The sequence below is a fragment of the Lentzea sp. NBC_00516 genome, from assembly GCF_036346835.1.
Lineage (GTDB): Bacteria > Actinomycetota > Actinomycetes > Mycobacteriales > Pseudonocardiaceae > Lentzea > Lentzea sokolovensis.
The window spans coordinates 6286933-6342946 of record NZ_CP107840.1 but is presented as its reverse complement, the minus strand read 5'-3'; the positions used below and the strand labels follow the sequence as shown (position 1 = coordinate 6342946).

Below are 56014 nucleotides of genomic sequence, written 5' to 3'. Positions count from 1 at the left end.
CTGGGCCGCAAGGTGATCGGCTGGTCCGTCGCGCGTGGCTACACGGCATCCGAGTCGTACCCGCAGGACGCGCCTCGTGGCCCTGTGGTGGCGGTGGCCGACGAGTACGCCGGATCGGACGGCGACATCGTCAACGTGGCCATCAAGGAACTCGGGATCGGGCCCGTTGTCGGGGTGCGCACCTGGGGCGGTGTCATCGGCATCGACATGCTGTACACGCTGGTCGACGGCACGATGGTCACCCAGCCGAGGTACGCGTCCTACTTCAAGGGCCACGGCTGGGCGGTGGAGAACTACGGTGTCGACCCGGACATCGAGGTGGTCATGACGCCGTCCGACCGCGTTTCCGGCCGCGACCCCCAGCTGGAGAAGGCCGTTTCGCTGGCCCTGGAAACCCTTTCATCTTCACCCGCCGCTCACGCTCCGGAGTTGCCGCCGCTGAGCTGAACACCCCATCGTGTGACTAAAGAACTGTGACGGACTGTTCCATGTGGACGATCAACCAGATGGAACAGTTCTCACCGTTCGGGGGTGTGCTGAAGATGAGTCATCGTGACGAGCCGCGCAGTGGCCGTGGGTGTTTCGGGGCCGTGGTCGTCGTGCCGTTCCTGGCACTGGGCGGCATGTTCGCGTTGATCGCCTTGACCGGGTCGCCGCGTGAGGCGCCGTTGGCCGCGCCTCCGCCTGCTCGGCCTTCTGCCTCTCAGTGGTGGACTGAGCCCTTTGAGACCGGGGTTTCGCTGGCCACCGTTACCGAGACCGTGGTGGTGGAGGGGGCGGCTCGGGAGGTTCGGGCTGCTCGTCTGGCTACGCAGACTCGGGATGTGGGGGCCACTGTTACCGAGACTGTTCGGGTTTCGTCTGGCAAGCCTGCTGCTACTGGGCGGAACGAGCCTGGGGGGTCTGAGGAGCCCGAGGAGGAAGAGCCGGCTTCGCCGTCGTCTTCTGAGTCGGCTTCGCCGCCTGTAGTCACTACCTCGGCGCCATCGACTGTGTCCAGTGTGGAGCCTCCGCCTGTGGTGGAGACGCCGGTGGTTTTGCCGCCTGTTTCCACGGCTCCGCCTGTGGATCCGCCTGGTGAGGTTCCGCCCTCTACGCCTCGGGCTGAGGAACCTGTTCCGCCTGTTGTTTCGCCTGTTGTGCCTCCTTGTGATCGGGCCGAGCCTCCTTCGGAGGGGTCTGGTGAGGTGCCTGTGGTTTCCCCTGTTGAGGAAGTGGCCGTGTCTGTGCCGTTGGCAGGGGTTTGAGAGAGGGGCTGGGGCCTTCTTCCGCCTGGCCCCAGTCTCCCTCCGTTTTTGCGCGTCGGTTTCGTGGGTCGTCCCCCTGGTTCGTTGGCGGGCGCCGGTTTCGTGTTCGTAGGTGGGTCGCCTTGCGGGCGTCTGTGGCGGCTGATTCCTGGGGCTCCGCCCCAGACCCCGCCAATCTGATCAAAAGCCGGGGTCTACGCCACCGGCAGGTTGATGGCACGCCTGTTGCTTTGGGCGGAGTTGCGTTGCTTTGGTGGTTGCGTTGGTGGGGTGGCTTCGTCACGAGTCGAGCCAAGAGCGGGCCACATCAGGGAAGGGGTGTCAAACGGACGAAGAGCGTGTCCGTTTGACACCCCTTCCCTGATGCAGCAAGAGCTGTGGCACGACTCGTGACGAAGCCACCCCACCCGGACCGCATGGTAAGGACGGCCGCCTTCGGCATCGCTGGAGTGTCAGACCCCGTCGCTAAGTTGGGTCGCGGGGGATCCTGAACTCAAGGGGACCCCTGCGCGAGCCTGTCCGCCGTTGCCCTGGCGTGTGCTCTGTCTGCTCGCCTTCGGCTTTGCGGGAGTGTCAGACCTGCTCGCTAGGTTGGGTCGCGGGGGATCCAGCTGCCAAGGGGACCCCTGCGCGAGCCTGCCAACGGCCCTACTGCGGCACGCTTGCGCGTGCGTAGGCGTCTGCTCCGCTGAACACGTTCTGGCCGTACTCCACGGAGTTGTTGTACGCCAGGACGGCTGCCCACCAGCCCTGGCCCGTGCCCAGGTCGCGGGCTCCGCCTCCGCACAGGTAGCGCGCGGCCGTCAGGGCCGCGTCGTCGATGTTCTGCGGGTCTGCTGGTTGGCCGTCACCTGCTGCTCGTTTTGCCCAGCGGTTCCAGGTTCCTGGGATGAACTGCATCGGGCCCACCGCTCGGTCCCACGTCGTGTCGCCGTCCAGGCGGCCGCCGTCGGTGTCCTTGATGGCCTTCACGCCTGGGCCGCCGTCCAAGGGGATGCCGATGATCGGGCGGGACGGTAGGCCGTTCTCCTGCAGGCGGGCGCCGTTGATGTTGCCGTGGTGCGACTCGATTCGGCCGATACCCGCGAGGGTCGCCCAGCTGATTCGGCAGGCCGGGGACTCTTGTTGCATCGTCAGGTCTGCTTGCGCGTAGGCGTGTACGGCGCGGACCGGGATGTCGGTCTTGGACGCTACGCGGGTTGCCCATTCGGCCAACGGGTTGGCGGTTGCCGTGGTTCCCGGGGAGGCGGCGTTGCCTGGGGCGGCCGCGCCTGGCTCTACCTCCTGGATGGGGACCAGGAACGGGGGTGGGCCCAGGGGAGCCGCGTCCCTGCGGTTCAGGGCGCCCAGGCCCCAGGCGCCCGTGGCGACCACGACTATCAGCAGCAGCACCAGGACGATGCGGCCGAAGATGTTGCCGTTGCGGTTGCGGCGGGCGGGTTCCTGGACGGGCGGCGGCGGGACCATTGCACCCAGGCTACGTGCTTCCCGGCGCAGGCGGCGGGGTGAAGCGTGATGAAACCGGCACTGATGGCGGCTGGACAATCAGGTGAGGCTTACCTTAAATAAGGCCGACCTAATTTGTGGAGGCGTCGGGATGTTGTTTGCCAACGGGCTGATCGGGCTGCGTGAAGGCCTTGAGGCCGCGCTCGTGGTGAGCATCTTGATCGCATTCCTCGTGAAGACGGGCAGAAGGTACGCGCTCAAGTGGGTTTGGGTCGGTGTTGCGACCGCTGTGGCACTGTCCGTAGCGGCCGGCGCGATCATCACGTTCAGCGCTGCCGGCATGACGTTTGAGCAGCAGGAAGCTTTCGGCGGGACGATGTCGATCATTGCGGTCGCGTTCGTCACGGGAATGATCTTCTGGATGCGCCGGGCGGCCAAGACGATTGCCGCCGAGTTGCGCGGCAAAATGGACGAAGCGCTCAAAATCGGACCCCTCGCCATCGTTCTTGTGTCCCTTTTGTCCGTTGGTCGGGAAGGGCTCGAGACTGCCGTCTTCTTCTATTCCAGCGTGCAGGCCGCTGGAGGGGGTACGACCGAGCCGCTCATCGGGTTCCTTTCGGGGATTCTGGTGGCGGTCGTGATCGCCGCGCTGCTGTACCAGGGGGCGATCCGGTTCGATCTCGGCAAGTTCTTCACCGTCACGGGCGTGCTGCTCGTGTTCGTGGCGGCGGGCGTGCTCAGTTACGGGATCCACGACCTGCAGGAAGCCGCGATCCTGCCCGGGCTGAACACGCTGGCGTTCGACATCAGCGACACCCTGCCGGAGGACTCCTGGTACGGGGCGCTGCTCAAGGGCTTCTTCAACTACTCGCAGCGGACGTCCGTGCTGCAGGCCATCGCGTGGGTCGGCTACGTGGTGGTGGTGCTGTCCCTGTTCCTCATCCGGCCGCGCCGTCGCGCCGCCGTGGCCAACTGATCATCTAGTGGAGCGAACCGTGCGCAAGACAGCAGTCATCCTGGGCTCACTCGCGATGCTGGCGGCGTGCAGCGGCAACGGCGGCACGACCGGCGCGAGCGGCACCATCGCGGTCGAGGCGAGTGACGACGCGTGCAAGGTCGCCAAGACCGAGGCGAGCACCGGCAACGTCACGTTCGAGGTGGCCAACAAGGGCACCAAGGTGACCGAGTTCTACCTCTACGCCGAGGGCGACCGGATCCTCGGCGAGGTCGAGAACATCGGGCCTGGTCTGACCCGCAAGCTGATCGTCGAGGTCACGGAGTCCGGCAAGTTCCAGACCGCGTGCAAGCCCGGCATGAAGGGCGACGGCATCCGCGGCGACTTCACGGTCACCGGTGACGCCAAGAAGTCGACCGACGGCAACGCGTTGCTGGCCGAGGCGACCAAGAGCTACGCGCGGTACGTGACCTCGCAGGCCGACCAGCTGCTGGTGAAGACCGAGGAGTTCGTCAACGCCGTCAAGGCCAAGAAGGTCGACGACGCCAAGGCGCTCTTCCCCGTCTCGCGCACCTACTGGGAACGCATCGAGCCCGTCGCGGAGAGCTTCGGCGACCTCGACCCCAAGATCGACGGCCGCGAGGACGTCATCGAGGAGGGCATGGCGTTCACCGGCTACCACCGCCTCGAGAAGGACCTGTGGGAGTCCGGTCTGCAGGCCGACTCGGACAAGATCGCGGACCAGCTGCTGGTCGACGTCAAGGAGATCGTGTCCAAGGCGAAGACCGTCGAACTGACGCCCGTGCAGCTCGCCAACGGCGCCAAGGAACTGCTCGACGAGGTCGCCACCGGCAAGATCACCGGTGAGGAGGACCGCTACTCGCACACCGACCTGTGGGACTTCCGCGCCAACGTCGACGGGTCGCAGGCCGCGATCGCCGCGCTGCGTCCCGTGGTGGAGCAGAAGGACAAGGCGCTCGTGTCCACTTTGGACGAGAAGTTCAAGGCGCTCGACGAGGCGCTCGAGAAGCAGCGCAAGGGTGACGGCTTCAAGCTCTACACCGAGCTGACGCAGGACGAGATCAAGGCGCTGGCCGAGGCCGTCGACGCGCTCGGCGAGCCGGTCAGCAAGGTGGCGGAAGTGGTGTCGGCCAAGTGACCGGAGTTCCCCGCCGCAGGCTGCTCGGGTTCGCGGGCGCCGGTGTGGCGCTCGCGGGCGCGGGCGCCGCCGCCGGCGTGCTGGCGTCCCACTCCCCTGAGATCGAGAACCTCTCCGCGGCGAAAGTCCCGTTCCGCGGCGACATCCAGGCCGGCATCACGACGCCCGCGCAGGACCACATGCACTTCGTCGCGCTGGACGTGAAGACGAAGAGCCGGGACGAGCTGATCAGCCTGCTCAAGGAGTGGACGCTCGCCGCGGAACGGATGACGGCCGGTCAGGAGGCCGCGGAGAACGGTGCGGTCGGCGGCAACGCCGAGGCGCCGCCCAAGGACACCGGCGAGGCGCTCGACCTGCCCGCGTCCGCGCTGACGATCACCATCGGCTTCGGGCCGTCGCTGTTCGACGACAGGTTCGGGCTCAAGGACAGGCGGCCGGAGCGGTTGATCGACCTGCCGCGGTTTCCCCAGGACGACCTGGATCCCGCGCGCAGCAACGGGGACGTCTGCATCCAGGCCTGCGCGAACGACCCGCAGGTCGCCGTGCACGCCATCCGCAACCTGGTGCGCATCGGGTTCGGGCGGGTCGCGGTCCGGTGGTCGCAGCTCGGGTTCGGGCGGACGTCGTCGACGACGCGGGACCAGGCGACGCCGCGCAACATGTTCGGGTTCAAGGACGGCACCCGCAACATCAAGGCAGAGGACACCGACCACCTGCGCGATCACGTGTGGGTGTCGAAGGAGGACGGGCCGGACTGGCTCGTCGGCGGCACGTACCTGGTGTCGCGGCGGATCCGCATGCACATCGAGATCTGGGACCGGACGTCGCTGGTCGAGCAGGAGCAGATCGTCGGCCGGAACAAGGGCGAGGGCGCGCCGCTCGGGCAGGCCAAGGAGTTCGACGAGCCCGACCTGCACGTCAAGGGCGCGGGCGGGATCCCGTTGATCGGCGAGATCGCGCACATCCGGCTCGCGTCGCCGGAGTCGTTGAACGGGGCCAGGATCCTGCGCCGCGGCTACAACTTCACCGACGGCTCCGACGGGCTCGGGCACCTCGACGCCGGGCTGTTCTTCGTGGCGTTCAACCGGGACTCGCGCACGCAGTTCGTGCCGATGCAGCAGGCGCTGTCCACAAAGGACGACATGATGGAGTACGTGGAGCACACCGGATCCGGGCACTTCGCCGTGCCGCCGGGGGTGAAGGAGGGCGGGTTCTGGGGAGAGGGCCTGTTCCGGTGATCAGTTCCCCAGGGCCAGCCGGGCCTTGACCTCGCCGAGCGCTTCCTGGTACTCGGGTGACGGGTGCATCGCGACCGCCATCCGCAACTGGGCGAGCGCCTCGGTGAGGCGGCTCTGCCGTTGCAGGGTCCTGCCGAGGGCGAACCGCGCGTAGTGGTCGCTCGGATCGAGGTCGAGCACCTTGCGGAACGCCTCTTCAGCCCTGTTGAGCTGCGCGGACCCGAGATAGGCCCGGCCGGCCAGCAGCTGCACCGACGGCGCCTCCCCGGCTTCGGCCAGCACCTGTTTCAGCTCGCGCAACGCGTCGAGCGGCCTGCGTTGTGCCATCAACGCCTCGGCCTTCCGAAACGCCTCGAAGGTGCCGTCCGTCATTCGATCAACGTTACCTATCGCCTGCCGGTTCTTCGACTGCCGTCCGGGCGACAGAACCTGAATGAGTGGCAGTGCCGAGCCAGCACGCTCCGAAACCGAGCACCAGCCCGGCCACGACTCCAGCCGTCGGCATCTGCCCGAGCAACGGCCACGCGATCAACGCTGTGACGGACGGGACCACAGAGGACAGCGTGGTCATCGCCGCCACCCCGCCCTTCCGGACGCCGACGAGGAACAGCGAAGCCCCGCCCATCGAGTTGACCAGCACCAGGAACGCGAGGGTCAGCCAGAGCTGCCGCCAGTCCGTGACCGGGGAGCTCTCGGTCAGCGCCAGCAACCCGACGACCGGCACGGACACGGCGTGCTGCACGGCGTTGCCGCTGCGGAAGTCCGTGTCCCGGCAGAACCTCTGCTGGTACACGCCGCCCGCGACGAACCCGAGCATGCCCAGCACCGTGAACATCGCGCCGGTCCCGAACGATCCCAGCCGGTCCCACAACGCCGCCAGCACCGCGGCGACGCCGAGCACCAGCCCGGCGACCTGCCTCAGTCCTATTCGGACGCGGAACACCCAGGCGGCGACCACGGCCGTGAGCACCGGCGTGCACGAGATGACCAACGCCGTGGTCGCCGCCGGCACGCCCATCCGCAGCCCGAGGTACACGCCGGAGAACTGGCACGCCTGCACCAGCAACCCGGCCACGCAGGTGTGCACGAGCTGCCGTCCGCGCGGCCAGTTCGCGCTCGTCACCAGGGCCACGACCGCCATCAGCGCGGCGGCGATGGCGAACCGGATCGTGGTCATCAGGAACGGCGGCGCCACGGCCACCGCCAGAGCCCCGACCGGATAGCCGGACGCCCAGACCAGCACCGTCACGGCCGCGAAGCCGGGTTTGATCCGCACGGACTCCAGCACTACCAGCCGCGCCGCTAGGGAGCGAGGGTTTCGTTCCACGCCTTGGACATTCGGTGAACTGCCTCGGTGATGATCTCCGGCGAGGTCGCGAGGTTCATCCGCACGAAGCCCGCGCCGCCGGTGCCGAACGGGATGCCGGAGTTCAGCGCCACCTTGCCGCGCTTGAGGAACGTCCTGGCGGGATCGTCGCCGAGCGCGCGGCAGTCCAGCCAGGCGAGGTAGGTGCCCTGACCGGGGGCGTAGCGCACCTCGGGAAGGTGCTCGGCCAGCAGGCCGGCGAGCAGTCGCCGGTTCTCGTCCAGCCCGTCCAGCAGGGCGTCGAGCCAGTCGACGCTGTGCCGGAACGCCGCGGTGTGGGCGAGGATCCCGACGTGACTCGGTCCGTGGCCGACCTCCTCCGGCAGCCGGTCGAGATCGTCGGCGGCGGCGGGACCGGCGATGGCGAGCGCGGCCTTGAGCCCGGCGAGGTTCCACGCCTTGGAGGCCGACATCAGCGTCAGCCCGTCGTCCGCGACGCTCAGGTACGGCACGAAGCCGTCGGCGGTGAGCGGAGCGTGGATCTCGTCCGCCACAACGCGTACGCCGTGTGCACGCGAGAGCCGTGCGACCTCTTCCAGTTCAGCGGCGGTGTGCACGGTGCCGGTCGGGTTCTGCGGGTTGCACAGCAGGTAGACCGAGCCCTTGCCTGCCTTGACGAACGCCGCTTCGAGCACGGCGAAGTCGATCCGCGCGTCGGAACCCAGCGGCGCCTCGACGACCTGGCGGCCGAGGGACTCGATGAACTGGAAGAACGGAGGGTAGACCGGGCTGTTGACCACGACGGGCGCGTCCCGGTGCGAGACCAGCCGGAACATCTCGACGACGCCCATCATCACGTCGGGCACGATCTTCGTGCGTTCGACCGCGGGCGCCCAGTCCCACCGGGTCTTCGCGAACTCGGCGAGCGCCTCGGCGTAGGCGGTGCCGTTGGGGTAGCCGGTGTCGCCGCGCTCCACCGCCTCGATGATCGCGCGTGCCACAGGTTCGGCGAGCGGCACGTCCATCTCGGCCACCCACACGGGCAGCACGTCTTCAGGATAGTGGCGCCACTTCATGCTGGTGCGGCGCCTGAGCTGGTCCAGGGTCAGCTGACGTAACGGGTTCGCACTGGTCATGCAGCAAAAGCTAGGGGAACTCGCGGGCAAGGTGTTTGCGTTCTTTGCTCATGGACGCCGTGGACCGCAAAATTCTTGCTGAACTGCAGCGCGACGGGCGAATCACCGTCACCGACCTCGCCCAGCGCGTGCAGCTGAGCATCTCGCGCTGCCAACGGCGCCTGCGAGAGCTGGAACGCGACGGCGTCATCCACGGCTACCGGGCCGTGGTGGACGCGGCCGCCCTCGGGTTCGGCTTCGAGGCCCTGGTCTTCGCCAAACTGCGCCTGGACACCATGGACGAGTTCGACCGCGCACTGGTCGACGTGCCGAACGTGGTGGAGGCGCAACGCTTGTTCGGCAGCCCCGACTACCTGCTGCGCGTCGTCACCGCTGATCTGGCGTCGTACCAGCGGCTGTACGAGGAGACGCTGGCGAAGCTGCCAGGAGTGCGCGGGCTGACGTCGACGATCGTGATGAAGCAGGTGATCGAGCCGCGCCCGTTGCCGGCCAACCCGTGAGCTACCAGCCGAGCGTCTTCCCGTACGTCTCCCGGACCACACGCAGACACCAGTCCGCTGAAGGGAGTTCGCTGGTCTGGTGGGCCGGCTGCGACTGCCAGTCCAGTCCCGAAGGCAGTGAGGCGAATTCGTACTTCTGCACCGAGGCGCCCGTCGCGTCGCGGACCAGGCCGGCCGCGCGAACGCCCGCAACGTAGGAACTTTGAGCACGACATCCGACGTGATGTCGCTGTACCTGGTCTCGATCCGGACGGCCTCACTCGGCCAGCGTGCCCAGTCCTCGTGATCGATCAGCTGGACTCGGACGCGGAGATCGGACGTCGCGACGAGAACGCCCGGCTCGACCGCGACAGCTGCTCGTCGAGTGCGGTGGCGACCGCGGAACGATCGGGCGTCCACAGGTCGGCCACCGCGGCGAGTTCCCCGTGCTCAAGCACCCGCGGCCTCCTTCATCCGTGCCAGCGCTCCCGGCCGGTGCTGAGCACGCGCGAGCTCCTCGGCGACGGTCCAGTCGATCTTGCGGATCAGTGCCCGCAGGATCGACCGGGCATCGGCTTCCCCGATGCCGCCGAGTTGTGGCCGAGCGGCGACGTCCAGGGCCGTTTGCTCCGGAGTGGTCATCCATCCCGCCGTCAGCTCGGTTTCCACCCGCTCCAGGTCGAGTCGGCTCACGTCACGCTTCACGAAGACCACGTCACCCACGCTGGTGTGCAGAACGGGCCGCTGTTTCGGCACGGCGACGACTGCCGTGCCGATGGCTCGGGGCAAGGCGCCGTGACGACGTGCCGCGGTGATGCTCATGAGCGCCACGGCGTCCTTGCCGTAGTCGGCCTGGGCCACCCCGAGCGCCGCCGCGGCGAGATCCGGGCGCCATCGTGGATCGCCCAGCCGTTCCATCGGGGCCAGCGCGTAGTAGCCGGTGCTGATGTGGCTGAGCACCGCCTGTTCGAGCAGTCGCTCGAACTCGCTGCGAGGGTGGGCGTACACGTCTTCCGCGTCCCTCGGGCGCAGGACCTTGTTTTCTCTTCTGGCTAGCTTGGTCGGGATGGTGACGCGGTCATTCATACGACCTCCGTAGGCTCGGAGCCTACGTTCATAGTACTCGTTTGCGCTGGGCATGCCGGGAATGCCCGCGGGCGTTGTCACGTTGCATGAGCCTGCGCTTCTCACTGATGGGTCCGGTACGAGCCTGGCGAGACGACGAGGAGATCGACCTGGGGCCGCGCCAGCAGCGCGCGGTGCTGGCGGCGTTGCTGCTGAACAACGGCATGCGGCTGAGCAACGACCAGCTGATCGGCATGGTCTGGGACGACCCGACGCCGAGCGCCGTCATGGCGTTGCGGACGTACACGTACAAGATCCGCAAGGCCATCCCCGGGCTGGACCTGAAGTCCAAGGACGGTGGCTACACGCTCAGGGCCGAGATCTTCGACGACTGCCGCGACGAGCCGCTGCAAGGCCTGAGCAGCACCTACTTCGAGGCCCAGCGGGCCAGGATCGCCAACGAACGGCTGCACTGCCGCGAAGCCCTGCTCGAACGCGAGATGGACGTCCTCGAACTGCAGAAGCACGTCGCGGCCTTCCCGCTCAGGGAACGGACGCGCGCCCTGCTGATGCAGGCCCTCTACCGCGACGGCAGGCAGGCCGACGCGTTGGAGCAGTTCCATCAGGCGCGTGCCCTGCTCAACGACGAACTCGGCCTCGAACCCGGCCCCGAGTTGCGCGAGGTGCACGCGCAGATCCTGCGGGGCGAGCTGAACCTGACGCGCCGGCCGGAGCAGTTGCCGCCCGGCCTGCCCGACTTCACCGGCCGCACGACCGAGATCGCGCAGGCACTCCAGGCACTCCCGCGCACCGTCGGCATCACCGGCATGCACGGCAGCGGCAAGACGGCGCTGGCCACGCACATCGCGCACCTCGCCAAACACGGTTACCCGGACGGGCAGATCTTCGTCCGGGGCAAGGACGTCGCCAACGAGCTGTTGCGCGCGGTCGGCGTCGAGAACCCCCACGGCGACAAAGCCGCGCTGTGGCGGGAAAAGGCGCGCGGCAAGCGGTTTCTGATCGTCGTCGACGACGTCCACGACCCCGCCCAGGTCACGGACCTGCACACCCCGGGCTCGGCCATGATCCTCACGAGTGTTCGGCGCTGGAACGAGCTGCCCAGCGTGACCTGGGTGAAGCTCGCCGGGCTGACCGAGGCCGAGGCGAACCAGTTCTTCCGCAGGGTCCTCGACCCCGCCAGGGCCGATGCCGAGGCGGGCGTGGCGGACGAGGTGCTGGCGCGCGTCTCGTACCTGCCGAACCCCATCCGCGTGCTCGGCGGCAAGCTCACCGGCCGGCCGAGCTGGACCGTCGGGATGCTGCTGGCCCAGATGAAGCGCGAGAAGTGGCTCGGCGCCGCCATCCCGTCCGACTGCACGGCCGTGCTGGCGCCGATGATCAAGGCGGAGCAGCAGCTCACCGAACAGGAGCGTCATCTGCTGCGGTGCTTCGCGCGCCGCGACGCGGACGTGATCGACGTGTGCGAGGCGGCGGAGATGTCCGGCGTCGAGCCCGGCGCGATCGAGTACGTGCTGGAGGCTCTCGCCGACGTGCACCTGATCGAACCGCTGGTGCTCGGCCAGTACCGGCTACCGAGCTTCGTGCGGTTGTACTTCGGATGGCGGATGCCGGTGCTGACCAGCTGATTCATTCGGAATTTATGGCTTGACGATGTGGCGTCGGCAAGTTCGTAGACATGTCAACGAAGGAACTCGCAGGCAAGAAGGCACTCGTCACCGGCGCCACCTCCGGCATCGGCCGCTCGATCGCGGTCAAGCTCGCGGAGGCGGGCGCCACCGTCTACCTCACCGGTCGCCGCGCCGAACTCGGCAAGGAGACCGTCGCGCTGATCGAGCAGGCCGGCGGCACCGGTCACTTCATCGTCTCGGACGTCGCCAGCGTCGACGACGTCCGCAAGCTCGCCGAGGAGGTCGGCGAGGTCGACGTGCTCGTCAACAACGCGGGCATCTTCCCGTTCTCGCCGACGCCCGAGCAGTCCGTCGACGTCTACCAGCAGGTGTTCGACGTCAACGTCCGCGGCACCTACTTCCTCACCGCCGCCCTCGCGCCGGCGATGGTCGCCAAGGGCAAGGGCGCGATCGTCAACGTCTCGTCGATCGCGGCCGTCGTCGGCACCCCGGTAGGTTCCGTCTACAACGCCTCCAAGGCCGCGATGGACGCGCTGACCCGCTCGTGGGCCATCGAGTTCGGCCCCGCCGGCATCCGCGTGAACTCGGTCGCGCCCGGCCCGGTCGCCACCGACAAGGCACTGGCCGAAGCCGGTGAGGTGTTCGAGGCGATCGCGAAGGACCTTCCCCTCCAGCGCGTCGGCCAGCCGGAGGAGATCGCGGAGGCCGTGCTGTTCCTGGCTTCCGACAAGGCCAGCTTCATCACGGGCTCGGTCATCACGGCCGACGGCGGCTACGTGGCGAGCTGAGCCAGCACGGTGCGCAGCGACGAGGGCGACTCGACGTGCACGTTGTGGCCCGTGCCGGGGAACATCACCGGCTCGGGCACCAGCTCCCGCAGGTGTTCCTGAGGGCTCATCGGGTCGTTCTCGCCCGCCGCCAGCACGACGTGGGCCTGTGCGGCCATGATCAGTCCGGCCATGTCCGGCCGGCCCACGCCGAACGCCTTCATGTCCAGCGACGGTGCCCATCCACCGTCCACTTCGGACACGCCGTGTTGCAGCTTCACCCCGGCCATCTTCGACGCCCGCTCGACCGCTTCCTCCTCGGTGGCGAAGACCTTCCCGGGCTTCGCGGCGAGTGCGGCGGCCTTGGTGAGCTCCTCGTCGGTCCACTGGACCTTGATCCCGACGCCGACGCAGGTCGTGACCTCGACCCCGAACCACCCGCTCGCCAGCGTCAGTCCGACGACGCCGCCCAGCGAGTGCCCGACGATCGTGACGGGCTCCCGCGGGATCTCGTCCGCGACGGCCGCCGCGAACGAACCGAACGAGTACCGGTCGATCTGGCTTGAACGTCCGTGACCAGGCAGGTCGGGCACGAGCCAGCTGCCTTCCCAGTCCTTCACGACGTCCTGCCACACCTCGCCGGTAGCGCCCAGCCCGTGCAACAGCACCAGCAACGGCCCGTTTCCACCACGTTCGACATGAAGCACGTCAGAATCCGTTCTATGCCCAGGACCGATGCCGACCTCATCGTCGACCCGGACACGTATACCTCGGGAGTCCCGCACGACGCACTAACCCGGCTGCGCGAAAAGAACGTGGTGCGCATCGACGACTTCTGGGCCGTCTTCCGCCACGAGGACGTCCGCACGGTCCTTCGCACGCCCGCCGTCTTCTCCTCACACCGCGGCGCCACCCAGATCCGCGACCCTCTGCCTGCCGATCTGGCCTACGTCCAGCGCATGATGCTCAACCAGGACCCGCCAGAGCACTCACGGTTGCGCCGCATGCTGACCAGGGCTTTCACACCCCGCGCCGTCGCGCTCCTGGAAGACCGCATCCGTGCGAACGCCCGCGAGATCGTGGCCGGCCTGTCCGGAGACTTCGCCGGTGCCGTCGCCGACCTGCCGCTGCTGACCCTGGCCGACGTCTTCGGCGTTCCGCGCCAGGACAGAGCGCTGCTCTACGACTGGAGCAACCGAGTGATCGGCTTCCAGGACCCGGACTACGCGCTGTCGTCCAGCTCGACCGCGGGCATGACCGACATGGCCCTTCAAGCCTTGGAGGTTCGTCCCGACGACGGCCGCGACCCACGCGCCCGCGACGGCATGCCCGACCTCTACGCCTACGCGCACGCGCTGGGCTCGTACAAGCGCGCGCATCCGTCCGAAGACGTCCTGAGCAACCTCATGCAGGAGGACATCTCGCTGGAGGAGTTCGAGAACCTCTTCTGGCTCTTCTCCGTGGCGGGCAACGAAACCCTGCGCAACGGCATCCCGGGCGGCATGATCGCGCTGCTCACGCACCCAGACCAGTACGCACGCCTGCGCGCAGACCGTTCGCTGCTTCCCGTTGCGGTGGAAGAGATGTTGCGCTGGTGGACACCGGTCATGCACTTCCGCCGCACGTGCGTGCAGGACACCTCGTTGTCCGGCCAGGAGATCCGGGCGGGGGACAAGGTCGTCGTCTGGTTCTCCTCCGCCAACCGGGACGAGCGCGTGTTCACCGACCCGGATCGGTTCGACGTCGGGCGGCGGGAGGCCGACCACCTGAGCTTCGGGCACGGGCCGCACTTCTGCCTGGGCGCGCAGTTGGCGCGGACGCAGATGCGGGCCGTGTTCGACGCGGTGCTGGACCTGCCGGGGATGCTGGAGCTGGACGGGGAGGTCAGCCGGTTGCGGTCGAACTTCCAGAACGGCGTGAAGCACCTGCCGGTTCGTTTAGCCTGAGCGCCCGACTCACGAACTGTCCTGGGGGACTGAAGTGATGCGTCACGCGATCACGCTTGTTTGTGCTGGGCTGCTGACGGCCTGTTCGCCATCCCCAGCCGAGCCGCCACCCTCGTCGCCGGCACCCACGGCCTCGACCCCGGACAGCAAGCTCGCCATCACCGACGGCAGGCTCAGCGCCGTGTGTCTGGGCGCGCGCGTCGACCTCGGCGTCTCGACCTCTCGCAGGCGGTTCTGGGATGCACCTCTGTACCTCGAGGAGCAGGTGTTCGGACTGGTCGGCGTCAGCGGGGCGCACGTCCTCGACACGGTGCGTGCCAAGGCTCATTCGTGCAAGACCTACGTCGGCGAGATCAACAAGCCGCTGCGCGAGGTCGAACCGGATGTCGAGCTTCCAGGGCTGCAGGGTGCCGACGACTCGTACGCCTTCTGCCACAGCCTGGCTGACGTCGGGGAGGGCCAGTGGGACTGCGAAGCGTTCCTCCTGCGCGGGGACCTGATCGTCAAGGTGACCGTCGGGACCGACAGCGAGGAACTGGTGAGGTCGTTCCTGCCCACCATGGTCATGCAGGCGGACCAGACGTTGATGAAGGTCGGCTGAGGGCAGTAGGCAGCACGTAGAGCGTCTGGCACGATTCAGTAGACAGGCGTGAAGGGCTCACTGTGATCTGACGGTGGCGACCCCCTGCCGGTCACCTGGCCCAAGTAGGCTCGTCGCGAGACGAGACGCAGGAGAAACAGGGAGCGCAAGTGGCGGTCATCGAGCAGGTCGGAGCACGCGAGATCCTGGATTCTCGCGGCAACCCCACCGTCGAGGTCGAGGTGGCGCTGGACGACGGCACGCTGGAGCGTGCTGCTGTTCCGTCCGGAGCTTCGACCGGTGAGCACGAGGCGGTGGAGCTGCGGGACGGCGACGCCAAGCGGTACGGCGGCAAGGGCGTCGAGCGCGCGGTGACCGCGGTGCTCGACGAGATCGGGCCCGAGCTGGTCGGCATCGAGGCCGTCGAGCAGCGCATCGTCGACCAGAAGCTCGTGGACCTGGACGGCACGCCGGACAAGGGGCGTCTCGGCGCCAACGCGATCCTCGGCGTGAGCCTCGCGGTCGCGAAGGCGGCGGCGACGAGCTCCGGCCTGGAGCTGTTCCGCTACATCGGCGGACCGAACGCCCACGTGCTGCCGGTGCCGATGCTGAACATCCTCAACGGTGGTTCGCACGCCGACACCGAGGTGGACATCCAGGAGTTCATGATCGCGCCGATCGGCGCGGAGACGTTCCGCGAGGGCCTGCGCTGGGGCACCGAGGTCTACCACGCGCTGAAGTCCGTGTTGAAGAGCAAGGGCCTCGCGACCGGCCTGGGCGACGAGGGCGGTTTCGCGCCGAGCCTCGGCAGCAACCGCGACGCGCTCGACCTGATCCTCGAGGCCATCGAGAAGGCCGGTTACCGGGCGGGCCGTGACATCGCGCTCGCGCTCGACGTGGCGGCCACGGAGTTCTTCTCCGACGGCGCCTACACGTTCGAGAAGAACAAGCGGTCCGCCGAGCAGATGATCGGCTACTACTCCGAGCTGGTCCGCGACTACCCGATGGTCTCCATCGAGGACCCGCTGTCCGAGGACGACTGGGACGGCTGGGTCCAGATGACCGCCGAGCTGGGCGAGAAGGTCCAGATCGTCGGCGACGACCTGTTCGTCACGAACCCGGAGCGCCTGGAGGAGGGCATCTCCCGCCGCGCCGCCAACGCGCTGCTGGTGAAGGTCAACCAGATCGGCACGCTCTCCGAGACGCTCGACGCGGTCTCGCTGGCCACGTCGTACGGCTACAAGTCGATGATGTCGCACCGCTCGGGCGAGACCGAGGACACGACCATCGCCGACCTCGCCGTCGCGACCGGTGCCGGCCAGATCAAGACCGGTGCTCCGGCGCGTGGTGAGCGCACCGCGAAGTACAACCAGCTCCTGCGCATCGAGGAGAGCCTCGGCGACGCGGCGCGCTACGCGGGCGAGCTCGCGTTCCCGCGCTACACGCCGGAGAGCTGAGAGGCTTAACGCATGGCCGAGCGCGCGCGTCGTCCCCGTCGCCCCCGCGAAGAGCGGGAGGCGAGGCCCGCACGCGCGCGCAAGCCACCCCGTCCGAAGGCGCCATCGCGGCGCAGTGAGGGCACGGGTGGCGCGTTCGGCATGACCGGCACGCGACGGGCCGCGATGTTCGCGATGGTGCTGTGCGCACTGGCGCTGAGCATCGCGGTCCCGTTGCGGACCTACCTCTCGCAGCGCGACGAGCTGCGCGACGTGGGTGCCGAACAGCAGAAGCTGAGGGAGACGGTCGCCGCACTGGAACAGCGCAAGTCCCAGCTGCAAGACCCGGCGTACGTGGAGATCGAGGCGCGCAAGCGGTTGCACTGGGTGCGGCCGGGCGAGACTCCCTACATCGTGCAACTGCCGGGTGACGAGAGTCGCAACACTGAAACGGAGAGGCCGTCGGGCAAGCAGGCGGCACAAGGGTCTTGGTACGAGGAACTGTGGGAATCGGTGACGCACAAGTAAGTGCTGCTGACCTGGAAACGGTCGCTCAGCAGCTCGGCCGCACGCCGCGCGGGACACGTGCGATCGCCTCGCGGTGCCCCAGCGGGCACCCGAACGTCGTGCAGACGAACCCGCGGCTGCCCGACGGGACGCCGTTCCCGACGCTGTACTACCTGACCTGCCCCAAGCTGAACTCGCTGGTCAGCACGCTGGAAGGCGGCGGGCTGATGAAGGAGCAGCAGGATCGTCTGGCGGTGGACGCCGAGCTCGCGGCCGCCTACCAGCGCGCGCACGAGGCGTACCTGGCCGAGCGCGACGCCATCGAGTCCCTGGGCACCCAGGTCACCGCGGGCGGCATGCCGGTCAGGGTCAAGTGCCTGCACGTGCACGTCGCCCACGCCCTCGCGAAGGGCCCCGGCGTCAACCCCATGGGGGACGAGGCGCTGGCTCTTCTGAGCGAGCAGGGACTGTGGCCGGCGGGCGATTGCGCAGCGAGTTAACGGTCAACGGAACCGAACGCACGCTTCACTCCGTCTTGGGTACACCTAGGCTTCGTAGTGGGGCAGGGTGGAACAGGTCACTCGACGGGGGCGTTCGCCGTAACTGCAGGACGGCGAGCCGCGATGACACACGAGAGGTGAGAATTCGTGGCAATGGCCAAACTGCGCGGACCGTCGGCGTTGACGCCTAGGCAAAAGGGCTTCGCTGTCGCTGCGCTGGCTGCGATGCTCGCCCCGGCGATGATCGTCGGCACCAAGCTCGTCGACTGGGTCAACCTCGCGAAGCACAACGACATCAACGTCTCGCTCGGCCCCGCCGACGTCTTCGGCGCGCTGCACCGCGACCCGGCGGAGCTCGGCGCGTCCGGCCGCCTGCCGCTGTCCGAGGAACTGAGCGCCGCACTGCTCGCCGACCTCGAGGACGGCGACCTCGACCTCGACGAGGGCAGCCTGCTCGACGACGTCGCGGGCGTGCACGACATCCCCGGCATCATGGTCGAGGCCTACCTCCGCGCCGAGGACAAGATGGCCGAGCTCGTCCCCGGCTGCAACCTCGACTGGGCACTGCTCGCGGGCATCGGCAAGGTCGAGTCGAACCACGCCAACAGCGGCCGCGTGAACGCCGTCGGCGACGCCACCCCCAAGATCCTCGGCCCGGTCCTCAACGGCGCCCCCGGCATGGCCGCCATCAGCGACACCGACGCCGGCCGCCTCGACGGCGACAGCACCTGGGACCGCGCGGTCGGCCCGATGCAGTTCATCCCCGCGACGTGGGCGAGCTTCGGCGGCGACCTGAACGACGACGGCAACGTCAACCCGAACAACATCTACGACGCCGCCCTGGGCGCCGGCCGCTACCTCTGCGCCGGCGGCGGCGACCTGACGAAGCAGGCCGACCGAGCCGCCGCCGTCTTCCGCTACAACCACTCCACGACGTACGTCGAGACCGTCCTCAAGTGGGCCAAGCAGTACAGCGAGAACGTCGACATCCTGCCGAACCTCCCAACCACCGGAGACAACGCGCAGAACCCGACGCCGGGCAACCCGGATCCGGGCACGCCGACGAACCCGCCCACCACCACGACGCCGCCGACGACCACGACCACGACGACCACGACGACCACGACGACGCCGCCGGTCTGCCCGACCACGACGCCGCCGACCACCACCAGCTCGACGACGACTTCGACGTCCACGTCGACCACCACGCCGCCGCCGTCCACGTGCACGACGACGACAACCACGACGCCGCCGACCACCACGACGACCACGACGACCACCACTACGACGACGACAACCACGCCGCCGCAGCAGAACTCGTCCACCGGCGCCACGACGTCGTCCACGAGCCCCGCCGGCAGCAGCAGCGCCGCGAGCTCGGCCGCCCCCAGCTCGCAGAGCCTGGTCACGAGTACGCCCAGCTAGCCCGGCGTGTCGGGTTGGAACGATTCCAACCCGTACTTCGTTCGGGGCGATTCGGGCAGAAACGTTGGAGTGAAGGGGATCTCGTCTCCTAGCTTCGTCTGCATGCCGAAGCGCAACTCAAGCGTGGTGGGCCGGGAGTTCGGTCAGGGCGTCCGCGACGCCATCGAACAGAGCGGCATGACCCAACGCAGACTCGCCGAACTGCTGGACTGGCAGGAAGCCAAGCTCTCCGACGCGGTGAACGGCAAGGGCGGCATCAGCGAGGTCGACCTGATCCGGCTGCTCTCCTACTGCCGCGTCCCTCACGCTGAAGTCGACCGCATGGTCGCGCTCTACCGTGAGACACGGGAGAAGGGCTGGCTCCAGTTCTACGAAGACGGAGAGCCGGTCCCACTGCGTGCTCTCATCGATCAGGAACGGCTCGCGAACAAGATCACGACATGGTCGTTGACCTACGTGCCGGGCCTCTTTCAGATCGCTGGCTACATCCGCGCGCAGTTGGAGAATTCGGCGGTCATCAAGCCATCCGACTTCGACGAGCTGATCCGGTTGAAGCTCGACCGGCAGGTGATCTTCGACCGCAGCCGGGAGTTCCTCTTCTACATCCATGAGAACGCGCTCCGGTTGCAAGTCGGCGGCCCGGACATGATGCGGACCCAGTTGCTCCACCTCCTGATGATGGCGGTGCGCCCCTACATCACCATCAGAGTCGTGCCTGCGGCGATCGGCGCACACGCTGGTGGGGGTGGCCCGTTCGTCAAGCTGGAGTACTACCAGTACGAGCCAGCCATCTGGGTCGAAGCCTTGCGGACCGGCTTGTTCCTGGACGACAAGGAGAGCCTGGATGCCTACGACGATGTGTTGAAGTGGCTCGACAAGCACGCGTTGGATGCTGAAGAGTCGAGGAGACTGATCAGCAGCCTTGAGGCCCAAGGGGGCGTTTCGCTTGTCGATCTGGCGGAAGAGCAGCTATAGCGGGAATGTGAGCGACTGCGTCGAGGTCGGGCACGGCGTCGGCATCCGCGACAGCAAGGCCCCCGCCACCCACCTCCCGGTGTCGGAGCAGGCGTGGTCGGCGTTCCTCCACCTCGTGAAAGTGCCATGAGCCTGAGGTAAATCGGGTGGCACGGAGCGCGTTCCTTGGCATGGTGCCGGTGTGCGTCTCGACTACCCGCTGAAGACCGCCCGCCTCCACCTCCGCCCCTTCGAGCCGGGCGACCTCGACGACTTCTACGCCTACCGCTCCCGCCCGGACGTCTTCCGCTACCTCTACGAGGAGTCCGTCAGCCGCGAGGAGTGCGCGGAGCTGCTGGCCAAGCTGGTGAGCGACAACGAGCTCACCGAGGAGGGCCAACGGCTCGCGCTGGCCGTGCACCTGCCGGAAGCGGACAGGGTCATCGGCAGCGCTGTCCTCAAGTGGCGCAGCGAGAAGGACCGGCAGGGCGAGATCGGCTACAGCCTCAACCCCGAGTTCCAGGGCCACGGCTACGCCTCCGAGGCCGCCGGAACCATGCTCGAACTCGGGTTCAAGCACCTCGGCCTGCACCGGATCGTCGCCGAGTGCGATCCGCGCAACGAGCCGTCGTGGCGCCTGATGGAACGCCTCGGCATGCGCAGGGAGGCGCACTTCCGGCAGAACGAGATCTTCAAGGGCGAGTGGGGCGACCTGTTCGTCTACGCGCTCCTGGAAGAGGAGTACGACCGTGCTCAGACCTGACTTCCCGATCAGGACGGACCGGCTCGTCCTCAGGCCCTTCAGACCGAGCGATCTCGACGACGTCCTCGCGTACCGGAGGCTCCCCGAGGTCACCCGCTACCTCCACGACGAGCCGTACACGCGCGCGCAGGCCGCGGAGAACCTGGCCAAGTGGATCGGGCAGGGCGAGATCATCGAAGAGGGCCAGTGGCTGGCCACCGCGGTCACGCTCGGCGGCCGCGTCATCGGCGAGGTCGACATCACCTGGCGCAGCGAGGAGCACCGGCAGGGCGAGGTCGGCTACATCTTCAACCCCGAGTTCCAGGGCCACGGGTACGCGCGGGAGGCGGCCGAGGTGATGCTCGAGATCGGGTTCGAGGGGCTCGGGCTGCATCGGATCGTCGCCGAGTGCGAGGTGCGCAACGAGCCGTCGTGGCGGCTGATGGAACGGCTGGGCATGCGCAGGGAGGCGCACTTCCGGCACCACGAGTTCTTCAAGGGCGAGTGGGCCGACTGCTTCGTGTACGCGATGCTTGCAGAAGAACATCGGAACCACTGAGGAGTGCCCATGTCGCGGGTCGCGGCCATCGACTGCGGAACCAACTCGATCCGGCTCTTGATCGCGGACGTGACGAAGCGCGAGGACGGCACGGCGTGGCTGCGGGACGTCCATCGCGAGATGAAGATCGTCCGGCTCGGGCAGGGCGTGGACGCGACCGGACGGTTGCACCCCGACGCGATCGAACGCACGCGCCAGGCTCTTCTCGACTACGCGCGCACGATGCAGCGCAAGGGCGTGGAAGTCGCACGGATGGTGGCGACGAGTGCCACGCGGGACGCGAGCAACCGCGACGAGTTCTTCGGCATGACCGAGTCGATCCTCGGCGCGCCCGCGGAGGTGATCACCGGGGACGAGGAGGCAAGGCTGTCCTACCTCGGCGCGGTGGCCGATCTCGACCCGGACGAGGGACCCTTCCTCGTCACCGATCTGGGTGGTGGCAGCACCGAGTTCGTCCTCGGCACGGGCCCCGACGTGGAGGCCGCGAGGTCGATGGACATCGGCTGCGTGCGGCTCACGGAGCGGTTCATCCACTCCGATCCGCCGAAGAAGGACGAAATCGAACAAGCGGAAGCGTTTGCGCGCGCGGCGATCAAAGAGGCTTTCGAAGTCGTCCCCGTGGAGAAGGCGAAGACGTGGATCGGCGTCGCCGGCACGGTTACGACATTGTCAGCCCTGGTCCAGGGGTTGGAGGTGTACAACAGCGACGATATTCACCTCTCCCGCATCACACTTGACAATGTTCGTGAAATCACCGACCGTATCCTCTCCATGACGCATGATGAGCGTGCCTCGCTGGGACCCATGCATCCCGGTCGAGTGGATGTGATCTGCGGTGGAGCGGTGGTACTGCGTGCGATTGCCGAGGAGCTGGAGAATCGCGCGGGAATTCGCACGCTCGTGTGCAGCGAGCACGACATCCTCGACGGCATCGCGTTTTCGCTGGTCTAGCGCCGAATTAAGGTGCGCTTGAGGTGATCGTGACAATTTTGTGACCGATTTCGGTGCGCGTACCACTGGACGCCCCGGTTAACGTCCTCTCACGTTTTGGGAGGTGGACGAGACCTCCCGGGGAGGCGCGCGCACGCAATATCTGCGGAGCGGCGCCGGGGAAAGGCGGGAGAGACTGATGTCGCGATCACGGGTTGCGTGGGTGGCTTTGCCAGCTGCGCTCGCCATGACGCTTACTGCGTGCGGCGGCGGTGGCGGTAGCACCAACGCCACCGATGGCAAGGACAACCCGGACGGCACGGTGTCCATCTACGGCACCGAGCCCAAGAGCACCTTGTTCCCGGCCAACACGACCGAGGCAGGCGGTGGCAAGGTCACCGACTCGCTGTTCTCTCGGCTGGTCGGCTACAAGACCGAAGACGGCGCGCCCTACAACTTGATGGCCGACTCGATCAAGTCGGATGACGCCAAGGTCTACAACATCAAGATCAAGCAGGGCTGGAAGTTCCACGACGGCACCGAGGTCAAGGCGAAGAACTTCGTCGACGCCTGGAACTGGGCCGCGTACGCGCCGAACGCTCAGCAGGCGGCATCGTTCTTCGCCCCGATCGCGGGCTTCGAGGACGTGCACCCGGCCGACGAGAACGCCAAGCCGGCCAAGGACAAGATGTCCGGTCTCGAGCTCGTGGGCGACTACGAGTTCAAGGTCACCCTCAACGGTCCGACCTCGGTCTTCACCACGATGATCGGCTACACGCCGTTCTCGCCGATGGCCGACTCGTTCTTCGCGGACCCGAAGGCCGCCGAGGCCAAGCCGATCGGCAACGGCCCGCTCAAGTTCGTCTCCCGCACGCCGAACGCGCTGATCAAGATGGAGCGCTTCGACGACTACAAGGGCGAGGACAAGGTCCACTTCAAGACCTTGGACTACAAGATCTACTCCTCCCAGGAGACCGCGTACCAGGACCTGGTCGCGGGCAAGCTGGACTTCATGGAGGCCCTGCCCCCGTCGGCCAAGGTCGGCGAGAAGTACAAGGCCGACCTCGGCGACGCCGTCGTGACCGCGAACCTGCTCGGCCAGAGCGCGATCGCGTTCCCGCAGTACATCGAGGCGTTCAAGAACGTCAAGCTGCGCCAGGCCGTCTCGATGGCCATCAACCGCGAGCAGATCACGAAGACCGTGCTGGCCGGCTCGTACGTGCCGTCCACCAGCTTCGTGTCGCCCGGCATCAAGGGCTACCGCGCGGACACCTGCGGCGAGTACTGCAAGTACAACCCGGAGAAGGCCAAGGAGCTCCTCAAGGAGTCCGGCTTCACCGGCAAGCTGACCATCCAGTCCAACCAGGACGGTGGCCGCAAGGAGCCTCTCGAGGCGGCTTGCAACAGCATCAAGCAGGCACTGGGTCTTGAGTGCGAGTTCGTCGGCGCCACCAACTTCGGTGCGTTCCGTCAGATCGTCGACGGCAAGCAGCTGACCGGCATGAGCCGTTCGGACTGGTCGGCCGACTACCCGTCGATCGAGAACTTCCTCAACCCGCTGTACCGCACGGGTGGTTCGTCCAACGACTCGAACTACTCGAAGCCCGAGGTCGACGCCCTGCTCAAGAAGGCCGACCAGACGGCCAACGAGGACGAGGCGATCAAGCTCTACCAGCAGGCAGAGGACATCATCGCCAAGGACCTGCCCTCCATGCCGACCTGGAACGAGAAGGGCATCGGCGGCCGTTCCAAGAACCTGCTCGACGCCAAGATGTCGTTCAAGCGTCAGGGCGCCCTGGAGTCGTTCCGCGTCAAGGCCTGATTGCCTAACACCTGAGTTCTGAACACACGTCCGGCCCCGCGTCCCTCGAGCGTTACGGGCGCGGGGCCGGTGCGGTGTTCAGGACCTTGGGCGCCCCCCACCACGCAAGGAGCCGACCTCATGGGTCGCTATGTGCTGCGCCGTCTGCTGCAGCTGATACCGGTCTTCCTGGGGACCACTTTCCTGATCTACGCCCTGGTCTGGGCCATCCCGCAGGACCCCTTCGCCGGCAAGTGCGGCCAACGGCCGTGCGACCCCGCCTACATCGCCGAGATGAGCCAAAAGCTCAACCTCAACGACCCGCTGCTGCTCCAGTACTTCAAGTACCTGGGCAACCTGATCGTCGGCGACTTCGGCACCACCTTCAACGGCGTGTCCGTCGGTGAGCAGATCGGCACCTCGTGGCCGATCACCCTCAAGATGGGCCTCATCGCGCTGATCATCGAGGCCGTCATCGGCATCATCGCCGGCGTCCTCACCGGTCTGCGCAAGCAGGGCTTCCTGGACAACCTGGTCCTGGTCTCGACCCTGTTCCTGATCTCGCTGCCGGTGTTCGTCACCGGTTTCGTGCTGCGGCTCTACCTCGGCCCGCAGGGCTTCGACCTGATGGACACGTCCGTCAGTTCCGATCCGACGTTCGGCGAGCTGATCCTGCCCGGCTTCGTGCTCGGCAGTCTCTCGATGGCCTACGTGGCCCGGCTGACCCGGTCGAGCATCGTCGAGAACCGGCGCGCGGACTACGTGCGCACGGCCATCGCGAAGGGCCAGCCGCAGAGCCGCGTCGTCGGCATCCACCTGCTGCGCAACTCTCTGATCCCGGTGATCACGTTCCTCGGCACCGACCTCGGCAGCCTCATGGGCGGCGCGATCGTCACCGAGGGCGTCTTCAACATCAACGGCATCGGCGGTCTGATCTTCCGCGGCATCCAGGAGAAGGAAGGCATCATGGTCACGGGCATCGTGACCCTGCTGGTCCTCGTCTACCTGCTGATGAGCCTGATCGTCGACCTCCTGTACGCCGTTCTCGACCCGAGGATTCGCTATGAGTGACCCAGGATCCGTGTCCGGCGGAGCCGGACTCGAGGCGTCCGCGGCGGCAGGTGTCGACCAGCTCAGCCACGTCGACGACTCGTCGCAGAAGCAGAAGAAGCCACGCTCGCTCTGGAGCGACGCGTGGGGTGAGCTTCGCAGCAAGCCCACGTTCATCATCTCGCTGGTGATCATCGCGATCATCGTCCTGATGGCGATCTGGCCGACGCTGTTCACGTCGGTCGACCCCCGCCACGCCGATCTCGACAAGTCGCTGCAGCCGCCTTCGGGTGCCGCGTGGTTCGGCTACGACCTGCAGGGCTACGACGTCTACGCCCGTGCCATGCACGGTGCTCGCGCGTCGCTGCTGGTCGGCATCTTCGCGACGCTGCTGACCGTGCTGATCGGGTCGACCGTCGGCATCATCGCGGGCTACGCGAAGACGTGGATCGACAGCCTGCTGTCGCGGTTCAGCGACATCTTCGCCGGCATCCCGTTCGTGCTCGGTGCGATCGTCATCCTGACGACGCTCAACGCGCCCACGGAGAACCCCGGCGTCTTCCGGATCATCACGCAGGTGGTGCTCTCGATCGCCGTGCTGTCGTGGCCGGTGGCCATGCGCATCATGCGTTCGGCGACCCTGGTCGCGAAGCAGCAGGACTACGTCAAGGCCGCTCGCGGTCTCGGCGCCTCGCCGTTGCGGATCGTGTTCCGGCACCTGCTGCCGAACACCGTGGCGCCCGTGCTGGTGTACGCGACGATCGCCCTGGGTGCCTTCATCGGCGCCGAGGCGACGCTGGCGTTCCTCGGCATCGGCCTGCGTCCGCCGGTGGTGTCGTGGGGCGTGATGATCTCGGAGTCGCGCGACTACTTCCAGTCGGCTCCGCACATGCTGCTGTTCCCCGCGGGCTTCGTCACGATCACCGTGCTGGCCTTCGTCATGCTCGGTGACGCCGTGCGCGACGCCCTCGACCCCAAGTCCCGATAGGGGAATCCTGTGACTCAGCCATTGCTGGAGGTCGAGGATCTCCACGTGGAATTCCGCACCCGCGACGGTGTCGCGAAGGTGCTCAACGGCGTTTCCTACCACGTCTCGGCGGGCGAAACCCTTGCGGTGCTGGGTGAATCCGGTTCCGGCAAGTCCGTGACCGCCCAGACGATCATGGGCATCCTGGACACGCCGCCGGGGTTCATCACCAACGGCACGATCAAGTTCCGCGGTGAGGACCTGCTGACCCAGTCGGCGGAAGAGCGCCGCCAGGTTCGTGGCGAGGGCATCGCCATGATCTTCCAGGACGCGCTTTCGGCGCTGAACCCCGTGTTCACCATCGGGTTCCAGATCGAGGAGCAGCTCAAGGTCCGCCGCGGGATGTCCAAAGCGGACGCTCGCAAGCGGGCGGTCGAGCTCCTCGACCAGGTCAAGATCCCGAACGCCAAGGGTCGCGTCAACGACTACCCGCACCAGTTCTCCGGCGGTATGCGGCAGCGCGCGATGATCGCGATGTCGCTGGCTCTCGACCCGGAGCTGCTGATCGCGGACGAGCCCACGACCGCGCTGGACGTCACCGTGCAGGCCCAGATCATGGACCTGCTGGCGGAGATCCAGAAGGAACGCGACATGGGCATGATCCTGATCACCCACGACCTCGGCGTCGTCGCCGACGTCGCGGACCGGATCTCGGTCATGTACGCGGGCCGCATCGTCGAGCACGCCGACGTGTACGAGCTGTTCCGCGCGCCGGGCCACCCGTACACCGAGTCGCTGCTCGAGTCCCTGCCGCGCGTCGACCTGCGCGGCCAGGAGCTCAAGACCATCAAGGGTCTGCCGCCGTCGCTGACCAACATCCCACCCGGCTGCCCGTTCAACCCGCGCTGCCCGCGCGTGTTCGACAGGTGCTCCACCGAGGTGCCGGTCGTGCACAACCTCGGCATGGGCCGCACCAGCCGGTGCCACATCGCGGAGGAGGTTGTCGCTCGTGGCTGAGCCGATTCTTGAGGTCGAGAACCTCGTCAAGCACTTCCCGGTCCGCGTCGGCGTGCTGTTCAAGCGCACCGTGGGCCACGTCAAGGCCGTCGACGGCGTCTCGTTCTCGCTCAACAAGGGCGAAACCCTTGGTGTCGTGGGCGAATCCGGTTGTGGCAAGTCCACTCTGGCCCAGGTGCTGATGCGCCTGGAGCCGCCGACGTCGGGCATGGCCCGCTTCGAGGGTCGCGACATGTTCGCGATGAAGGGCTCGGAGCTGCGCAAGCTGCGGCGCGACATCCAGATCGTGCTGCAGGACCCGTACACGTCGCTGAACCCGCGCATGACGGTCGGCGACATCGTCGGTGAGCCGTACGAGATCCACACCGAGGTCGCGCCCAAGGGCGACCGGCAGCGCAAGGTCCAGGAGCTGCTGGAGACCGTGGGTCTCAACCCGGAGCACATCAACCGGTACCCGCACCAGTTCTCCGGCGGTCAGCGCCAGCGCATCGGCATCGCCCGCGCGTTGGCGTTGAAGCCCAAGGTGATCGTGTGCGACGAGCCGGTGTCCGCTCTGGACGTCTCGATCCAGGCTCAGGTCATGAACCTGCTGGGCGACCTGCAGTCCGAGATGGGTCTCTCGTACGTCTTCATCGCGCACGACCTGTCGGTGGTCCGCCACCTGTCGGACCGCGTCGCGGTGATGTACCTCGGCAAGATCGTCGAGATCGGCACCGAGGAAGAGATCTACGAGCGGCCGATGCACCCGTACACGCAGGCGCTGCTGTCCGCCGTGCCGGTGCCGGACCCGACCCAGCGCGGCCGGCGCGACGTCATCCGCCTGACGGGTGACGTGCCGTCGCCGATCGACCCGCCCTCGGGCTGCCGGTTCCGCACGCGGTGCTGGAAGGCGCAGGACATCTGCGCGACCGAGGTTCCCGAGCTCGTGGTGCGCAACGACGGTCACCCCGCCGCGTGCCACTTCGCGGAGGAGCGCGCGGTCGTCTGATCGCTTGTGAGGGAAGGGCCGTGCCTGCGGGCGCGGCCCTTTCTCGTTCCCGGACGCCGGTGCACGCGGCGGTGCTAGCTTGGTTCCGGCGTTGACGATCTACCCGCGGAGCCGGCATGACCGAGCCTGACAGCGTTCCGAAGCCCCCTCCTGCCGACTACGACGTGCCCGCCGACGAGGACTACGACCCAGGCGGGCCCGCGCAGCGCTGGAGGCCACCGCACGAGTTCCACGACGCGGAAGACCGGCTGCCGCCTCCTGTCTCCGGGAGCATCGACTAGTGGTTCCGCAGACGATCGGGGCGCTGGCCTCGTTCCTCGCCCTGGTCGCGCCCGGCATCGTCTTCGAGCTCCTGCGGGAACAGCGGCGGGCAGGCCCCAAGGAGACGGTGTTCCGCGAGGCGTCGCGGGTCGCTTTGAGCAGTCTCGCCTTCACCGTGGCCTCGACCGCGATCCTGCTCGGCGTCCACGCTCTCGCCGCGAAGTGGTTCGGCTGGAAGCTCTTCGCCGACCTGAACGCGGTGGTGGCCAAGCCCGACTACGTGAAGCAGAACGTGGCGCTGCTCGGCTACAGCGCGGTCGCCGAGCTGGTGCTGGCCTGCTTGCTGGCGTTGGCGTTCGACGCCGTGCTGGCCCGTCGGCGACGGCAGCCGCGGTCGCTCGGCAAGCAGTCGGCGTGGGTCAAGGTGTTCCGGGAGGATCGTCCGCCGAACGCGCTGTGCTGGGTGCACGTGATGCTGGAGGACGGCAGCTCGTTCTTCGGGTTCCTGCGGTCCTACGACGCCGCCGGCGATCCGGACACCCGTGAGATCGTGCTGGAGGGCACGAAGCTGACCTACGTCGGCGAGCCCGTCACCGGTGGCGACGAGAAGAAGACCACGGTCATCGGCCGCGACTGGGAGCGCGTCGTCATTCCCGGTGCTCGCATCAGGTTCATGCGCGTGCAGTACCTCGACGCCGAGACGGGCACGCGCGTCGACTCGGCCCGGCGGCCCGTCACCGCCGACGCAGCACCTCGAAAGCCCGTCGAGCAGGCGGCCGGCCCAGAAACTCCTTGATGGCTTCGGCGCAGTCCCGCGGGCTGCTGACGCCGGTGTGGCCCCTCCTTCGTTTTGCCCGCACCTCCGGCGTTCACCGTGTTCGGCGGCACCCTGCTGGTGGCTTGGCGTCACTCTCTCGGCCTAGTTGGTGATTATCCAAGTGGCTGTCGCACTGGGCGGCCGCTGCTCTTCCGGCGGTATCCCGGTTCAGGTCGCCGTCACTACTTTTCATCGCGTTCAGTTTCCCGAGCCTGGGGAGTAAGCAGTGATGAAAAAGACGTTCCTGGTCGCGGTCGGAATCATCGGCGCATTGGTCGCCACCGCCGTGCCCGCCAGTGCGAGTGAAAGCGGTCTTTCCGGAAATCTGCGGAAAGGCGAGTGGGTCAACTACGGCACCCAGCGGACGGTGACCGTCGGCGGTAGCAACATCTACGTGCGCAAGACCGACGGGCCCGAGATCGACGTCAAGTGGCGTCGCTGCTCAGGCGGGTCCGAGGGATCCGCGGTGAGGCTCCAGAACGCGGACCCGACGCCGTACGTGCGGATCGGCTCCGGCTTCCGCGCGAGCACGGTCTTCTGTCTTTCCGCGAAGTCGTACGGCAGCAACTCCACGGACACCTGGAACGGCAACGTCCGCTGGAACGTGAGCTGAGAAATGCGGTTCGCTCTCCTGCTGGTGTTGTTCGTCGCGGGATGTGGCGCGAGTGCGGCCGAGCCTGCCGGATATTCGGACGAGGTGCGTTCGCTCTATTCGGCGATGAAATGGCCGTCGGACGTCCGGCCCGACCTGGAGGCGCTGATCAAGGCGACGGCGCCGGCTCAGAGTGAGCAGGGCTTCGCACGTCAGGCACTCGCGGTCGTGAACACCTGCGCCTGGTACCGCTCGTGGGACGCGGCGGTTGCACGAGGAGACCAGACGCACGCGGCCACGGCGCTCGACGCCATCGAGCACCTCGTGACCCGGTACCCGCCGGAGGCCGACACAGCAGGACGCCAGTTCGTGCGGGACGCGGCCGCCAAGGCCTCGTCCGGCGATCCGGCGATGGTCCGCGACTACGTGGACGCGAACTGCATCGACACCAAGTGGGCTTAGGGCTCACTCACCCGCGCAGCACGTCGAAGGCGCGCTGCGCGGGTGCCCGGCCGAGGAAGTCCTTGATCGCGAGCGCGCACTCCCGCGGGCTGCCGGTGCCGGTGTCGACCTCGAAGTCGTAGAGACCGTGCTGGTGGACGCTCTGGAGTTGCTGGGCGGCGTGCCCCGGCGTCCGGTCGCCCCGCGCCCGTTCGCGCCGCTCCAGCTCGTCTGGAGGGCAGTGCACGCCCACGAGGACGACGTCCAGGCCGTCCAGGACGGTGAGGCAGTCCTGAAGGCGCCACGGCTCGCTCAGCACGTGGTCGACCACGAGGTCGTTGCCCGCCTGCGCCATCCCCGCGACGGCACGGTGGAAGCCCGCCCTCGTGCGGCGCAGGACCTCGGTGATCGCGGGCCCGTCGAGCTCCAGCGTGCGCTCGACCGACCGCATGGCACCGAAGGCGTCGACAGCCAGGTGGAAGTACGGGGTGTCCAGCACCTTGAGCAGTTCCGCGGCGATGCTCGACTTGCCGGAGCTGGACGTCCCGTTGAGGAAGATGATCACCGGCTCAGGTCCGTGAGCGTCACCCCTGGAGCGACCTCGCGCGTGCCGGTCTCGACGAACCCGCGCCTGCGGTACAGGGTGAGCGCGGGCTCGTTCTTCGTGCCGGTGCTGACTGTCTGCGGCCCCTGCGGCAGCGCGTCGAGCAACTTCGACGCGATGCCACGGCGATGCGCCCGCGGGTGCACGACCAGCCGGCAGATGTCCACAGTGGACCCGTCGAGCTGGTAGGACACCGCGCCGGCGAGACCCTCCTCGTCGTAGAGCCCGAGGAAAGTCTCGTCGCAGGCACGGAGTTCGTCGAGCGACTCGTGCAGCGGAGGGATGCCGTCGAAGCCGATGATCTCGGCCTCGACGGCGTACGCCAGCCGTTGCACCGTCCACAGCTCGTGCAGGACGGTGTCGTCGGACAGGTCGAGGATCACGTGTTGGACGAGTTCCGCACGAACGCCGCGAGGTCCTCGGACTGCTGGATCCTGCTGGGCTCGTGGACGTACATCATGTGGCCGGCCGGGTAGTAGGCCGACTCGATGTTCGCCGTGAGCTCCTTCGGGATCTGCAGGTGCGCGATCAGGTGCTCGGCCGCGAAGTACGGCGTGGCGCCGTCGAACCAGCCGAACGCGACGTGCACCTTGAGGTGCGGGTTCGCCCGCATCGCCGCCGAGAGCTTGCCCGCCGTCGTGACGTGGCGGCCCTCGAACTCCTTGTACGACCAGTTCTCGATGATCCGCGCGAGCACCTCGTACGGCAGGTCGCTGGAGTAGCCGAGCTCGGCGTGCAGGTAGTGGTTGAGCACCGCGGAGTACGGGCCGAGGATCGCGTCGATGGACGGGTCCGCGGAGATGCCCTCGCGGCCGTAGTCGGTGTCCCAGCCGGTGAAGCGGGCGTCGATGCGGCCGACGGTCTTGCGGTCGCGGCGCAGCAGTTCGGTGAAGAACCGGATGTGCTCGATGCGCAGGTCGACGGCGTCCACGTAGTCCTCGGACAGACCGGTCAGTCGAGCGAGCTTCTCGATCGTCGCGGCGCGCTCGACGTCGCTGAGCCGGTTGCCGCGCGCGAGGGCGTAGGGGTAGTCGCGGACCGCGAACTCCTCGGCCTCGGCAAGCACCTCCTTGAGCGGACGGTCGCCGTGCAGACCGTGGTAGTGCGCGATGGCCGCGTACGTCGGCAGGAAGAGCGTGTAGCCGAGGTCGTGGCCCTCGTTGAACTCCAGCGTCGCGAAGTCGAGCACCGAGGAGATCAGCATGAGCCCGTTGAGGTACATGCCGTGCTTCTTCTGCAGGTGGTCGGCCAGCCCGGCCGCGCGGAGCGTGCCGTACGACTCGCCGCAGAGGAACTTCGGCGACATCCAGCGCCCGTTGCGCGCCGTCCAGAGCCGGATGATCTCGGCGATGGACTCGATGTCGGGCTGGTAGCCGTGGTAGCTGCCGGGCTTCTCACCCTGCGCGGCCCGGGAGAACCCGGTCGACACCGGGTCGATGAACACGAGGTCGCTCTCGGCGAGCAGGCTCTCCTCGTTGTCCGCGATCCCGTACGGCGGCGCGGCGAGGTTCCCGACGTCACCACTGAGGACCCGTCGCGGCCCGAGGAGCCCCATGTGCAGCCACACGCTGGCGGATCCAGGCCCACCGTTGAACGCGAACGTCACCGGCCGCTTCAGCGGGTCGGTGCCGTCGAGTGTGTACGTGGTGACGAAGACCTCGGCCTTGGGCTTGTGGCCCTCGAACACGCCGTCCTTCGTCACCTCTTCCTTGAGCACGATCCGCCCGGTGGTGGCGGTGTAGTTCAGCTCGCGGCCCTTGACGGTGATGCTGTGCTGGGTGGTGACCAGATCATCAGCGGGAGACTCGGGCTTCTCTTCGGTCTTCTCCTCGGACATGGGAGCAACACTACGGAACTCGACGATCGAATAACGGCCTGCCGAGCCTGTCCACGCCTGGTCGAGTGGCGCGAGACCGTGGCTCTGGAGAAGCGCGCGGCCTTCCGTTCGGAGACCTACTGGGGCCGGCCGGTGCCGAGCTTCGGGCCGCTGGACGCCTCACTGCTCATCGTGGGCCTCGCCCCCGCCGCGCACGGAGCGAACCGGACGGGCCGGATGTTCACCGGCGACCGTTCCGGCGACTTCCTGTACCGGGCGTTGTACGAGGTCGGTCTGGCCTCGCAACCCACGTCCGTGTCCCGGGACGACGGCCTGGAGCTCTACGGCGTGCGGATCGCCTCGCCGGTGCGGTGCGCGCCGCCCGCGAACAAGCCGACACCCGCCGAACGTGACCGGTGCTCGCCGTTCCTGCGCGAGGAGCTCGGGCTGATGACGTCACTGCGGTCCGTGGTGGTGCTCGGGGCGTTCGGGTGGCAGGCGTTCCTGCCTCTGCTGGGGTCCGCTCGGCCCAAGTTCGGGCACGGGGTGGAGGTCGAGCTCGGTGGCCTGCGGGTGTTCGGCTGCTACCACGTGTCGCAGCAGAACACGTTTACCGGGAAGCTGACGCAGGAGATGCTGCAGGACGTGCTGAAACGGGCGATGAGCTGATGGGCAGCAGGGCCAACTACGTGATCGTGGACGAGCGCGGCTGGGAGCTGTACTTCGACAACGGCGGTGCGGTCCCGCTGCTCGGCACCTTCGCGGACGGGCCCGCGGAGGTGATCGAGTTCGTTCGTGAAACGAACCCGGCCGAGCACTGGCTGGACGACGTCTGGTGCGAGGGCGCCGCACTCATCGACAGCGTCGACCACGTCCTGCTGCTCTTCACCTGGCACCACGACGGCGTGGACGACCGTGCGCGCAGGCTGGCCGCTATCAGAAGTGCCTGGCCGGGCTGGCGGATCCGCTGGGCGTACGGCGGGCTCGAGGACGTGGTGGCCTACCTCGGAATCGACCGGGCCACCGTGCGCGCCGCGGAACGTCGGCACCCCGTGTTGCAGCTTCAACCGGGCGATTTCCCGATCATCCCCAATTGCCTGGTGACGATCCGGCAAGCTGACGGCTCGGTGCACGGGCACATGCTCGACCATCTGCACGGCGAACCGCTGTGGGCCGGTCCTGGTCTGCTGGACTCGGTGGCGGTGCTGACCCCGACACAGGGCTGGGAGCGTCAGCCCGACGAAGACCTCGGACCAGAACTCGGGCTGCATTTCGACCTCGCGAACCGTGAGTTCGGGTTCTGGACGGCCGCGACCTTCAACGGAACCGTCGATGAGATCGCCGCGCGCTGGCCGGGCTGGCGGGTCGAGTTCTGGGAGGACCGCCACGAGGAGCAAACGCTCCGCTGCGGCACCGGTTTCCGGATGTTCCCGTTCGAGGCCGTGAGCTCTACTTAGGATGCGCGGCGTGAAGTTCTGGACCGACGGCACCTACGGCGTGCAGGCGCCGCTCACCGACGAGGCCGTCCGCGAGGCGGAGGCGCTGCTCGGCGTGCGACTCCCGGAAGCCCTGCTGGAGCTGCTGCGCGTGCAGAACGGCGGCGGAGTGGTCGACGAGCGGTCGGCGTTCCCGAGCGAGCCGAACTCGTGGGCGCCAGACCACGCGCCGTTCGACAGCCTGATGGGCATCGGCACCGCGGAGCGCACGATGTCGCTGCTCGACACGCCCTACCTGGTCGAGGAGTGGGGACTGCCGTCGCCCGTCGTGCTGCTGACCGGGGACGGCCACTGGTGGATCGCCCTGGACTACCGCGAGTGCGGTCCGGACGGTGAGCCGCTGGTCGTCTGGCTGGACGCCGACAACGAGTCGGAGCTGGCTCTGGCGCCCGACTTCCGGTCGTTCCTGGCCGGGCTCGTGCCCGCCGAGTCGTTCGATCAGCTCTGATCGTGGCGTGGGTCGGCTTCACCCAGACGTGTTCGGGCGGGCCGCTTCCGCAGAGGCGTTCCGCAAACTAGCATGTTCCATGTGTCACGGAACGGCGTAGAACATGGAACGACCGAGGCTGAACTCATCTTGTCCGCTTTGCTGGCCATTCGTTCCGTATTGCCTTCGACCTGGATGATCGAACCCGGCGCGCCGGCGATTCAGGTCGATTCTCGCCGTGTCTACACGCCGGACGGCCAGTTCGTGATCACGGCGCCGGATGGCACCAAAGCGACTGTGCTGCTCGAATGCAAGGCCGTCGTAGTGCCACGGGACGTCGCCGGGATGGTCCGACAGCTCAAGCAGTACGCCAGTGCGGCGGAGGAGCGCGGCGTCAAGATCGGTGGACTGATGCTGGTCTCTCCCTTCGTGTCGCCGACGACTCGTGCGCAGGCGGAACAGCACCACCTCATGGGCTGGTTCGATCTGACCGGAAATCTGCGCCTGCGAGTGGATCAGCCGGCTCTCTTCGTCGATCGCACGGGTGCGGATCGCAGCGGATCCCGTGATCCGGCTGACCGGTTGCTCAAGTCGCTTCGTGGGCCCGCGGCGGCAAAGGTCGTCCTTGAACTTTGCGAGACGTCCGTGCCTGTGGGAGTGAGAGACCTCGCCGGGCGAGCAGGGGTCGGCGCCGCCACCAGCGCGCGGGTGCTGGAACTGCTCGATCGGGAAGCGGTCATCACGAGAGGCGACGATGGAGCGGTGATCGCTGTGCGCAAGCGGGCATTGGTCGATCGCTGGGTCCAGGACTACAAGGTCATGGCGTCCAACGAAGTCATCACCACGTTGGACCCACGTGGATTGAGCCATGCGTTGGCGACGTTGCGCGTCGAGGATTCACGTGTCGCGCTGACCGGCTCCGCGGCTGCGCGCGCGTACTTGCCACATGATTTGACGGCGGTGTCGCCGTTGGTCTCGTTGAGCTTGTACGCCGAAGACCCTATAGGGCTCATGGATCGTCTTGGCCTGAGGTCTGTCGAACGAGGAATGAACGTGCTCGTGATGAAACCGTACGACGACGTTGTCTACGCGAGGTCACGACGCGTCGAAGGGCTCGATTATGTGGCCCCTGCACAGGTTGTGGCGGATCTGTTGACAGGGCCGGGCCGTTCGACGGAGGAAGCCGAGCAGTTGATGACAGTGCTCGAAACCAGTGAAGCAGGTTGGAAAGAATGATCTCGCCTGAGTACGTCCAGGCGCGGGCTGTGTTGCTGGAAGCCCTCGAAGGTCTTGGGGCTCACCGAGATGCGGTCGTCCTCGTTGGTGCGCAAGCTGTCTATCTGCACGCAGGGTCCGCCGATTTCGCGACCGCGCCGACCACGACAGACGCGGACCTCGCGCTCATCCCGGGGAAACTCGCGGATGAACCTGCCGTTGTCGACGCGATGCGAGCGGCCGGCTTCGTGCCGGGCGATCAGGCTGGCAGATGGCTGGGAAATGGTGGAATCGCGGTCGATCTCATGGCGCCCGAAGCGTTGTGCGGCGGTGGCTCGGGCCACCGATCCGCGCGCCTTCAGCCGCCGCACAACGACAAGATGACTGCGCGCAGGACACTCGGGTTGGAAGCAGCTGTGTTGGACAACGACGTCCGAGTGATTCCCGCGCTGGACGCCGCGGACCCGCGATCGTTCAAGATCAAGGTCGCAGGCCCCGCGGCACTCATCGTCTCCAAGGTCATCAAGATCGCGGAGAGGCGAGGGCAGCAACCTCACAGGTTGAAGCCGAAGGACGGGCTGGACGTGCTCCGCCTGCTCCGAGTCGAGACGGACGTTCCAGGATTGGCGCTGAGTCTGCGGGGCTTGGTCTCGAACGAGCTGTCGAGCGAGGTGGCGAAGCAGGCTGTGGACGAGCTTCGTGTGCTGGCGGCGGAGCCCGATGATCTGCTTCCGACGCTTGCCGCCGAGGCCGAGGCGGTCTTCGGCAATTCTGACGAGATCAAGATGTCGATGGTCGCGCTGGTCGACGAGTTGCTGCGCGAGTTCGATCGGGTGAGATAGCAGCGGTCGTTCGACTAGCGAGTTGGCCGAAGGATCATCCCAACTCCGCTGGTGCGTGTCAGGCTGTCCGGCATGAAGTGGTGGCGGGCCGGGGTGGCGGTGGCGGCGTTGCTGATCGTCGTCGTCGCGGCCAGTGGCACGTCGCCGATCACGCTCGTCAACCGGCTGGACGGCCGCCCGCCGCCGCAGGACCGCGAGGCGCAGCTGGACATCCCGATGCCCAACGAGCTGCCGGACGCGCTTGCCGTGCCGGTCACCGTGTACCTCGTGCTGCTCGCAGGGCTGGTCCTGTTCGGACTGGTCGGGATCATCCTCGCGTTCGAACTGCCCCGCTGGCGCCGTCCGAGAGGCGTGCGCGGCGTGGAGGTCGAGAGCGGTGAGATCGGGGAGTCGGCGGTCGTGCGGCGCGTCGAGAAGGCGTTGCAGGAGTTCACCGAGCATCCGAACCGGCCGCCGCGGGACGCCGTGATCGCCGCCTGGCTCGCGCTCGAAGCCGCGGAACCCCGGCAGCCGCACCAGACGCCCACCGAGTTCACCGAGAAGCTCGGTGTGGACGCCGTCGTGCTCAAGGATCTCTACCGACGCGCGCGGTTCGGGCACGAGGACGTGACGGCCGCGCAAGCTCAACAGGCGCAACAAGAGTTGAGCCGCATCGTCCGGGAGCTCGCATGAAGACCGTGCTGGCGCTGATGGTCGGGGTGATCATCGGCGTGGTGATCTGGTGGCTCGGCGCCTCACCGGCGTGGGCCGCGGCGCTGGCGGTGCCGCCGACCGCGTTCGGCGTGCTGGTCACCAGGTTGCCGCACGCCACCGACATCGTCTGGAGTTCGGCGCCGCCGCCGCCCGGTTCGATCAGCAGCGCGCACGCCAGCACGCTCGCGAGCCGGTTGGAGGAGGCGGCGGCGGACCCGAGGCGCTACCAGGAAAGGTTCCGCGCCCGGTTCGCACGACTGGGGGTCGAGGCGTCCGAGATGCCCGATCCGAAGACACTCGCGGAAAGGCTCAGGAGGGTCGAGTGACCATCGCACACGAGGCCGAGGCGATCCTCGACGAGATCGGCAAGGTCGTCGTCGGGCGCACCCGCACGCTGCGGCTCGCGCTCGCGGCCGTGCTGGCCGGCGGGCACGTGCTGCTCGAGGACGTGCCGGGCCTCGGCAAGACGCTGATCGCGCGGTCGCTCGCGCAGGCTTTGAGCCTCGACTTCCGCCGCCTGCAGTGCACGCCGGACCTGCTGCCCGCAGACGTCACCGGGTCGTTCCTCTACGACCCCGGCAGCCGCGAGTTCGAGTTCCACCAGGGGCCCGTCTTCGCCGGTCTGCTGCTCGCCGACGAGATCAACCGCACGCCGCCCAAGACGCAGTCCGCGCTGCTGGAAGCCATGCAGGAGCGGCAGGTCACGGTCGAGGGGCGCACGTTCCCGCTGCCCAAGCCGTTCCACGTGCTCGCGACCTCGAACCCCGTCGAGTACGAGGGCACCTACCCGTTGCCGGAGGCGCAGCTCGACAGGTTCCTCGTGCGGCTCGACATCGGCTATCCGCCCGTGGACGAGGAGATCGAGGTCCTGCGGCGGCGGATCGCGCGGCAGCGGGAAGAGGCCGAGGTGCCGCCGGTGCTGGCTCATGGCCGGCTCGCCGAGCTCCAGGCCGAGCTGGAGAAGACCACAGTGGACGATGATCTCCTGCGGTACTGCGTCGATCTGGCCGTGTCCACGCGCAAACACCAGTCCGTCGAGGTCGGTGCATCCCCGCGAGGTGCGCAGGCGCTCGTGCTCGTCGCCCGCGCACTGGCCATTTTGGACGATCGTGCGTACGTGACGCCCGAGGACGTCAAGGAGTGCGCGGTCGCCGTGCTGGCGCACCGGCTCGTGATGAAGCCCGAGACGTGGACGTCCGGCGTGAACGGCGTGCAGGTCGTCACCGAACTGCTCGGCAAGGTTCCGGGCCCGCCCAGCTCATGAGCAGAGCGGACAAGATCAGGGAGGCGTTCGCCCAGTCGCACGGCGCGCACTGGCATCCGACGGACGCGTACACCCGCGCCGTCTGGCTGGGCGTGGGGCTCGCCGTCGGCGGGATGTTCCTGCACCAGGTCGAGCTGGTGCTGTTCGGCGTGCCGCTGATCCTGTCCGTGCTGCTCACGACCAAACCGAAGGGCACGCCCACGGTCAGCGTCCGTCCGGTGCCGCGCGGGGCGGGCACCGGTGTCGTGCACACCGTCGCGCACCTCGACGGCGCTGACGCCGAGATCGCCGTCGTCAAGCTGCCCGGCGTCGTCAAGGCGGTCCCGGCGCACTCGCCCGACCTGCCCGTGGAGATCCGGCGCGACGCGTGGGGTCCCGGTGTCGACCTGCGGCTCGACCACCTGTTCGCCGGACCGGACGGCATGCACGTCTACGGGCCGATCGTCGGCACCGAGCACGTCCGCACGATCCTGCCGCCGGTCGAGCACCACCCCGCCGGTCCGCTGCCGCCCCGGCCCGCCGGTCTGGTCGGCATCCACCGCTCACCCCGCGCCGGCGACTCGACCGAGCTGCGCGACATCAGGGCGTTCCAGCCGGGGGACAGGCTCAGGCGCATCGACTGGCGCGTCACGACCCGCACCGGCACCGTGCACGTCCGCGAACGGCACGCCGAGGCCGACGCGGAGATCGTGCTGGCACTCGACACCCGTGCCGACGTCGGCACGGACGTGGCGGAGTGGGCTTCACCGCACTACGGGGCCACGACGCGTCCCGGCGGCAGCCTGGACCGCGCGGTGCGGCGGGCGGCGTCGATGGCCGCCGGCTACCTGCGGCAGGGCGACCGGGTGGCGTTGATGGACCTGTCGCGCCCGCAGCTCAACGTGCGTTCCGGCGTCGGGCGGCGGCACCTGATGCGCATCCGCACGCAGCTCGTCGTGTGCGTGCAGGCCGCAGGGTGGTCGTCGCGCGTGGCGTTGCGCAAGCTCCCGCACGGGTGCGTGGTCGTGCTGTTGTCGCCGTTCCTCGACGACGACATCGCGGAGCTCGCCGTGCAGACGCGCAAGCACGGCCACGTGGTGCTGGCGATCAACACGCTGCCGTTGGAGCTGAAACCCGACACGGAGACGGCGTGGGGTGAGGCCGCGGCCGAGATGATCTCCGCCGAGCACCGGCTGCGGCTGCGGCGCATGGCCGAGCACGGGGTGGCGGTGACGCGCGAATGTTGATGCGTCTGGCGATCGTGCTCGCCGCGTTGCCGGTGGCGCTGGTCCTGCACCTGGAGTCCTCGTCGATCGCGCCGTTGCTGATCGTCTCGGCGCTGACGGTGCTCACCGCGCTCATGCCGGGAAGCGCGTGCGCGGCCCTGCTGATCGGCTACGCGGCGCTGGCGATGGCGTTCGCCGACGGGCACCCGTTGCGGCTCGGCGTGTTGGTCATGATTCCGGCGCTGCACCTCATTCACGTGACGTCCGCGCTCGCGGCGGTCGTTCCGGTGAAAACGAAAATCGAGCCCGCTGCGCTGAAAGCACCAGCGCGCCGGTTCGCCATTGTCCAAGTGATCACATTTGTCGTCACGGCCTTCGCGGCGTTCGTCCCATCGGGTGCCGGGATCGGGCTCGTGGAGGTGCTCGGACTGGGGGCTCTGACGGTCGTGATCGGGGTCGTCGCGCTGAGGATCTGAATCGTCCCTCTCAGGGAGAACGCCTCAACTTTGACTCAAGTCGCAGGTCAGCCACGATCGTGTCCGGCGTCACCGCGCGACGGTAGTCACAACAGCCCCTTCGGACGCGCGAAAAAGGGGGTCCTGGTGCGACCATGTGTGTATGGCTGCTGTGAAGTCGCACCCCACTCGGATTGTCATTGTCGGCGGTGGGTACGTCGGGATGTACACGGCTCTCGGACTGCAGAAGAAACTGCGCTCCGGTGAGGCGTCCGTGACGGTAATCGACCCGCAGCCGCACATGACCTACCAGCCCTTCCTGCCTGAGGCGGCGGCCGGCTCGATCGAGCCGCGCCACGTCGTCGCTCCACTGCGCAAGGTGCTCAAGCGCTGCCACGTCGTCACCGGCCGCGTCACCAAGATCGAGCACGCGCGCAAGATCGTGACCGCCGAGCTGTCGGACGGCCACGTCGAGGAGATCGAGTACGACGTGCTCGTCTCCGCGCTGGGTGCGATCTCACGCACGCTTCCGATCCCCGGCCTGGCCGAGGTCGGCATCGGCATGAAGACGATCGGCGAGGCGATCTACGTCCGCAACCACGTGCTGTCGCGCCTGGACCAGGCAGCGAGCACGAACAACGCGGAATTGCGCAAGAAGCTGCTCAGCTTCGTCGTCATCGGTGGTGGCTTCGCGGGCATCGAGACGCTCGCCGAGCTTGAGGACATGACGCGGTATGCGCTTCGGTACTACGAGGGCATCAAGCCCGAAGAGATGAACTGGGTCCTGGTCGAGGCCGCCGGGCGGATCATGCCCGAGGTGTCCGCCAAGCTCGGCGCGTGGACCGTCGAGGCGCTGGAGAAGCGCGGCATGAAGATCTACCTCGACACCCGTGTGAAGTCGCTCGAGGGTGGCCACGTCATCCTCGACGACGGCACCGAGTTCGACTCCGACACGATCATCTGGACCGCCGGCATGAAGGCGAACCCGGTGCTGCGCAACACGGACCTCCCGCTCGACGAGCGCGGCCGCGTCCGGTGCACCGCCGCCATGCAGGTCCAGGGCCTCGAAGGCGTGTGGGCGGCCGGTGACTGCTCCGCGGTGCCGGACCTCTCGCGCACCGAGGAGGACCCGACGGCGACGTGCGTGCCGAACGCGCAGCACGCCATCCGTCAGTCGAAGCTGCTGTCGAAGAACATCGTCGCGTCGCTGCGCGGCCAGAAGCCGAAGGACTACTTCCACAAGTACCTCGGCTCGGTCGCGGGCCTCGGCCTCTACAAGGGCGTCGCGGACGTGTTCGGCCTGCGCTTCAAGGGCGTGCCGGCGTGGTTCATGCACCGCAGCTACCACGTCGCGTTCATGCCGACCGTGAACCGCAAGCTCCGCGTGCTGATGGACTGGACGCAGGCGCTGTTCTACGGCCGCGAGGTCGTGGCGCTCGGCCAGATCAACGACCCGAAGTCCGACTTTGATCGCGCAGTGCAGTCCTGAGTTTGTCGACACGAGCGCTCTTCTCGTGTCGACAAACTCAGGAGATTGCTTCTGGGAGTGACACTGAGTTTCACTCTCTGTGAGTGACGCGTGCCCCGGACGATCTCCTCGTTCGGGGCACTTCGCTGGACTCCAGGCGGAACTTAAGCGCCCAATCGGAGTAAAGCTTCGAGGGTCGCCTTGACATTGCGTTACGTGTTTCGGAGACTACGGCTGGTGCATCACCTGAATGCGTGATTCGCCATGTGGGGAGAGAGGTGATCCCGATGTCTCTCGAGGAGCTGGCCGCACAGCTTCGTCGTGGCGAGATCGAGGACCCCGCGCTGGCGCAGTACGCCGCAGAGTACGCGCAGGCGGGGCAGGTTTTCCGCAGCAAGAAGGACGATTGAGCAGGTCGGCTGACGGGCGGGTGCCAGGTGCCCCGTCCGAGGCTGCCAGACCCCTTCTGCTCCAGGGTCAGGAATACCTCTTCCGTTCGCCGCCCAAGTGCCTCGACTTCCAGGAACAGGTCCACCGCCTCGGCATGGTCGACGAGGGCGACGGCAACCCGCAGCCCTGCGTGCTGGTCCTGGCCCGCGCCGCCGACATGGAGATGAACGAACTCTCCATCGCACTGGCAGAACGCGGTATCCGGATGGCCAGGATCGACGCCGACCGCTGTGTAGATCTCCCACTCACGGTCTACACCGACCAGCCGCTGGTCGAACTGGACCGCTGGCTCCTGCGCCCCCTGCTCGTCTGGCGCCGCCACTTCGAACTCTCCGCGGTCCCGGTCGAGCCGGGAACCCTGGCCGGCGCCTACGCGGTCGACCAATGGGCCTCAGTGGCCAACTGGCTGTCCTCACGCTCGGACTGGGCCCACGTGAACCCGTCACGCTTCTCGACGCACCTGGACCGTCTCACGCAGCTTTCCGACGCCAGCGCGTTCGGCCTGCGTGTACCGCGCACGGCCGTGACGACACGTCCAGGCCGCACACGCCCAGGCGGCGGCGCCTGCATCGTCAAAACAGCAGGCAGACACCTCCTCGAACCGCGCCCAGGCGTGCAACACGGCCTCTTCCCCCGCCCCCTGGAAACCTCCAGGGCCTCGGACGCCCCCGAACCAGCACCGGTGATCGTCCAGGAGTACGTCCCCTCGGACACCGAACTGCGCGTGTTCGTCGTAGGCGACCGCTGCATCGCCTACCAGGTCGACAAACTCGACCCGGCCCAACTCTGGGTGGATCCCGACGCCGTCCGCGTCACGCCGACCTCGGTCCCGTCGTCCCTCTCGGACAGGCTCTTCGCCCTGGCCCGCCACTGGCGCGTGCAGGTGGCGGCGTTCGACCTGCTCGTGACCGGCAACGGCGACCACGTGTTCCTGGAGATCAACGTCAACTGCGACTGGCGCTGGTTCGAACACAGGGCAGGCGACAACAGCGTCTCCGCGGCCGTGCACGACTGGGTGGCGCTGCGCTTCAAGGAGCTGCTCGGAGCGGGGAGGGCACGCTGATGTTCGGGACCGTTCGACGCTTACGAGGATGCTCGCTCTAGTCCAATTCGCTGGGCCGCTCGGGCGAGAAAAGACCATCGGCTCACACAAGCCGACGATCAAGCCCTAGGCTCACCGCGCCCCCGTAGCCCAATCGGTAGAGGCAGGTCCCTTAAAAGGATCACAGTACGGGTTCGAATCCCGTCGGGGGCACCACTCAAACAAGGCAGTTCATGCTGCCTGACCAGGTGTTTTGTCGCTCTTCCGCGTTGCTCGGCTGACCCGTTCGGCCGAGCCTGTCGCTCTCTGGTGATGTGCGGAGGGTAGTCGGAGAGTAACGCAAGTCGATCTTGCTCAGCGCTTCCGGCGACGCCGGACGGAGTGATCTTGGTCGGGCGTCGTAGCGGCAGGTCAGGGACTCTTGGCGCGTGCAGTCACGCCCTGGAGCGCGATGTCGGTCTGAGTGGCACTGGTGTACCAATCGGTGTGGTATTCGTCACGAGCGATCTTGGTCGGAGTCTTCTGCAGACGGCTGGCGCAGGAAGACGTCCGGTTTGAAGCCGTGTGACTCCAGCTTGGCGCGGGGGACCGCGACCCAGGCGTCATTGCTGAGGTCGTGGCCGAGCTGGGCTGCAGCATCGAGTTCCACATGCCACGTTCCGACCAAAACGACCAAGCCGTGTTCTTTCATGACGTCTGGCTTGGCTTCGCGAGCTCGTCGTGTCGGGTCCTTCAAGCCGGCGCCCACGGTCTCGATGCTGCTTCGGGGGATGACCTCCTCCGGCAGGTGACCGAACAAGGCGATCAGGCGCCGCCGAAGCCCGTGAGGGCCGAAGACTTCGAGCAGTTGAGCCGGGCTGAGGTTGCGCAGCGGCTCAGGCGGCAGATCGCTCCACGGCACCACCTCAATGGCGTACTGCTTGACCGCGTCGGCGCGTGGACTGCGTTTGCCGTCGCGGTTGCCCTCTCCGCCGGTCAGCCATGCCCGGTGAGTGCGCATGAGCAGTGTGCGGAACTGATGTCGCCCAGCGTCGATCTGGACCATCAAGGTGATCTCGCACTGACCTTCCCGCGGGATCATCCAGGTCTTGCCGATGGTCCCTTTGATCTCCACGGGAATGCCGGCGATCGTTGTGTCGAGAGGTGGCTCCTTCAGGAGCTTGAGGCGCTCGATGACGTGGTACTGCAGCTTGGTTCCGACGGAGGAGCGTTCGTCGGAGTCGACCTTGTCGCTCGTCAGGTCGAATCGCCAGGTGCGAGCCCCGTCGAGCACGTAGCGGACCGCGTCATCGACCGCGGCGCGAAGCAGGACGGCGATCGGCTGCTCAGTCAGCCACGCGTGGACCCGTTGAAGCTCGTCGTCATCCGCCGGTGCGTCAATGATGTGCTCGTCGCGTGGCCCTGCCCGGCGTGGTTCAGGCTGGCATGGATCACCTGGTGCTGGAAGGTGGCTTTTGGTCATCACGTCTTTCCTAGCCGGCACAGGCCCTTCGCGGCGCGCGATTGCTCAGCTCTGAACTCAACGGCGCAGGGCGGTGTGGGATCCGTGCGCATGCGTACGAGATCAGCTAGATTCGAACCCGTGTTCGACGACGGTTGCGACTCGCTCAACCGCGGTGTCCAGAGTTTCGTGTTCCCAGATGCGGATCACGGCCCAGCCCGCTGCGGTCAGCACCTCGTCGGCCCGCCGATCGCGTTCGATGTTGCGCCTCAGCTTCGGCGTCCAGTACCAGTCGTTGGTCGTGGGCTGACGGCCGTGTTCAGGACACACGTGCCAAAAGCAGCCGTCGACGAAGACCGCGACCCTGCGCGCGGTGAAAACGATGTCCGGCCGGACTTTGACGCCGTCGTCGAACCGGAGCAGGTGATCTTTCCGGTAGCGCATCCCGCGTCGGTGCAGAGCACTGCGCAGCGCGACCTCGGGCTTGGTTCCAGAACGGCGGTTCGCCTGCATGTTCCGCGACCGCCCCTCGTTGAGCGGAGCGGGGTAGAGGCCCTCTGCGTGCGCCTTTTCCCGGCGTGCACTGCGATCTTCGTCCGGCACGATCATCCCGTCTCACGGGCGGCTTTGCGCCATTCGTGGTCGGTGCCGGAAGATACCCCAGTCCCTGCGTGAATCTGAAGACTGAAGTGTGAGAGGAGGGCCTGTGGCAGCCCCGGAGTCCCGGAAGCCGTTCAAGGTCGTCGAGATCTGTGCCGGCGCTGGTGGACAAGCCCTCGGGCTCATGCAGGCCGGCTTCACTCATGAGCTCGCCATCGAGTTGGATCCGACAGCTGCGGACACGCTCCGCCTGAACCTGCGTGCCAAGTACGGCAGCGCGCTCAAGCAGGACTCGGCTTCGGCCGAGGCGAAGATCGTCGACGGCGTGATCACCGGTGACGTCGCCGCCCCAGCTGTCTGGGAAGCGGCGTACAACGCCAATGTGGCGATGTCTGGTGATTTCGACTTGCTGGCAGGCGGTGTGCCGTGCCCGCCCTTCAGCGTCGCGGGCAAGCAGCTGGGTGCCGAAGACGAGCGGGACCTTTTCGCTTGGGCTGTTCAGCAGTGCGACGTGCTGAAGCCAAGCGCGTTGTTGCTCGAGAACGTGCGCGGGCTGAGCATGCCGAGGTTTGCGGGCTACCGGCAAAACATTCTCGACAGGCTCATCGAGATGAAGTACGTCGCAGAGTGGCGACTGCTTCACGCGTCGGACTTCGGGGTTCCGCAGCTTCGGCCGCGGTTCGTTCTCGTGGCGTTGAAGGAGGAGTTCGCTCCGTACTTCCATTGGCCCGAGCCCCAGGGAGAGCCGCCCACCGTCGGAGAGACCCTGCGCGAACTCATGGGAGCACGCGGCTGGGAAGGCGTAGACGCTTGGGTGGAGAAGGCCAACGACATCGCCCCCACAGTTGTTGGGGGATCGAAGAAGCACGGCGGAGCCGATCTCGGGCCGACTCGGGCGAAGAGAGCCTGGGCGCAGCTCGGTGTTGACGCCATGGGTATTGCGAACGAGGCACCTGGGCCGGGGGCAGACTTCAAGGACGCGCCTGGCCCGAAGCTCACGACGGAGATGGTGCAGCTCCTGCAGGGCTGGAAGCCAGGCGAGTGGCAGTTCACCGGGTTGAAGACGTCCAGGTACCGCCAGGTGGGCAACGCGTTTCCCCCGCCGGTGGCCAAAGCGGTGGGCCTCGCGATCAGGTCAGCTCTGTTGAAGGAAGGTGAGCCCGTCGATCGTGATGTCGACGCGGCACACGATCCGATCTATCGCGCGTTGCGGAACGCCGACGACTTCGTCACTGCGGCACAGATCGCCAGGGCGACCGGCCTCGAGCTGGAAGCACACGAGCTCGAGCGCCGGATCTCGTTGCTGAGCAAAGACTTCAACATCGAGATCCGGACGAACAAGAGCGGCGCGGCAGCGTTCAAGATCAACGGTTTCAAGGCGTTCGTTGGCCAGGCCGATCACGTCCGTCACGATCTGTTCAGTCAGAACAAGTCGAAGATCAGCTGACGAGGTCAGGGTGCTGTTTTTGCCGACACGTGCGAAAGCAGCGCTTGGACGTCACTTGGTTCCAGACCACCTGCCACAGCGGGTTCTTCTTCCAGATCGGACAACTGCTGCACGGTCGGGTCGTCGAGGATCTTCCCCATGAACTCGAGCTTCTGACCTAGGCGGAGTTCCACGACTTCGTCGATGGTGCCGCGGACTGCCAGCACGGTGACCCGGGTTTCGGTCTCTGGAGCCAGGCCGAGCCGGTGAATGCGGTCGAGACTTTGCAGGAAGCGGCCCGCGACGAAGTCCCGGTCGACATACACCGCGTCGTGGCACACGTGGTGGAGGCTGATGCCCTCACCAAGAGTGGCAGGGTTCGACACGAGGACGAAGCAGTCGGGATCTTCCTGGAACCTGCGCAGCTCCTCCTCCCGATCGGCGGTGCCGCCGTGGACGATCGCGGGCTGGAAGGGAGCGAGCAGCTTGTGCAACGTCGTGAGGCTGCGCACGAACGTCGTCCACACCAGAGTCTTACGTCCCCGCTTGGCATTCGCGGCGACGATCGCTGTGGTCTCCTTGTACTTGGGAGAAAGCTCGTAGTGCGGAAGCTGCTGCATCAGTGAGTAGAGCGAGTCTCCTTCCGGGATGTCGAGCGGAGGGATCTGGTACTCGAGCGGCTCGTACCGGGATTGTGCTTCCGTCAGCAACGCAGGACTGGTCGCCGCCATCAGCAGCCTCAGCGCGGTTTTACCCAGCGACGCCAGGTCGTCCTTGTTGGCGTGGTTGGCCGCTTTGCCCACTATCGAGTCGTAAATCCGCGCGTGCAGCGGTGGCATGTCGACGAATCGAACCCTGGACTCCATCGGTGGCAGCCCGAGCTCCAGCTTGGTGGTACGGGCGAAGAGAGGCCTCAGCACCTTGCTGGCGTGGGCGAGATCGCCTCCAGCTACTGCTGAGGCGACTGTTCGTTGTCCGTATCCCGGCCAGGCGAAGCCCATCAAGCTTTCGAGGTCTTTGACGCCGTTGGGCGCGGGTGTACCGGTGAGGATGAGCCTGCGGTGAGCGAGTGGTCCAAGAGCCATGCACGCTGCGCCGTAGGTACCGCGGACTCCGAGTTTCATGCGGTGCGCCTCGTCCAGGATCACCATGGACGGCTTGGCCTTCAACCAGGTGGCGAGTTTCTCGAGTGACCGGTCGAGCCGCTCGTAGTTGATGATCAGCACCTCGGCGAACGGGTCGATGCCGCGTTCGAGGATCTGGGTGCGCAGTGGCGATTGGAAGCATGCTCCCGTTTCAAACTGCCACGACTCGTACGCCGACTTAGGGCAGACGACGAGCAAGCGTTTCGCCGTCCCGGCAGCGCGTTGAGCGGCATAGATCGCCAGGGCGACGCGAGTCTTGCCCGCGCCGGGCACGCTGAAGTTCGCCCCATGCCGCAACGACAGCAGCTTGGCGATGTCGCGTTCCTGGAAGTCACGCAGGTTAGCGATCCAGTCGTCCCCGAGCAGAGCTGAGACATCTTCAGCGCGCACAGCCGCACGCTCGGGAGCGTCCAGCTGGTTCTTCACTGCCCTGGCGTCTTCAACGTTGCCCCTGACCAGCTGGGCCAGCTCATCCGACCACTTCACCGTGGCGGGTTGTGGCCAGGTCGCCAGCAGGTTCAGCTGGGCCAGGAGGTCGTCCAGATCGACGACAGCCGTTCCTGGCCCGAGCTGTGCACCTGTCCGGAAGCGCGTCGCGAGGTGCACTAGGTCACTGCGGTGTTCTTTGGTCGCCGTCATGGTGACCTTGGTGCGCGTCTCGTTGAAGTCGAGCCGCAGTGACGGTGTTGGTTCGTTTCCGGTCACTTCGGTCCTTCTGAGGAGGCTGCGTCGTGGAGCCAGGCAACTCCATCTCCGGGATTCTGGATGCCACGGCCGACCTGTTTCGCGAGCTTGCGCAGGCTGGCTCGCAGCTTCAATAGGGCGTCGTCGAAGGACTCCTCGTCGAGCGACCTCGAAGCGCGTGCTTGAGCGAAGTCCGCCACGCACTGCTCGATGTCCAGGCTTGCTTCGGTAAGCCGCTCTGAGGCGAGCTGCCTGCGCTTCTTGAGCTTGCCCTGGCGCTCGGCCACGTCGGTTGCGTGATCGAACGCGTCCTTGAGCTGGCTGAACGTCGCGCTTGCTTCGATGGTCGCCGCGCTCTCGGTGTTTCCGCGAGCTGCTGCCTTGGCCTTGAGCACCTGGTCGTTCAGTGCTCGGGCGGCGGCCACTGCGGGGATCGTCGCCGAGACGGTCAGCCCGAGCCCAGGTACCTCGATCGCCTCGCCGGCGACGTCCTCTGGAACCAGGTGTTTGGGAAGCCGGCGGTCCAGGTAGTCGTGCCTGAACACGGTGCCGTCCTCGATCGCCCGGACCGCGGTCTTGGCAAGTCCGAGGTTGATGGCTGCAAGCCGCATCTCCTTCAAGGCTTCTGCCTGGTCCGGATCAGAGGAGTAGAGCTTGTTGTACGCCCTGTGCACCTCCTTCAGCTTCTCTTGCTGCTCTTCAAAGTCGATCAGCCGGAGCGCGGGTCCTGATCCGTTCGCCTTGCTGCGTTCGATCTGGTCCCTGATCACGCCGAGGATCCACCGCTCCTGCTCGTAGGTGGCTACCCGGATCCGGAACTCCTTGGCCACGACTTCAGGGGATCGGCCCAGTTCGGCCTGCTCCTCCATCGCGAGCAGCCTGTTGATGTAGGAGTAGTCCCTCCGGTTGTCCGGCCGCAGCTGGAGCGAGAGCTCGATCGCGACGATGTCGGCCCACTCGAACGACGCCGGCAACACCCCGACGCGCATGGTCTGTGCGCCGATCTCACGCAGCGCCGCCGCCCGTGTGTTGCCGTTGACGAGCACGCCCTGATGAGTGATCAAGCCGGGTTCGTTCTGGCCGAAGTCCTTGAGGCTTTCGAGCAGGTAGGTGAACTCTGTATCCCGCCGATCAGGGTCGCTCGGCGAGGCCTGCAGGAGGTGTCGCAGGTAGTCCTGGCTCCTCTCGCTGAACGGCTCGGTGTCGAGTGCCTCGTCCAGCGTGGGGTTGTACGAACGCTGCGCCCGGATCCGGTGCGTGACGGGGTTGAAGTAGAGCTCGCGCAACGGCACGTCGATGACGTCGACGTGCAAGGGCTGGCCGTGCCAGTCGACCGTGACGGTCTCGCGCGTGCCGCCGGCGTCCCTGACCTCGGTCAGGCGGTTCTTCACCAGCTCGCTGAACTCAGCTGCTCCAGGTGGTGTGGGCATCTCGTGCATCAACTTCACGCCTCCGGCTTCTCATCCGCCTGTACAGCTTGGCGGATCAACATCCGTGAGTCCGCCGGCAGCGCACGGTACGCACCCCACAGCGTCTCCAAATCACTGAGCCTGCGCTCGTCAGCTTCAATCCAGCCGACGAGGATCTTGCGCTCCACCGAGCCGAGTTCCTTCAACCTGTCCAGCACCGCTCCGGGGGCGTCCTCGCGCCCGCGCCCGCCCACGCGACAGCGGTTGCATTCGGTGATCAGCTGGACCTGCTGAGTTCCGTCAGGCAGCGTGACCGACCGGCGGGCGACGTCGAGCTGTGCGGTCGTCATGTCGTCGTACGAGTCACCTGGTGCGATGCCGCAAGACCTGCAGAGGAAACCGTCGTCGCTGAACACCTTGCTGCGCTGAGCGGCGGTGAGGGCTGCCTTGGGCTTCGTCTTCGCCTGACCGGGCACCCACACCTCGGCCCCGCGCTGTACGTATCGCTGCTCTTGCTGCCGGAGCAGGGCGTCCTCGCGGTTGGTGTCGATCTGCCAGCCGTGATCTCGCAAATCACGCAGCCGGCGATCGATCTGCGAAACATCGGGGAAGGCGTTGCGCAGATCGGTCTTGGTGAATTTGTTGCCGAGCCCTACCTCCTGCTCGAGCCAAAGAGCACCGCGAACCATGGTCCCGTTGGTGGTGTCCCTCCAGGAGGGCATCGCGGTCATAATATTCCTCCTCGGCGCGAAATCAGGCCTGCGGCCGGATCTGAAGCCATCCGCAGGCTTCTGCGTCAGATGTAGTTCTGCAGAGGTTACACACGCCGAGGTCATCCGACCATCGAACTATCCGGGTTCCCGACATCGCGCAACAGTGTGCAATCGTTGCGAGGTATCGCGCAACAGTCGGACCACTCGTTACCGACTTGGAACCGTTCCAAGCTTGCGGAACTTATCTATTTATGCGCCGCAGTGAAGGGCTTTACTTCTTGTTCGGCTCAGTTAGTCTGGCGATTCGCACTCGTATGTCCACGTGTGCTCGGATGTCGGCCGCAAGGAGGTGGAGTGGTGCGAAGCGACCTGCGTTCGAAGATCGGCCAGGAGCTCCCGCTGCCTAGGCGGATCTTTGCTCAGATGCTGCGTGAACTGCGCGGATGCGTGCCCGGGTCGCCTGCTGCACGCGACTTCATCGCCTGGCTGACCGAAGCTGGGTATGTCGGCCTCTTGCCGTCCTCGCTGTCCAGGTACTACTCGGGCAAAGACGTGCCTTCGGAGGCATTTGCCCAGGCCTTCTATGGCGTTGTTCGCACCGCTGCCGGTGAGCGGCCCCTTCCGTGCCTGCTCTCTGAGCTGCTCGATCTGCGCAACAGTGCGGAAGGTGCTGACGGTCGTCGGAACGCCGGACTCGACCTGCGGAATCGTGCTCTGGAGGCCGAGTTCTCTGCCGCCCCTGCGGTCGACGCAGAGGAAGTAACTCCATTGCCGGTCCCTGTCGACCAGCTGCTCGCGCGCGGAGGCGCGGAAGAATGCGAGTCGACACGCGCAGTGGTCATGCTGTCGGCGGATGGTAATCTCCGCGACGCGCTTATCGTCCTTGAAGGAGCGGCGTATCAATTTTCGATTGATGGGGTTGCTTCGATGATCGAAAACCTCTACGCTCTCGACGCGATCGAGCTTGCAGAAAATCTTGCGAAGCTCTTTTCCCGCGCTCGTTCCATCAAAGAAACCGTGGCGCTCTCACAAGTGTTGAGGGGGGAGTTCGCCGCCGTGTCAGACCTGCTCCTTCGAGCGATCACCGCCTAGCGGCCGCTCGTCGGTCCCAGCCCCAACTGAAAGGACTGAAATGCCCGGACTCAGACGGCTGCGTAGCCGCCCCAAGCGTAGTGATGGCCCCCGGCGCGCGAACGTCGGGAGCCATCGAGTGTCCAAGTATCCGCAGCTCAGCGAAGAGAAGGACAGTCTCATGGTAGCAAATTCCACTCCCGGCGGCTGCTCGAGCGGCCAGGGGGCCTGTGGTCCGCGGTTCCCCTGGGCCGACATGGCGCTCCTGTGTTTCGTAGCGGTCGGCGCGGTGCTCGCCGGTCTGCTCGCGTTCGTGATGGCGTCGGAGGCGATCGCCAGCGGGTTCGAATGGCTGGGGTACCCGCAGGCGGAGGGCTCGGCCTATCTCCGGCTGTTCGCGTTCCTCTCGGGCGCTCTGGCCATGTGGCGGACCGGCCTGTCGGCTGCCCACAAGATCCAGGAGATGGGTTGGTCGAACACCTTCCTGTCGCGCGGGAGGCTCATCACGTATTCCGCGGCATCGGCCGTCGCGGTGGCCATGAGCGTGGCCATGTGGTGGCTCACCCAGTCCAGTGCCGAGTGGCATGTCGCCGGTGCCGATCACGCCCTGTTTCGTGCGGTGATGGCCGTTCTGATCCCTGTGGTGCCCGCATGGGCCCTCACCGCCCGCCTCGTCCACAAGTGGGTTAGCAAGTAGCAGGTCACGCCGGTCGCGTCCACCACGGCGGTTCCGTGCTGGACGCGGCCGGCGCAGCCGTGGAAGATCTCAGTGCCTGGTTTGGTAGGCCGTGATCAGGCTTCTGCTGTTCGGGTTGTCTGGTCGTACGTGTTCATGTGGGTCACCAGGTCGGGCGGGTCGTCACGCCCCCGTCGACCACGAGATTGTGCCGGTGATCCACCGCGTCAGGTTCGAAGCGAGGAACACGCGGGCGTCACCGATGTCCTCTGGCGTGCCCAGCCGCCCCAATGGCGCCGCTGCCTGCCGCTCGGCGGCGCCCTCCAGTCACTGCTTGAAGCAGCCGGGCTGGGCGATCAGGCCGAGCGAGACGATGTTGACGCGAATGCCGCGCGGACCGCGCTCAACGCCGGCGCGCGCGTGCATGATCAGTGCGGCCTTGGAAGCGGCGTAGTGGGCGTGGCCCGGCGCCGGGTGTCCGTCCTCGATCGACGCGATGCGTGTGACCGAACCACCAACAGGCAGATGCTCCACGGCCGCCTGAGTCGCGGTGAATGCGGCCAGATTGATGTTGACGGCCAGCGAGGCCGCGCCCTTGCCCACCGGCTTGGCCCACCTGGCGGAACAGGGCTTCGGCAGCGGCGAGGACTCCGGTCGCGGTGCCAGTCCAGACAGCGCGGCGAAGGCTCTCGTCGTAGTGCTCGATACGCAGGACCACAGGATCCAGAGCGAAACGTCGCGACGCTTCATCGGGCATCACCGCTACGGCGCCGACGGCAATGTGTGATCGGAACAATGCCGGATATCTGCAGTTCACGACAGGTGCGCGTAGGGAGAGAATGGTGCGTACCGTGTCGGGGCACCAACAGCATCCGCGCCTGGATCTGGTGCCTGATCAGGCTTTTCATGCGTTCCTAGTGCTGTTTCGCACTGGCCTGAACGATGCCTGCCCCCTCTGAACGGTGTTCAGAGGGGGCAGAGAGTAATCGCTAGTTGATCTTGGTCAGCGTTCAGGTGGACGCCGAGCTGAGTGAGCGCCGTGTCGAAGGTGTTTCCTTGGTGACGACACCCTGCTCGTCAGGTCAGTTCTTCTTCACCTGGTTGAGCCGCGTGATCACGGCCCCGCCGTCCTGCATCCCGAACGAGTTGCAGGCGGTGTCCCACGGGAAGCGGCTGCACGCGTTGGTCTGCACGACGACGTCCTGCTCGCTGTTCCACCCGCTGCCGATGATCTTGGCGTTCTTCCAGGCGTTGGTGACCGGGTTGTAGCTGTACCAGAGCAGGTTTCCGTTGTTCTGGTTCACGGCGTAGAACGTCTCGCCGCCGGCCGAGCTGAAGTTCTTCAGGTTCTGCCATCCCGTCGTGACGGGGGAGGCGGGCGTGACCCACGTCGCGGTCGGGCCCGACCAGAAGTTGATGTAGTAGCGGTACATCGCGCCGGCCGCGTTGCGCGCGTAGACGACGCCACGGCTCGTTGCGACGATCGCGTTGTACTGGGTCAGGCCCGTGGCCAGCAGTGCGCCCTGCACCGCCCACTGCTGGGTGGTGAAGTTGAAGTAGTGCGCCTTGAGGTTGCCGGCCGCGTCGAGGGTGTAGATGACGCCGTCCTCGTCCACCGAGATCCGGTAGCGGGTGTTCGCCGCGGTGTAGGACCAGCCCTGGCCGAGCACGAGGTACTCGTTGCCGTTGAAGCTGTCCCACGTGGTTCCGTTGTAGTGCAACAGTCTCAGCTCACCGCCGGTGGTGATGCTGAACGTCCAGCCGCTCGGGCCGGCGAGCACGCGGCCCTGCCAGCCCGCACCGATCTGGTAGCTCTCGCCCCAGACGAAGGTGCCGGTGGCCGGCGTCGAGTGTTCGAACAGGTACAGGTCGCCGGCCGTGTCGCACGGATAGACCGGAGCGAGGCCGTAGCGGGCCGACAACGTGGTGCTGGGTCCTGGCATGTCTCACTCCACCCCTCAGAGGTTCAGCATGGCGGTGCAGGCGTCGAGAACCAGACGCTCGGTTGTTCCCGGTCCGGCGGCGCCGCTCGGGGAGAACTTCAGCGGTGCGGGCCAGGCGTAGAACGTCGTCCACGAGCCGGGGCCCGACAGCTGGTCTTCGTCGGTCCAGCCGGCCTCGTAGCCGAAGTGCTTCGCCTCGCCTGCCTGCAGGACGCCGTTGGCCGCGACGTAGCCCTCGGTCTCGTTGGCGTAGGCCATGATCCACAGCCAGCCCGGGGTCTGGCTCTGCAGCGTCACCTCGTACTGCGAGAGGACCTCGTGCGACATCGCGAGGATGTTCAGGCCGCCCAGGTTCCAGCGCTGGATGGGCATCGGGAACACCTTGGGCAGGCCGTCGCCGGCGATCTGCTCGATCATCACCTCGGCGTGCCGGTACGCGAAGTCGTCCGGCGGGAACGTGTCGAGCCTGTCGTTGTAGGAGTTGCGGGCACGGATCACCGCGGCCGGGTCGCCGAAGTCGACGGACAGCGGGATCTGGATCTCGTTGTAGTACGTGGCGACCGGGCCGGTGACCGCGTTCCAGCCGCCCGAGTTCACCATCGACACGACCGCGTTGCCGAGCGTGGTGCCGAGGCTCGTGACCTGGCCTGGGGAGTGCGGGTCGTTCGGTTCCTGGTCGCCGGCGGCGCCCTGGAAGAACAACGCCTGCACGCCCAGCGCGTTGCTGATCACGTCGGTGGCGGCACCGGGGTAGTCGCTGCAGAAGATCCTGTCGTTGCCGCGCGACACGGCGTGGCAGGCGTATCCGAAAAGGACGGTGTGCAGGCCGTTGTCGCTGACACGACGGGCGATCAGCGCCTGGATCGTGGTGAGGACGTTGGGTTCCTCCGCACGGTTGTAGCCGATCGTCGTGTTGCCTTCCTTGTACCACAAGGTGACCGGCGTGCGAGCCATCGCGACTGTCTGCTGCACGAGGGCGATCATCTGGTTGATGAACACCGTGGTCGTGCTCTCGATCGCGCTGATGTCCGCGGCCGAGAGGTCCATCATCACGTACGGGCTGGGGCGCGTCGTGCCGATCATCGGGCCGGAGTGCGTGTGGCTGCAGATGATCAGGAACCGGCCGTTGTCGTTGCCCACCAACGACAACACTGCGGCGCGGATCGCCTGGTGGACGTAGCGCGGGATGCTCACGACGTCGACGCGGAGCATCACCTTGGGGCCGGCGCCGTCGTCGATCACGACGCACTGCGCGCGCAGCCTGCGGTCGGTCACGCCCTGGTTGCCGCGGGGTGCGCCGCAGTAGCCGCCCATCCAGAGGCTGGGGTAGGTCGGCCACGAAGGGGTGTAGTCCAAGGTCTTGACGGACATGGAGAAAGGCATCTCGGGTTCCCTCCGGCGCTCAGGCGGTCTCGACGAACGCGACGCAGGTCGGCGTGTTCGAGTTGGGTGTCGACAATGAGCTGTCCGGCTTGCCGGTCGAGGAGTCCGCGGACGTGATCTTGCGGTTCTTCTTGTCCAGAACGAACGCGCGGCCACCGTCCTTGCTCATCGTCAGAGGACCGTTCGCCTTGCCGTTGCCTTCCTTGGTCCTGACCTTGTTGGAGTTGATGTTCACCGTCACCAGCTGGGAGTCGGTGTTGCGGCCCGTGTAGAGGCTCACGACCGCGAACGTCCCGTTCGGGTGCACGGCCAGACCGCAGGGCACGCCTTCGAGCTCGGTCGAACCGGACTTCCCGCCGCGCAGGTCGAACGTGATCAGCTCACGCGACGACGCCACGTACAGGTTCTTGCCCTTGGGGTCGATGGCGAGCTGCATCGGCGACTTCTCGGTCTTGAACGAGCCCGACACGGCGTTCTTCGCGGTGTCGATGATCGTGATGCCCTTGGCCCGCTCGTCCCCGACGAAAAGCTGCTTGCCGTCCGGCGTCAGCGCCAGCGTGTGCGGCAGCAGACCTGCCTTGATCAG

At 66.9% G+C, this 56014-nt stretch carries 61 protein-coding genes, 1 tRNA gene and 1 pseudogene (2 of these 63 running past the window's edge); 44 read left to right on the top strand and 19 right to left on the bottom strand.

The genetic code is table 11. The features are described 5' to 3' along the window. Window positions 1–447, top strand: the end of a protein-coding gene (locus OG205_RS28595; RefSeq protein WP_330271107.1) for a S41 family peptidase. Its footprint begins 2724 nt before the window's first position; the window shows 447 of its 3171 coding nt (coding positions 2725–3171); its start codon lies off the left edge, out of view; the stop codon is at window positions 445–447. 1448 nt (window positions 448–1895) lie between these two features. Here the strand turns inward: OG205_RS28595 and OG205_RS28590 are convergent. Then, complete coding sequence (locus OG205_RS28590) at window positions 1896–2714, bottom strand: lytic murein transglycosylase (protein WP_330271106.1); 819 nt, start codon at window positions 2712–2714, stop codon at window positions 1896–1898. Between the two features lie 130 nt (window positions 2715–2844). Here OG205_RS28590 and efeU point away from each other — a divergent pair, with 130 nt between their 5' ends. The 3 genes from efeU to efeB are packed head-to-tail and all read left to right on the top strand — an operon-like array spanning window position 2845 to window position 6045. Next, complete coding sequence (gene efeU, locus OG205_RS28585; RefSeq protein ID WP_330271105.1) at window positions 2845–3669, top strand: iron uptake transporter permease EfeU; 825 nt, start codon at window positions 2845–2847, stop codon at window positions 3667–3669. A gap of 55 nt (window positions 3670–3724) precedes the next feature. After that, entirely contained in the window at window positions 3725–4807 is a 1083-nt protein-coding gene (efeO, locus tag OG205_RS28580; protein WP_330278246.1) for an iron uptake system protein EfeO, read from the top strand. Further along, complete coding sequence (gene efeB / locus OG205_RS28575; RefSeq protein ID WP_330271104.1) at window positions 4804–6045, top strand: iron uptake transporter deferrochelatase/peroxidase subunit; 1242 nt, start codon at window positions 4804–4806, stop codon at window positions 6043–6045. Before efeO ends, efeB begins: the two co-directional genes overlap by 4 nt. Here efeB and OG205_RS28570 read toward each other — a convergent pair whose 3' ends face one another. Genes OG205_RS28570 through OG205_RS28560 form a run of 3 tightly spaced genes read right to left on the bottom strand, consistent with a single transcriptional unit; the run spans window position 6046 to window position 8487 of the window. Further along, window positions 6046–6417: a tetratricopeptide repeat protein gene (locus OG205_RS28570; RefSeq protein WP_330271103.1), complete on the bottom strand. Its 372-nt coding sequence runs from the start codon at window positions 6415–6417 to the stop codon at window positions 6046–6048. It abuts the gene before it with no gap. A 10-nt stretch (window positions 6418–6427) separates the two neighbouring features. Then, window positions 6428–7372, bottom strand: a complete 945-nt coding sequence (locus tag OG205_RS28565) for a DMT family transporter (protein ID WP_330271102.1) — start codon at window positions 7370–7372, stop codon at window positions 6428–6430. Beyond that, a complete protein-coding gene (locus OG205_RS28560; protein WP_330271101.1) occupies window positions 7348–8487 on the bottom strand; it encodes a MalY/PatB family protein in 1140 nt (379 codons plus the stop codon). Before OG205_RS28560 ends, OG205_RS28565 begins: the two co-directional genes overlap by 25 nt. Before the next feature lie 50 nt (window positions 8488–8537). On the opposite strand from OG205_RS28560, the gene OG205_RS28555 reads away from it, so the two are divergent. Then, window positions 8538–8987 (top strand): Lrp/AsnC family transcriptional regulator, encoded by a 450-nt coding sequence (locus OG205_RS28555; RefSeq protein ID WP_330271100.1) that lies wholly within the window; start codon window positions 8538–8540, stop codon window positions 8985–8987. A gap of 290 nt (window positions 8988–9277) precedes the next feature. On the opposite strand, the gene OG205_RS28550 is transcribed toward OG205_RS28555, so the two are convergent. Beyond that, window positions 9278–9424, bottom strand: coding sequence for a hypothetical protein (locus tag OG205_RS28550; protein WP_330271099.1), 147 nt, complete (start codon window positions 9422–9424; stop codon window positions 9278–9280). Then, on the bottom strand, window positions 9417–10052 hold the full coding sequence (locus OG205_RS28545; protein WP_330271098.1) for a type IV toxin-antitoxin system AbiEi family antitoxin: 636 nt from the start codon (window positions 10050–10052) through the stop codon (window positions 9417–9419). Before OG205_RS28545 ends, OG205_RS28550 begins: the two co-directional genes overlap by 8 nt. A gap of 107 nt (window positions 10053–10159) precedes the next feature. Between OG205_RS28545 and OG205_RS28540 the strand changes: the two genes are divergently transcribed. Then, window positions 10160–11677, top strand: coding sequence for an AfsR/SARP family transcriptional regulator (locus OG205_RS28540; protein WP_330271097.1), 1518 nt, complete (start codon window positions 10160–10162; stop codon window positions 11675–11677). 50 nt (window positions 11678–11727) lie between these two features. Beyond that, the gene (locus OG205_RS28535) at window positions 11728–12468 is read left to right on the top strand and encodes an SDR family NAD(P)-dependent oxidoreductase (protein ID WP_330271096.1); all 741 of its coding nucleotides are present in this window, start codon (window positions 11728–11730) and stop codon (window positions 12466–12468) included. Here the strand turns inward: OG205_RS28535 and OG205_RS28530 are convergent. Beyond that, window positions 12453–13154, bottom strand: coding sequence for an alpha/beta fold hydrolase (locus OG205_RS28530; RefSeq protein ID WP_330271095.1), 702 nt, complete (start codon window positions 13152–13154; stop codon window positions 12453–12455). The two genes, OG205_RS28535 and OG205_RS28530, sit on opposite strands and share 16 nt — an antisense overlap. Window positions 13155–13169: 15 nt before the next feature. Between OG205_RS28530 and OG205_RS28525 the strand changes: the two genes are divergently transcribed. The 20 genes from OG205_RS28525 (at window position 13170) to OG205_RS28430 (ending at window position 29981) form a co-directional block, all read left to right on the top strand. Continuing rightward, window positions 13170–14393 (top strand): cytochrome P450, encoded by a 1224-nt coding sequence (locus tag OG205_RS28525; protein WP_330271094.1) that lies wholly within the window; start codon window positions 13170–13172, stop codon window positions 14391–14393. A 37-nt stretch (window positions 14394–14430) separates the two neighbouring features. Further along, complete coding sequence (locus tag OG205_RS28520) at window positions 14431–14994, top strand: hypothetical protein (RefSeq protein ID WP_330271093.1); 564 nt, start codon at window positions 14431–14433, stop codon at window positions 14992–14994. A 149-nt stretch (window positions 14995–15143) separates the two neighbouring features. Continuing rightward, window positions 15144–16430: a phosphopyruvate hydratase gene (gene eno, locus OG205_RS28515; protein ID WP_093602704.1), complete on the top strand. Its 1287-nt coding sequence runs from the start codon at window positions 15144–15146 to the stop codon at window positions 16428–16430. A 12-nt stretch (window positions 16431–16442) separates the two neighbouring features. Beyond that, window positions 16443–16937 (top strand): FtsB family cell division protein, encoded by a 495-nt coding sequence (locus OG205_RS28510; protein WP_330271092.1) that lies wholly within the window; start codon window positions 16443–16445, stop codon window positions 16935–16937. Continuing rightward, window positions 16913–17416, top strand: coding sequence for a DUF501 domain-containing protein (locus OG205_RS28505; RefSeq protein ID WP_319980353.1), 504 nt, complete (start codon window positions 16913–16915; stop codon window positions 17414–17416). Before OG205_RS28510 ends, OG205_RS28505 begins: the two co-directional genes overlap by 25 nt. 153 nt (window positions 17417–17569) lie before the next feature. Continuing rightward, window positions 17570–18841 carry a lytic transglycosylase domain-containing protein gene (locus OG205_RS28500; protein WP_330278245.1) on the top strand — a complete coding sequence of 424 codons (1272 nt, stop codon included), beginning with the start codon at window positions 17570–17572 and terminating at the stop codon, window positions 18839–18841. Between the two features lie 102 nt (window positions 18842–18943). Beyond that, window positions 18944–19816 (top strand): helix-turn-helix domain-containing protein, encoded by an 873-nt coding sequence (locus OG205_RS28495; protein WP_330271091.1) that lies wholly within the window; start codon window positions 18944–18946, stop codon window positions 19814–19816. A gap of 7 nt (window positions 19817–19823) precedes the next feature. Further along, entirely contained in the window at window positions 19824–19946 is a 123-nt protein-coding gene (locus OG205_RS28490; protein WP_319980350.1) for a DUF397 domain-containing protein, read from the top strand. 51 nt (window positions 19947–19997) lie between these two features. Continuing rightward, window positions 19998–20558: a GNAT family N-acetyltransferase gene (locus OG205_RS28485; RefSeq protein ID WP_330271090.1), complete on the top strand. Its 561-nt coding sequence runs from the start codon at window positions 19998–20000 to the stop codon at window positions 20556–20558. After that, complete coding sequence (locus tag OG205_RS28480) at window positions 20545–21096, top strand: GNAT family N-acetyltransferase (RefSeq protein ID WP_330271089.1); 552 nt, start codon at window positions 20545–20547, stop codon at window positions 21094–21096. Before OG205_RS28485 ends, OG205_RS28480 begins: the two co-directional genes overlap by 14 nt. Window positions 21097–21105: 9 nt before the next feature. After that, a complete protein-coding gene (locus tag OG205_RS28475; RefSeq protein WP_330271088.1) occupies window positions 21106–22047 on the top strand; it encodes a Ppx/GppA phosphatase family protein in 942 nt (313 codons plus the stop codon). A 178-nt stretch (window positions 22048–22225) separates the two neighbouring features. After that, window positions 22226–23848 carry a peptide ABC transporter substrate-binding protein gene (locus tag OG205_RS28470; RefSeq protein WP_330271087.1) on the top strand — a complete coding sequence of 541 codons (1623 nt, stop codon included), beginning with the start codon at window positions 22226–22228 and terminating at the stop codon, window positions 23846–23848. 120 nt (window positions 23849–23968) lie between these two features. Continuing rightward, entirely contained in the window at window positions 23969–24898 is a 930-nt protein-coding gene (locus OG205_RS28465; RefSeq protein WP_330271086.1) for an ABC transporter permease, read from the top strand. After that, on the top strand, window positions 24891–25865 hold the full coding sequence (locus tag OG205_RS28460) for an ABC transporter permease (RefSeq protein ID WP_330271085.1): 975 nt from the start codon (window positions 24891–24893) through the stop codon (window positions 25863–25865). Before OG205_RS28465 ends, OG205_RS28460 begins: the two co-directional genes overlap by 8 nt. 9 nt (window positions 25866–25874) lie before the next feature. Further along, the gene (locus OG205_RS28455; RefSeq protein WP_330271084.1) at window positions 25875–26861 is read left to right on the top strand and encodes an ABC transporter ATP-binding protein; all 987 of its coding nucleotides are present in this window, start codon (window positions 25875–25877) and stop codon (window positions 26859–26861) included. After that, window positions 26854–27849, top strand: coding sequence for an ABC transporter ATP-binding protein (locus OG205_RS28450; protein ID WP_330271083.1), 996 nt, complete (start codon window positions 26854–26856; stop codon window positions 27847–27849). Before OG205_RS28455 ends, OG205_RS28450 begins: the two co-directional genes overlap by 8 nt. A 116-nt stretch (window positions 27850–27965) precedes the next feature. Next, window positions 27966–28130, top strand: a complete 165-nt coding sequence (locus OG205_RS28445; protein WP_330271082.1) for a hypothetical protein — start codon at window positions 27966–27968, stop codon at window positions 28128–28130. Continuing rightward, a complete protein-coding gene (locus tag OG205_RS28440; protein ID WP_330271081.1) occupies window positions 28130–28906 on the top strand; it encodes a DUF6338 family protein in 777 nt (258 codons plus the stop codon). The genes OG205_RS28445 and OG205_RS28440 overlap by 1 nt, the downstream gene beginning before the upstream one ends. Window positions 28907–29156: 250 nt before the next feature. Beyond that, on the top strand, window positions 29157–29540 hold the full coding sequence (locus tag OG205_RS28435; RefSeq protein WP_330271080.1) for a hypothetical protein: 384 nt from the start codon (window positions 29157–29159) through the stop codon (window positions 29538–29540). Window positions 29541–29543: 3 nt separating this feature from the next. Then, the gene (locus OG205_RS28430; RefSeq protein ID WP_330271079.1) at window positions 29544–29981 is read left to right on the top strand and encodes a hypothetical protein; all 438 of its coding nucleotides are present in this window, start codon (window positions 29544–29546) and stop codon (window positions 29979–29981) included. Window positions 29982–29988: 7 nt separating this feature from the next. Here the strand turns inward: OG205_RS28430 and OG205_RS28425 are convergent, their stop codons facing one another. Genes OG205_RS28425 through OG205_RS28415 form a run of 3 tightly spaced genes read right to left on the bottom strand, consistent with a single transcriptional unit; the run spans window position 29989 to window position 32401 of the window. Continuing rightward, entirely contained in the window at window positions 29989–30525 is a 537-nt protein-coding gene (locus OG205_RS28425; RefSeq protein ID WP_330271078.1) for a chloramphenicol phosphotransferase CPT family protein, read from the bottom strand. Further along, window positions 30522–30947: a GNAT family N-acetyltransferase gene (locus OG205_RS28420; protein WP_330271077.1), complete on the bottom strand. Its 426-nt coding sequence runs from the start codon at window positions 30945–30947 to the stop codon at window positions 30522–30524. Before OG205_RS28420 ends, OG205_RS28425 begins: the two co-directional genes overlap by 4 nt. Then, window positions 30944–32401 carry a S10 family peptidase gene (locus OG205_RS28415; RefSeq protein ID WP_330271076.1) on the bottom strand — a complete coding sequence of 486 codons (1458 nt, stop codon included), beginning with the start codon at window positions 32399–32401 and terminating at the stop codon, window positions 30944–30946. The genes OG205_RS28420 and OG205_RS28415 overlap by 4 nt, the downstream gene beginning before the upstream one ends. 30 nt (window positions 32402–32431) lie before the next feature. On the opposite strand from OG205_RS28415, the gene OG205_RS28410 reads away from it, so the two are divergent. From OG205_RS28410 to OG205_RS28345, 14 genes are all read left to right on the top strand, one after another. Continuing rightward, window positions 32432–33049 (top strand): uracil-DNA glycosylase, encoded by a 618-nt coding sequence (locus OG205_RS28410; RefSeq protein WP_330278244.1) that lies wholly within the window; start codon window positions 32432–32434, stop codon window positions 33047–33049. Continuing rightward, complete coding sequence (locus OG205_RS28405) at window positions 33049–33837, top strand: hypothetical protein (protein WP_330271075.1); 789 nt, start codon at window positions 33049–33051, stop codon at window positions 33835–33837. Before OG205_RS28410 ends, OG205_RS28405 begins: the two co-directional genes overlap by 1 nt. Before the next feature lie 10 nt (window positions 33838–33847). Next, the gene (locus OG205_RS28400) at window positions 33848–34324 is read left to right on the top strand and encodes an SMI1/KNR4 family protein (protein WP_330271074.1); all 477 of its coding nucleotides are present in this window, start codon (window positions 33848–33850) and stop codon (window positions 34322–34324) included. An 81-nt stretch (window positions 34325–34405) separates the two neighbouring features. Beyond that, window positions 34406–35539 (top strand): type IV toxin-antitoxin system AbiEi family antitoxin, encoded by a 1134-nt coding sequence (locus tag OG205_RS28395; RefSeq protein ID WP_330271073.1) that lies wholly within the window; start codon window positions 34406–34408, stop codon window positions 35537–35539. Between the two features lie 29 nt (window positions 35540–35568). Continuing rightward, complete coding sequence (locus OG205_RS28390; protein ID WP_330271072.1) at window positions 35569–36360, top strand: hypothetical protein; 792 nt, start codon at window positions 35569–35571, stop codon at window positions 36358–36360. A gap of 72 nt (window positions 36361–36432) precedes the next feature. Then, window positions 36433–37032 (top strand): DUF4129 domain-containing protein, encoded by a 600-nt coding sequence (locus OG205_RS28385; RefSeq protein ID WP_330271071.1) that lies wholly within the window; start codon window positions 36433–36435, stop codon window positions 37030–37032. Continuing rightward, a complete protein-coding gene (locus tag OG205_RS28380; protein WP_330271070.1) occupies window positions 37029–37379 on the top strand; it encodes a hypothetical protein in 351 nt (116 codons plus the stop codon). The genes OG205_RS28385 and OG205_RS28380 overlap by 4 nt, the downstream gene beginning before the upstream one ends. Then, window positions 37376–38317, top strand: coding sequence for an AAA family ATPase (locus OG205_RS28375; RefSeq protein WP_330271069.1), 942 nt, complete (start codon window positions 37376–37378; stop codon window positions 38315–38317). The genes OG205_RS28380 and OG205_RS28375 overlap by 4 nt, the downstream gene beginning before the upstream one ends. Further along, window positions 38314–39543, top strand: a complete 1230-nt coding sequence (locus OG205_RS28370) for a DUF58 domain-containing protein (RefSeq protein WP_330271068.1) — start codon at window positions 38314–38316, stop codon at window positions 39541–39543. The genes OG205_RS28375 and OG205_RS28370 overlap by 4 nt, the downstream gene beginning before the upstream one ends. Continuing rightward, window positions 39537–39998, top strand: coding sequence for a hypothetical protein (locus OG205_RS28365; protein WP_330271067.1), 462 nt, complete (start codon window positions 39537–39539; stop codon window positions 39996–39998). Before OG205_RS28370 ends, OG205_RS28365 begins: the two co-directional genes overlap by 7 nt. 142 nt (window positions 39999–40140) lie before the next feature. Beyond that, complete coding sequence (locus OG205_RS28360; RefSeq protein WP_330271066.1) at window positions 40141–41466, top strand: NAD(P)/FAD-dependent oxidoreductase; 1326 nt, start codon at window positions 40141–40143, stop codon at window positions 41464–41466. Window positions 41467–41732: 266 nt separating this feature from the next. Further along, complete coding sequence (locus OG205_RS28355; RefSeq protein WP_256238980.1) at window positions 41733–41855, top strand: hypothetical protein; 123 nt, start codon at window positions 41733–41735, stop codon at window positions 41853–41855. Continuing rightward, window positions 41852–42958: a hypothetical protein gene (locus tag OG205_RS28350; protein ID WP_330271065.1), complete on the top strand. Its 1107-nt coding sequence runs from the start codon at window positions 41852–41854 to the stop codon at window positions 42956–42958. Before OG205_RS28355 ends, OG205_RS28350 begins: the two co-directional genes overlap by 4 nt. Before the next feature lie 118 nt (window positions 42959–43076). After that, window positions 43077–43153: transfer RNA gene (locus tag OG205_RS28345), tRNA-Leu, on the top strand. Between the two features lie 280 nt (window positions 43154–43433). Here OG205_RS28345 and OG205_RS28340 read toward each other — a convergent pair. Continuing rightward, entirely contained in the window at window positions 43434–44399 is a 966-nt protein-coding gene (locus OG205_RS28340) for a NaeI family type II restriction endonuclease (RefSeq protein WP_330271064.1), read from the bottom strand. Between the two features lie 102 nt (window positions 44400–44501). Further along, window positions 44502–44981 carry a very short patch repair endonuclease gene (locus OG205_RS28335; protein WP_330271063.1) on the bottom strand — a complete coding sequence of 160 codons (480 nt, stop codon included), beginning with the start codon at window positions 44979–44981 and terminating at the stop codon, window positions 44502–44504. A gap of 103 nt (window positions 44982–45084) precedes the next feature. On the opposite strand from OG205_RS28335, the gene OG205_RS28330 reads away from it, so the two are divergent. After that, window positions 45085–46425, top strand: a complete 1341-nt coding sequence (locus tag OG205_RS28330) for a DNA cytosine methyltransferase (RefSeq protein WP_330271062.1) — start codon at window positions 45085–45087, stop codon at window positions 46423–46425. A gap of 5 nt (window positions 46426–46430) precedes the next feature. Here OG205_RS28330 and OG205_RS28325 read toward each other — a convergent pair whose 3' ends face one another. The 3 genes from OG205_RS28325 to OG205_RS28315 are packed head-to-tail and all read right to left on the bottom strand — an operon-like array spanning window position 46431 to window position 50373. After that, window positions 46431–48254 (bottom strand): DEAD/DEAH box helicase, encoded by a 1824-nt coding sequence (locus OG205_RS28325; RefSeq protein WP_330271061.1) that lies wholly within the window; start codon window positions 48252–48254, stop codon window positions 46431–46433. After that, window positions 48251–49681 carry a transcriptional regulator gene (locus OG205_RS28320; RefSeq protein WP_330271060.1) on the bottom strand — a complete coding sequence of 477 codons (1431 nt, stop codon included), beginning with the start codon at window positions 49679–49681 and terminating at the stop codon, window positions 48251–48253. The genes OG205_RS28325 and OG205_RS28320 overlap by 4 nt, the downstream gene beginning before the upstream one ends. Continuing rightward, window positions 49678–50373 (bottom strand): hypothetical protein, encoded by a 696-nt coding sequence (locus OG205_RS28315; RefSeq protein WP_330271059.1) that lies wholly within the window; start codon window positions 50371–50373, stop codon window positions 49678–49680. Before OG205_RS28315 ends, OG205_RS28320 begins: the two co-directional genes overlap by 4 nt. 339 nt (window positions 50374–50712) lie before the next feature. Between OG205_RS28315 and OG205_RS28310 the strand changes: the two genes are divergently transcribed. Together OG205_RS28310 and OG205_RS28305 are read left to right on the top strand one after the other, a co-directional pair. Then, window positions 50713–51447, top strand: coding sequence for a hypothetical protein (locus tag OG205_RS28310; RefSeq protein WP_330271058.1), 735 nt, complete (start codon window positions 50713–50715; stop codon window positions 51445–51447). 118 nt (window positions 51448–51565) lie between these two features. Further along, window positions 51566–52123 (top strand): hypothetical protein, encoded by a 558-nt coding sequence (locus OG205_RS28305; protein ID WP_330271057.1) that lies wholly within the window; start codon window positions 51566–51568, stop codon window positions 52121–52123. Window positions 52124–52285: 162 nt separating this feature from the next. On the opposite strand, the pseudogene OG205_RS28300 reads toward OG205_RS28305, so the two are convergent. The 4 genes and pseudogenes from OG205_RS28300 to OG205_RS28285 form a co-directional block, all read right to left on the bottom strand. Further along, window positions 52286–52852 (bottom strand): annotated as a pseudogene (locus OG205_RS28300) (SDR family oxidoreductase). 332 nt (window positions 52853–53184) lie between these two features. Further along, window positions 53185–54045 (bottom strand): tachylectin-related carbohydrate-binding protein, encoded by an 861-nt coding sequence (locus OG205_RS28295; protein ID WP_330271056.1) that lies wholly within the window; start codon window positions 54043–54045, stop codon window positions 53185–53187. A 15-nt stretch (window positions 54046–54060) separates the two neighbouring features. Next, window positions 54061–55428: a hypothetical protein gene (locus OG205_RS28290; RefSeq protein ID WP_330271055.1), complete on the bottom strand. Its 1368-nt coding sequence runs from the start codon at window positions 55426–55428 to the stop codon at window positions 54061–54063. A gap of 19 nt (window positions 55429–55447) precedes the next feature. Then, a protein-coding gene (locus tag OG205_RS28285) for a YncE family protein (RefSeq protein WP_330271054.1) crosses the window boundary here: on the bottom strand, window positions 55448–56014 show its 3' portion. 492 nt of this gene lie beyond the right edge of the window; 567 of the gene's 1059 nt are visible here — the last part of the coding sequence; its start codon lies off the right edge, out of view; it ends in the stop codon at window positions 55448–55450.

Bases quoted from the DNA above. Each gene is read 5' to 3' on its own strand.
- OG205_RS28590 (WP_330271106.1), bottom strand. From the start codon at position 2,714: ATGGTCCCGCCGCCGCCCGTCCAGGAACCCGCCCGCCGCAACCGCAAC.
- efeU (WP_330271105.1), top strand. From the start codon at position 2,845: ATGTTGTTTGCCAACGGGCTGATCGGGCTGCGTGAAGGCCTTGAGGCC.
- efeO (WP_330278246.1), top strand. From the start codon at position 3,725: ATGCTGGCGGCGTGCAGCGGCAACGGCGGCACGACCGGCGCGAGCGGC.
- OG205_RS28570 (WP_330271103.1), bottom strand. From the start codon at position 6,417: ATGACGGACGGCACCTTCGAGGCGTTTCGGAAGGCCGAGGCGTTGATG.
- OG205_RS28560 (WP_330271101.1), bottom strand. From the start codon at position 8,487: ATGACCAGTGCGAACCCGTTACGTCAGCTGACCCTGGACCAGCTCAGG.
- OG205_RS28555 (WP_330271100.1), top strand. From the start codon at position 8,538: ATGGACGCCGTGGACCGCAAAATTCTTGCTGAACTGCAGCGCGACGGG.
- OG205_RS28545 (WP_330271098.1), bottom strand. From the start codon at position 10,052: ATGAATGACCGCGTCACCATCCCGACCAAGCTAGCCAGAAGAGAAAAC.
- OG205_RS28540 (WP_330271097.1), top strand. From the start codon at position 10,160: ATGGGTCCGGTACGAGCCTGGCGAGACGACGAGGAGATCGACCTGGGG.
- OG205_RS28535 (WP_330271096.1), top strand. From the start codon at position 11,728: ATGTCAACGAAGGAACTCGCAGGCAAGAAGGCACTCGTCACCGGCGCC.
- OG205_RS28525 (WP_330271094.1), top strand. From the start codon at position 13,170: ATGCCCAGGACCGATGCCGACCTCATCGTCGACCCGGACACGTATACC.
- OG205_RS28520 (WP_330271093.1), top strand. From the start codon at position 14,431: ATGCGTCACGCGATCACGCTTGTTTGTGCTGGGCTGCTGACGGCCTGT.
- OG205_RS28510 (WP_330271092.1), top strand. From the start codon at position 16,443: ATGGCCGAGCGCGCGCGTCGTCCCCGTCGCCCCCGCGAAGAGCGGGAG.
- OG205_RS28500 (WP_330278245.1), top strand. From the start codon at position 17,570: ATGGCCAAACTGCGCGGACCGTCGGCGTTGACGCCTAGGCAAAAGGGC.
- OG205_RS28495 (WP_330271091.1), top strand. From the start codon at position 18,944: ATGCCGAAGCGCAACTCAAGCGTGGTGGGCCGGGAGTTCGGTCAGGGC.
- OG205_RS28475 (WP_330271088.1), top strand. From the start codon at position 21,106: ATGTCGCGGGTCGCGGCCATCGACTGCGGAACCAACTCGATCCGGCTC.
- OG205_RS28470 (WP_330271087.1), top strand. From the start codon at position 22,226: ATGTCGCGATCACGGGTTGCGTGGGTGGCTTTGCCAGCTGCGCTCGCC.
- OG205_RS28465 (WP_330271086.1), top strand. From the start codon at position 23,969: ATGGGTCGCTATGTGCTGCGCCGTCTGCTGCAGCTGATACCGGTCTTC.
- OG205_RS28460 (WP_330271085.1), top strand. From the start codon at position 24,891: ATGAGTGACCCAGGATCCGTGTCCGGCGGAGCCGGACTCGAGGCGTCC.
- OG205_RS28445 (WP_330271082.1), top strand. From the start codon at position 27,966: ATGACCGAGCCTGACAGCGTTCCGAAGCCCCCTCCTGCCGACTACGAC.
- OG205_RS28435 (WP_330271080.1), top strand. From the start codon at position 29,157: ATGAAAAAGACGTTCCTGGTCGCGGTCGGAATCATCGGCGCATTGGTC.
- OG205_RS28430 (WP_330271079.1), top strand. From the start codon at position 29,544: ATGCGGTTCGCTCTCCTGCTGGTGTTGTTCGTCGCGGGATGTGGCGCG.
- OG205_RS28415 (WP_330271076.1), bottom strand. From the start codon at position 32,401: ATGTCCGAGGAGAAGACCGAAGAGAAGCCCGAGTCTCCCGCTGATGAT.
- OG205_RS28405 (WP_330271075.1), top strand. From the start codon at position 33,049: ATGGGCAGCAGGGCCAACTACGTGATCGTGGACGAGCGCGGCTGGGAG.
- OG205_RS28385 (WP_330271071.1), top strand. From the start codon at position 36,433: ATGAAGTGGTGGCGGGCCGGGGTGGCGGTGGCGGCGTTGCTGATCGTC.
- OG205_RS28380 (WP_330271070.1), top strand. From the start codon at position 37,029: ATGAAGACCGTGCTGGCGCTGATGGTCGGGGTGATCATCGGCGTGGTG.
- OG205_RS28370 (WP_330271068.1), top strand. From the start codon at position 38,314: ATGAGCAGAGCGGACAAGATCAGGGAGGCGTTCGCCCAGTCGCACGGC.
- OG205_RS28365 (WP_330271067.1), top strand. From the start codon at position 39,537: ATGTTGATGCGTCTGGCGATCGTGCTCGCCGCGTTGCCGGTGGCGCTG.
- OG205_RS28360 (WP_330271066.1), top strand. From the start codon at position 40,141: ATGGCTGCTGTGAAGTCGCACCCCACTCGGATTGTCATTGTCGGCGGT.
- OG205_RS28355 (WP_256238980.1), top strand. From the start codon at position 41,733: ATGTCTCTCGAGGAGCTGGCCGCACAGCTTCGTCGTGGCGAGATCGAG.
- OG205_RS28340 (WP_330271064.1), bottom strand. From the start codon at position 44,399: ATGACCAAAAGCCACCTTCCAGCACCAGGTGATCCATGCCAGCCTGAA.
- OG205_RS28315 (WP_330271059.1), bottom strand. From the start codon at position 50,373: ATGACCGCGATGCCCTCCTGGAGGGACACCACCAACGGGACCATGGTT.
- OG205_RS28295 (WP_330271056.1), bottom strand. From the start codon at position 54,045: ATGCCAGGACCCAGCACCACGTTGTCGGCCCGCTACGGCCTCGCTCCG.
- OG205_RS28290 (WP_330271055.1), bottom strand. From the start codon at position 55,428: ATGCCTTTCTCCATGTCCGTCAAGACCTTGGACTACACCCCTTCGTGG.